At 64.4% G+C, this 55879-nt stretch carries 62 protein-coding genes, 1 tRNA gene and 1 pseudogene; 57 read left to right on the top strand and 7 right to left on the bottom strand.

Annotated features, from left to right (window positions below; all coding sequences use genetic code 11):
- Positions 1-370 precede the first annotated feature (370 nt).
- From F3J18_RS13700 to tatC, 25 genes are all read left to right on the top strand, one after another.
- Positions 371-1192: an ABC transporter ATP-binding protein gene (locus F3J18_RS13700; RefSeq protein WP_013696420.1), complete on the top strand. Its 822-nt coding sequence runs from the start codon at positions 371-373 to the stop codon at positions 1190-1192.
- Positions 1189-1956, top strand: coding sequence for a lipid asymmetry maintenance ABC transporter permease subunit MlaE (mlaE, locus tag F3J18_RS13695; protein ID WP_025101315.1), 768 nt, complete (start codon positions 1189-1191; stop codon positions 1954-1956). The genes F3J18_RS13700 and mlaE overlap by 4 nt, the downstream gene beginning before the upstream one ends.
- Positions 1957-1971: 15 nt before the next feature.
- Positions 1972-2478, top strand: a complete 507-nt coding sequence (gene mlaD, locus F3J18_RS13690) for an outer membrane lipid asymmetry maintenance protein MlaD (RefSeq protein WP_025101316.1) — start codon at positions 1972-1974, stop codon at positions 2476-2478.
- A 55-nt stretch (positions 2479-2533) separates the two neighbouring features.
- Positions 2534-3502, top strand: a complete 969-nt coding sequence (locus tag F3J18_RS13685) for a VacJ family lipoprotein (protein WP_166913114.1) — start codon at positions 2534-2536, stop codon at positions 3500-3502.
- 109 nt (positions 3503-3611) lie between these two features.
- The gene (locus F3J18_RS13680) at positions 3612-4238 is read left to right on the top strand and encodes an ABC transporter substrate-binding protein (protein WP_025101318.1); all 627 of its coding nucleotides are present in this window, start codon (positions 3612-3614) and stop codon (positions 4236-4238) included.
- Positions 4235-4504, top strand: coding sequence for an STAS domain-containing protein (locus F3J18_RS13675; RefSeq protein WP_025101319.1), 270 nt, complete (start codon positions 4235-4237; stop codon positions 4502-4504). Before F3J18_RS13680 ends, F3J18_RS13675 begins: the two co-directional genes overlap by 4 nt.
- 207 nt (positions 4505-4711) lie before the next feature.
- Complete coding sequence (locus F3J18_RS13670; RefSeq protein ID WP_025101320.1) at positions 4712-5638, top strand: ABC transporter ATP-binding protein; 927 nt, start codon at positions 4712-4714, stop codon at positions 5636-5638.
- The gene (locus F3J18_RS13665; protein WP_013696427.1) at positions 5635-6390 is read left to right on the top strand and encodes an ABC transporter permease; all 756 of its coding nucleotides are present in this window, start codon (positions 5635-5637) and stop codon (positions 6388-6390) included. Before F3J18_RS13670 ends, F3J18_RS13665 begins: the two co-directional genes overlap by 4 nt.
- A 20-nt stretch (positions 6391-6410) precedes the next feature.
- Positions 6411-6650 (top strand): BolA family protein, encoded by a 240-nt coding sequence (locus F3J18_RS13660; protein WP_013696428.1) that lies wholly within the window; start codon positions 6411-6413, stop codon positions 6648-6650.
- A 16-nt stretch (positions 6651-6666) separates the two neighbouring features.
- Entirely contained in the window at positions 6667-8022 is a 1356-nt protein-coding gene (gene murA, locus F3J18_RS13655; RefSeq protein ID WP_166913113.1) for a UDP-N-acetylglucosamine 1-carboxyvinyltransferase, read from the top strand.
- On the top strand, positions 8019-8675 hold the full coding sequence (gene hisG, locus F3J18_RS13650; RefSeq protein WP_017918341.1) for an ATP phosphoribosyltransferase: 657 nt from the start codon (positions 8019-8021) through the stop codon (positions 8673-8675). The genes murA and hisG overlap by 4 nt, the downstream gene beginning before the upstream one ends.
- Before the next feature lie 41 nt (positions 8676-8716).
- Positions 8717-10045, top strand: coding sequence for a histidinol dehydrogenase (gene hisD, locus F3J18_RS13645; protein ID WP_166913112.1), 1329 nt, complete (start codon positions 8717-8719; stop codon positions 10043-10045).
- 156 nt (positions 10046-10201) lie between these two features.
- Entirely contained in the window at positions 10202-11272 is a 1071-nt protein-coding gene (gene hisC, locus F3J18_RS13640) for a histidinol-phosphate transaminase (RefSeq protein ID WP_166913111.1), read from the top strand.
- A gap of 82 nt (positions 11273-11354) precedes the next feature.
- Positions 11355-11942, top strand: coding sequence for an imidazoleglycerol-phosphate dehydratase HisB (hisB, locus tag F3J18_RS13635; RefSeq protein WP_017918339.1), 588 nt, complete (start codon positions 11355-11357; stop codon positions 11940-11942).
- A gap of 75 nt (positions 11943-12017) precedes the next feature.
- Entirely contained in the window at positions 12018-12638 is a 621-nt protein-coding gene (locus F3J18_RS13630) for a MarC family protein (RefSeq protein WP_013696434.1), read from the top strand.
- The gene (gene hisH / locus F3J18_RS13625; protein WP_013696435.1) at positions 12635-13276 is read left to right on the top strand and encodes an imidazole glycerol phosphate synthase subunit HisH; all 642 of its coding nucleotides are present in this window, start codon (positions 12635-12637) and stop codon (positions 13274-13276) included. The genes F3J18_RS13630 and hisH overlap by 4 nt, the downstream gene beginning before the upstream one ends.
- Positions 13277-13438: 162 nt before the next feature.
- The gene (gene hisA, locus F3J18_RS13620; RefSeq protein WP_025101325.1) at positions 13439-14194 is read left to right on the top strand and encodes a 1-(5-phosphoribosyl)-5-[(5-phosphoribosylamino)methylideneamino]imidazole-4-carboxamide isomerase; all 756 of its coding nucleotides are present in this window, start codon (positions 13439-13441) and stop codon (positions 14192-14194) included.
- A gap of 86 nt (positions 14195-14280) precedes the next feature.
- Positions 14281-15054: an imidazole glycerol phosphate synthase subunit HisF gene (gene hisF, locus F3J18_RS13615; protein ID WP_013696437.1), complete on the top strand. Its 774-nt coding sequence runs from the start codon at positions 14281-14283 to the stop codon at positions 15052-15054.
- Positions 15054-15479 (top strand): phosphoribosyl-AMP cyclohydrolase, encoded by a 426-nt coding sequence (gene hisI, locus F3J18_RS13610; protein ID WP_025101326.1) that lies wholly within the window; start codon positions 15054-15056, stop codon positions 15477-15479. Before hisF ends, hisI begins: the two co-directional genes overlap by 1 nt.
- Positions 15476-15841 carry a phosphoribosyl-ATP diphosphatase gene (locus tag F3J18_RS13605; RefSeq protein WP_025101327.1) on the top strand — a complete coding sequence of 122 codons (366 nt, stop codon included), beginning with the start codon at positions 15476-15478 and terminating at the stop codon, positions 15839-15841. The genes hisI and F3J18_RS13605 overlap by 4 nt, the downstream gene beginning before the upstream one ends.
- Positions 15842-15889: 48 nt before the next feature.
- Positions 15890-16297, top strand: a complete 408-nt coding sequence (locus F3J18_RS13600) for a membrane protein (protein WP_013696440.1) — start codon at positions 15890-15892, stop codon at positions 16295-16297.
- A 25-nt stretch (positions 16298-16322) separates the two neighbouring features.
- Positions 16323-16688, top strand: coding sequence for a histidine triad nucleotide-binding protein (locus F3J18_RS13595; RefSeq protein ID WP_013696441.1), 366 nt, complete (start codon positions 16323-16325; stop codon positions 16686-16688).
- A gap of 115 nt (positions 16689-16803) precedes the next feature.
- Positions 16804-17043: a Sec-independent protein translocase subunit TatA gene (gene tatA, locus F3J18_RS13590; protein WP_025101328.1), complete on the top strand. Its 240-nt coding sequence runs from the start codon at positions 16804-16806 to the stop codon at positions 17041-17043.
- Between the two features lie 26 nt (positions 17044-17069).
- On the top strand, positions 17070-17624 hold the full coding sequence (gene tatB, locus F3J18_RS13585; RefSeq protein WP_013696443.1) for a Sec-independent protein translocase protein TatB: 555 nt from the start codon (positions 17070-17072) through the stop codon (positions 17622-17624).
- Between the two features lie 47 nt (positions 17625-17671).
- Entirely contained in the window at positions 17672-18451 is a 780-nt protein-coding gene (gene tatC / locus F3J18_RS13580; RefSeq protein WP_166913110.1) for a twin-arginine translocase subunit TatC, read from the top strand.
- A 159-nt stretch (positions 18452-18610) separates the two neighbouring features.
- Here the strand turns inward: tatC and F3J18_RS13575 are convergent, their stop codons facing one another.
- A complete protein-coding gene (locus F3J18_RS13575) occupies positions 18611-19819 on the bottom strand; it encodes a Do family serine endopeptidase (protein WP_013696445.1) in 1209 nt (402 codons plus the stop codon).
- A gap of 21 nt (positions 19820-19840) precedes the next feature.
- Here F3J18_RS13575 and F3J18_RS13570 point away from each other — a divergent pair, with 21 nt between their 5' ends.
- The 9 genes from F3J18_RS13570 to F3J18_RS13530 all read left to right on the top strand — a co-directional run bounded on the left by F3J18_RS13570 (position 19841) and on the right by F3J18_RS13530 (position 27056).
- Positions 19841-20587 carry a Nif3-like dinuclear metal center hexameric protein gene (locus F3J18_RS13570; protein ID WP_166913109.1) on the top strand — a complete coding sequence of 249 codons (747 nt, stop codon included), beginning with the start codon at positions 19841-19843 and terminating at the stop codon, positions 20585-20587.
- A gap of 220 nt (positions 20588-20807) precedes the next feature.
- On the top strand, positions 20808-21428 hold the full coding sequence (petA, locus tag F3J18_RS13565; RefSeq protein ID WP_166913117.1) for a ubiquinol-cytochrome c reductase iron-sulfur subunit: 621 nt from the start codon (positions 20808-20810) through the stop codon (positions 21426-21428).
- The gene (locus tag F3J18_RS13560; protein ID WP_166913108.1) at positions 21428-22810 is read left to right on the top strand and encodes a cytochrome bc complex cytochrome b subunit; all 1383 of its coding nucleotides are present in this window, start codon (positions 21428-21430) and stop codon (positions 22808-22810) included. The genes petA and F3J18_RS13560 overlap by 1 nt, the downstream gene beginning before the upstream one ends.
- Before the next feature lie 22 nt (positions 22811-22832).
- On the top strand, positions 22833-23591 hold the full coding sequence (locus F3J18_RS13555) for a cytochrome c1 (RefSeq protein WP_025101332.1): 759 nt from the start codon (positions 22833-22835) through the stop codon (positions 23589-23591).
- A 95-nt stretch (positions 23592-23686) separates the two neighbouring features.
- The gene (locus F3J18_RS13550) at positions 23687-24298 is read left to right on the top strand and encodes a glutathione S-transferase N-terminal domain-containing protein (protein WP_012734444.1); all 612 of its coding nucleotides are present in this window, start codon (positions 23687-23689) and stop codon (positions 24296-24298) included.
- 67 nt (positions 24299-24365) lie between these two features.
- A complete protein-coding gene (locus F3J18_RS13545; protein ID WP_166913107.1) occupies positions 24366-24866 on the top strand; it encodes a ClpXP protease specificity-enhancing factor in 501 nt (166 codons plus the stop codon).
- A gap of 18 nt (positions 24867-24884) precedes the next feature.
- Positions 24885-24960: transfer RNA gene (locus F3J18_RS13540), tRNA-Thr, on the top strand.
- 97 nt (positions 24961-25057) lie between these two features.
- A complete protein-coding gene (locus F3J18_RS13535) occupies positions 25058-26098 on the top strand; it encodes a site-specific integrase (protein ID WP_166913106.1) in 1041 nt (346 codons plus the stop codon).
- 61 nt (positions 26099-26159) lie between these two features.
- Positions 26160-27056, top strand: a complete 897-nt coding sequence (locus F3J18_RS13530) for a hypothetical protein (RefSeq protein WP_166913105.1) — start codon at positions 26160-26162, stop codon at positions 27054-27056.
- A gap of 82 nt (positions 27057-27138) precedes the next feature.
- Here the strand turns inward: F3J18_RS13530 and F3J18_RS13525 are convergent, their stop codons facing one another.
- Entirely contained in the window at positions 27139-27828 is a 690-nt protein-coding gene (locus F3J18_RS13525) for a hypothetical protein (RefSeq protein ID WP_166913104.1), read from the bottom strand.
- Between the two features lie 168 nt (positions 27829-27996).
- Between F3J18_RS13525 and F3J18_RS13520 the strand changes: the two genes are divergently transcribed.
- The 12 genes from F3J18_RS13520 (at position 27997) to F3J18_RS13465 (ending at position 37530) form a co-directional block, all read left to right on the top strand.
- Positions 27997-28215: a plasmid-related protein gene (locus tag F3J18_RS13520; protein WP_080957715.1), complete on the top strand. Its 219-nt coding sequence runs from the start codon at positions 27997-27999 to the stop codon at positions 28213-28215.
- Positions 28212-28868, top strand: coding sequence for a hypothetical protein (locus F3J18_RS13515; protein ID WP_166913103.1), 657 nt, complete (start codon positions 28212-28214; stop codon positions 28866-28868). The genes F3J18_RS13520 and F3J18_RS13515 overlap by 4 nt, the downstream gene beginning before the upstream one ends.
- Before the next feature lie 580 nt (positions 28869-29448).
- Complete coding sequence (locus F3J18_RS13510; RefSeq protein ID WP_166913102.1) at positions 29449-29616, top strand: type II toxin-antitoxin system RelB/DinJ family antitoxin; 168 nt, start codon at positions 29449-29451, stop codon at positions 29614-29616.
- A 355-nt stretch (positions 29617-29971) separates the two neighbouring features.
- Positions 29972-30178 carry a hypothetical protein gene (locus tag F3J18_RS13505; protein ID WP_028218429.1) on the top strand — a complete coding sequence of 69 codons (207 nt, stop codon included), beginning with the start codon at positions 29972-29974 and terminating at the stop codon, positions 30176-30178.
- Positions 30178-30462 carry a hypothetical protein gene (locus F3J18_RS13500; protein WP_028218428.1) on the top strand — a complete coding sequence of 95 codons (285 nt, stop codon included), beginning with the start codon at positions 30178-30180 and terminating at the stop codon, positions 30460-30462. Before F3J18_RS13505 ends, F3J18_RS13500 begins: the two co-directional genes overlap by 1 nt.
- A 15-nt stretch (positions 30463-30477) precedes the next feature.
- A complete protein-coding gene (locus F3J18_RS13495) occupies positions 30478-31497 on the top strand; it encodes a type IV secretion system protein (RefSeq protein ID WP_166913101.1) in 1020 nt (339 codons plus the stop codon).
- 49 nt (positions 31498-31546) lie between these two features.
- Positions 31547-31942, top strand: coding sequence for a hypothetical protein (locus F3J18_RS13490; RefSeq protein WP_240154537.1), 396 nt, complete (start codon positions 31547-31549; stop codon positions 31940-31942).
- Between the two features lie 457 nt (positions 31943-32399).
- Entirely contained in the window at positions 32400-32618 is a 219-nt protein-coding gene (locus tag F3J18_RS13485; protein WP_166913100.1) for a hypothetical protein, read from the top strand.
- Positions 32619-32662: 44 nt separating this feature from the next.
- Complete coding sequence (locus tag F3J18_RS13480) at positions 32663-32848, top strand: hypothetical protein (RefSeq protein WP_166913099.1); 186 nt, start codon at positions 32663-32665, stop codon at positions 32846-32848.
- Positions 32849-33161: 313 nt separating this feature from the next.
- On the top strand, positions 33162-33728 hold the full coding sequence (locus F3J18_RS13475; RefSeq protein ID WP_166913115.1) for a recombinase family protein: 567 nt from the start codon (positions 33162-33164) through the stop codon (positions 33726-33728).
- Positions 33729-33875: 147 nt separating this feature from the next.
- Entirely contained in the window at positions 33876-34877 is a 1002-nt protein-coding gene (locus F3J18_RS13470) for an ATP-binding protein (RefSeq protein WP_166913098.1), read from the top strand.
- Positions 34878-34908: 31 nt separating this feature from the next.
- Positions 34909-37530, top strand: a complete 2622-nt coding sequence (locus F3J18_RS13465) for a S8 family peptidase (protein WP_166913097.1) — start codon at positions 34909-34911, stop codon at positions 37528-37530.
- 384 nt (positions 37531-37914) lie between these two features.
- Here F3J18_RS13465 and F3J18_RS13460 read toward each other — a convergent pair whose 3' ends face one another.
- On the bottom strand, positions 37915-38199 hold the full coding sequence (locus F3J18_RS13460; RefSeq protein WP_166913096.1) for a hypothetical protein: 285 nt from the start codon (positions 38197-38199) through the stop codon (positions 37915-37917).
- A gap of 524 nt (positions 38200-38723) precedes the next feature.
- Between F3J18_RS13460 and yiaA the strand changes: the two genes are divergently transcribed.
- Together yiaA and F3J18_RS13450 are read left to right on the top strand one after the other, a co-directional pair.
- Complete coding sequence (yiaA, locus tag F3J18_RS13455) at positions 38724-39167, top strand: inner membrane protein YiaA (protein WP_025101133.1); 444 nt, start codon at positions 38724-38726, stop codon at positions 39165-39167.
- Positions 39168-39555: 388 nt separating this feature from the next.
- Positions 39556-40740 (top strand): GGDEF domain-containing protein, encoded by a 1185-nt coding sequence (locus tag F3J18_RS13450; RefSeq protein ID WP_025101132.1) that lies wholly within the window; start codon positions 39556-39558, stop codon positions 40738-40740.
- A 95-nt stretch (positions 40741-40835) separates the two neighbouring features.
- Here the strand turns inward: F3J18_RS13450 and icmH are convergent, their stop codons facing one another.
- From icmH to tssJ, 3 genes are all read right to left on the bottom strand, one after another.
- Positions 40836-41621 carry a type IVB secretion system protein IcmH/DotU gene (gene icmH / locus F3J18_RS13445; RefSeq protein ID WP_013696459.1) on the bottom strand — a complete coding sequence of 262 codons (786 nt, stop codon included), beginning with the start codon at positions 41619-41621 and terminating at the stop codon, positions 40836-40838.
- Entirely contained in the window at positions 41618-42964 is a 1347-nt protein-coding gene (gene tssK / locus F3J18_RS13440; protein ID WP_025101131.1) for a type VI secretion system baseplate subunit TssK, read from the bottom strand. The genes icmH and tssK overlap by 4 nt, the downstream gene beginning before the upstream one ends.
- 100 nt (positions 42965-43064) lie before the next feature.
- Positions 43065-43682 (bottom strand): type VI secretion system lipoprotein TssJ, encoded by a 618-nt coding sequence (gene tssJ / locus F3J18_RS13435; protein ID WP_025101130.1) that lies wholly within the window; start codon positions 43680-43682, stop codon positions 43065-43067.
- Positions 43683-44055: 373 nt separating this feature from the next.
- Between tssJ and F3J18_RS13430 the strand changes: the two genes are divergently transcribed.
- The 9 genes and pseudogenes from F3J18_RS13430 (at position 44056) to tssA (ending at position 54954) form a co-directional block, all read left to right on the top strand.
- Positions 44056-44721: a tetratricopeptide repeat protein gene (locus F3J18_RS13430; protein WP_051598377.1), complete on the top strand. Its 666-nt coding sequence runs from the start codon at positions 44056-44058 to the stop codon at positions 44719-44721.
- Between the two features lie 36 nt (positions 44722-44757).
- Positions 44758-45276, top strand: coding sequence for a type VI secretion system contractile sheath small subunit (gene tssB, locus F3J18_RS13425; RefSeq protein WP_013696463.1), 519 nt, complete (start codon positions 44758-44760; stop codon positions 45274-45276).
- 15 nt (positions 45277-45291) lie between these two features.
- Positions 45292-46822 (top strand): annotated as a pseudogene (tssC, locus tag F3J18_RS13420) (type VI secretion system contractile sheath large subunit).
- Positions 46823-46858: 36 nt separating this feature from the next.
- Positions 46859-47362, top strand: a complete 504-nt coding sequence (locus F3J18_RS13415) for a type VI secretion system tube protein Hcp (RefSeq protein ID WP_025101128.1) — start codon at positions 46859-46861, stop codon at positions 47360-47362.
- An 88-nt stretch (positions 47363-47450) separates the two neighbouring features.
- Positions 47451-47933: a type VI secretion system baseplate subunit TssE gene (gene tssE / locus F3J18_RS13410; RefSeq protein WP_013696466.1), complete on the top strand. Its 483-nt coding sequence runs from the start codon at positions 47451-47453 to the stop codon at positions 47931-47933.
- Between the two features lie 77 nt (positions 47934-48010).
- The gene (gene tssF, locus F3J18_RS13405) at positions 48011-49849 is read left to right on the top strand and encodes a type VI secretion system baseplate subunit TssF (protein WP_013696467.1); all 1839 of its coding nucleotides are present in this window, start codon (positions 48011-48013) and stop codon (positions 49847-49849) included.
- The gene (gene tssG, locus F3J18_RS13400; RefSeq protein ID WP_166913095.1) at positions 49813-50910 is read left to right on the top strand and encodes a type VI secretion system baseplate subunit TssG; all 1098 of its coding nucleotides are present in this window, start codon (positions 49813-49815) and stop codon (positions 50908-50910) included. The genes tssF and tssG overlap by 37 nt, the downstream gene beginning before the upstream one ends.
- A 76-nt stretch (positions 50911-50986) precedes the next feature.
- Positions 50987-53662 (top strand): type VI secretion system ATPase TssH, encoded by a 2676-nt coding sequence (gene tssH / locus F3J18_RS13395; protein WP_025101126.1) that lies wholly within the window; start codon positions 50987-50989, stop codon positions 53660-53662.
- A 137-nt stretch (positions 53663-53799) separates the two neighbouring features.
- On the top strand, positions 53800-54954 hold the full coding sequence (gene tssA / locus F3J18_RS13390; RefSeq protein ID WP_166913094.1) for a type VI secretion system protein TssA: 1155 nt from the start codon (positions 53800-53802) through the stop codon (positions 54952-54954).
- A gap of 93 nt (positions 54955-55047) precedes the next feature.
- On the opposite strand, the gene F3J18_RS13385 is transcribed toward tssA, so the two are convergent.
- Positions 55048-55879 (bottom strand): OmpA family protein (locus tag F3J18_RS13385; protein WP_240156396.1); only part of this gene is annotated, 832 nt, incomplete at its 5' end.

Genomic DNA, 55879 nt, shown 5'->3' with positions numbered 1-55879 from the left:
CGCCGCTCTCCCGGTCTCGCCTCGCTCGGCGCCTGCTTCGAGGCCTGAGCCGGCCGCGCCGCGCCGCCTCGGGCGGGCGGCGCCGATTGTCGCGATTTCCGTGACGCAGCGTTTCATGGCACGTCGCCGGCCGATGCCGGAAGCGCCCAGCCGGGCCTCCCGCCCGGCCGGCGCGAACCCCGCCGTACCGCGCCGCAGCATGCTCCGCGGGCTGCTCCGGCCCTTGTCGAGCGGGCCCGCCGGGGCGCCGCCCGGTTACATCGTGTAACGATTGGCGCGACGCCGAAATTGCCGCGCCGCACACGTGCGCGACAGCAATTCAAGGCAGGCCCTATAATTCGGCGTTCTGCGTAACAGGATTGTCAGCTCCGTGAGCTCTCCTTCCGAGTCCCTGCTGGAACTTCGCGACGTCGATTTCGGCTATGGCGGTGACCGGCTCGTCCTGTCGAATCTGAACCTGCGCTTCGGGCGCGGGCAGGTGGTGGCGGTGATGGGCGGGTCCGGCTGTGGCAAGACGACGGTGCTGCGACTGATCGGCGGCCTGGTGCGGGCCAGCCGCGGCCAGGTGCTGTTCGACGGCGCCGATGTCGGCGCGCAGTCGCGCGACGGCCTCTATGCGCTGCGCCGCAAGATGGGCATGCTGTTCCAGTTCGGCGCCCTCTTTACCGACATGTCGGTGTTCGACAATGTCGCCTTCGTGCTGCGCGAGCATACCGACCTGCCCGAGCCGCTGATCCGCGACCTGGTGCTGATGAAGCTCAACGCGGTCGGCCTGCGCGGCGCGCGCGACCTGATGCCCTCCGAGGTGTCGGGCGGCATGGCGCGCCGCATCGCGCTGGCGCGCGCGATCGCGCTCGATCCCCAGCTGATCATGTACGACGAGCCCTTCGCCGGGCTCGACCCGATCTCGCTGGGCATCACCGCGAACCTGATCCGCACGTTGAACCAGGCGCTCGGCGCGACCTCGATCCTGGTCACCCACGACGTGCCCGAATCGTTCGCGATCGCCGACTACGTCTACTTCCTCGGCAACGGCGGCGTGCTCGCCCAGGGCACGCCCGACGAGCTGCGCGCCTCGACCGAGCCGAGCGTGCGCCAGTTCATCGACGGCGTGCCCGACGGCCCGTTCCGGTTCCACTACACCAGCCCGCCGCTCGACGCGGACTTCGGCCTTGGCGGAGGGCGGCGATGATCAGTGCAATCGGTCGTTACGTGGTCGGTGGCCTCGAACGCACGGGTTATGCCTCGCGGCTGTTCGTGCGGCTGGTGCTCGAATGCTTCGCGCTGCTGCGCCGCCCGCGCCTGGTCACCAAGCAGATCCACTTCCTCGGCAATTACTCCTTCGTGATCATTGCCGTGTCGGGGCTGTTCGTCGGCTTCGTGCTGGGCCTGCAGGGCTACTACACGCTGAACCGCTACGGCGCCGAGCAGTCGCTCGGGCTGCTGGTGGCGCTCTCGCTGGTGCGCGAGCTCGGCCCGGTGGTCACCGCGCTGCTGTTCGCGGGCCGCGCCGGCACCTCGCTGACCGCCGAGATCGGCCTGATGAAGGCCGGCGAGCAGCTCACCGCGCTCGAGATGATGGCGGTGGACCCGATCAAGACGGTGGTCGCGCCGCGCATGTGGGCCGGCATCATCACCATGCCGCTCTTGTCCGCGATCTTCTGCGCGGTCGGCGTGCTCGGCGGTTATGTCGTCGGCGTGGTGCTGATCGGCGTCGATCCGGGCGCGTTCTGGTCGCAGATGCAGGGCGGCGTCGACGTCTGGTCGGATGTCGGCAACGGCGTGCTCAAGAGCGTGGTGTTCGGCTTCGCCGTCACCTTCACCGCGCTCTACCAGGGTTACGAGGCGAAGCCGACGCCCGAGGGCGTGTCGCGCGCGACCACCAAGACCGTCGTGTACGCCTCGCTCGCCGTACTCGGCCTCGATTTCCTGCTGACCGCGCTGATGTTCAGCTAGTCGGCCAATACAGAGATGACGATGAAAAAGACTGCTCTCGACTTCTGGGTCGGCCTCTTTGTGGTGCTGGGTTTCCTGGCGCTGCTGTTCCTCGCGCTGAAAGTGGGCAACATGAGCTCGCTGTCGTTCCAGCCGACCTATCCCGTCAAGATGAAGTTCGACAATATCGGCGGGCTCAAGCCGCGCGCGGCCGTCAAGAGCGCCGGCGTGGTGGTCGGCCGGGTCGGCGCGATCGGCTTCGACACCAACACCTACCAGGCGGTGGTGACCATCGACCTGGACAAGCAATACCAGTTTCCGAAGGATTCCTCCGCGAAGATCCTGACCTCGGGCCTGCTCGGCGAGCAGTACATCGGGCTCGATCCGGGCGGCGACACCGAGATGCTGAAGGCCGGCGACACGATCTCGATGACGCAGTCGGCGATCGTGCTGGAGAATCTGATCGGGCAGTTCCTGTACAGCAAGGCAGCGGATGCGGGCGGTGCGAAACCGGCCGCGGCATCGGGGGCCGGCGCGCACTAGGCGGCGCCATCATCCCCACGGCGAAACAAGAGAAAAGAGAAGAGGGAACACCATCATGCAGACCATGCGCCTCAGGAACACGGTTCTGGCCGTCGCGGCCGTTGCCGCGATGAGCGGTTGCGCCACCGTCCAGACGCCCACCAAGGGCGATCCGTTCGAGGGCTTCAACCGGACCATGTACAAGTTCAACGACACCGTCGACACCTACGCGCTCAAGCCCGTGGCCAAGGGCTACCAGTGGGCGGTGCCGCAGCCGGTGCGCGACAGCGTGACGAACTTCTTCTCGAACATCGGCGACGTCTACATCGCCGCCAACAACCTCGTGCAGCTGCGCATCGCCGACGGCGTGGGCGACATCATGCGGGTGGTGATCAACACGGTGTTCGGCGTGGGCGGCCTGTTCGACGTCGCGACCGTCGCCAAGCTGCCCAAGCACACGGCCGACTTCGGCCTGACCATGGGCCACTACGGCGTGCCCTCGGGCCCCTACGTGGTGCTGCCCTTCCTCGGACCGAGCACGGTGCGCGACACGGCGGGCCTGGCGGTCGACTATGCCGGCAACCCGCTCACCTACGTGAGCCCGGACGCGCTGAGCTGGGGCCTGTTCGGCGTGAACCTGATCAATACGCGCGCCAACCTGCTCGGCGCCGGCGACGTGCTCGACGCGGCCGCGATCGACAAGTATTCCTTCGTGCGCAACGCCTACCTGCAGCGCCGCCAATCGCTGATCGCCGCCTCGGGCGGCCCCGGCGGGCGCAAGGCGGCGGCCAGCGCGCCCGACTACAGCAGCGATGCGCTGCCTAAGTACGACGTGCCCGAGGACGGCTCGGCGCCGGCAGCGGGCGCGGCCGGTGCCGCGGTGTCGGGCGCCGGCGCGGCCCCTGCCGCCCCGGCCTCGGGCGCGGATGCCGCCTCGTCGGCCGCCGCCGCGCCCGATCCCTCCAGCGCGACCCACGTGCCGGCCCAGAACGTCGTGCCGCCCTCGCCGAACGGCCTGCACTGGCCCAGCCTGCGGCTGCACTGATCCGGCCCCGGTTCGTTACAGCCGGAAACGTTTGTGACGGCGACGGATGCAACTTGCACCCCGTCGTCGGTTCAAAATGACGCACCGACTCACTCTGCAGGACATAGCCATGAAAAAACTGTTTCTGATCCCCGTCGCCGCCGCCTTCTTCTCGTTCGGCAGCGCGGCCCAAGCGCAGGTCGACCAGTCGAACCCGCAGGCGCTGATCAAGACCGCCACCGAGCAGGTGCTCAACGAAGTGCGCACGCAGTCGATCAAGCCGAACGACATCGGCCGTGTGACCGACATCGTCAATCGCGACATCCTCCCGTACGTCGATTTCCGCCGCACCACGCAGATCGTGATGGGCCGCAACTGGCGCGCCGCCACGCCCGACCAGCAGCAGCAGGTGATCGAGCAGTTCAAGATGCTGCTGATCCGCACCTACGCCGGCGCGCTGGCCCAGCTCAAGCCGGATCAGCAGATCCAGTACCCGCCGTTCCGCGCCGACCCGGGCGCGACCGACGTGGTGGTGCGCACGCTGGCGCAGACCAACGGCCAGCCGGCCCAGATCGACTATCGCCTGTACAAGTCGCCGCAAGGCTGGCGCGTGTATGACCTGAACGTGCTCGGCGCCTGGCTGATCCAGACCTACCAGCAGCAGTTCAACGAGAAGATCCAGCAAAGCGGCGTGGACGGCCTGATCAAGTTCCTGACCGAGCGCAACCAGCAACTGGCCGGCGGCAAGGCATCGTGAGCCAGTTCGCGACCGGCGCCACCCTGACCCACGCGAGCGCGAAGGCCGCGCTCGACGAGGGCCTCGGCCGGATCGCCGCCGGCGCGAACGCGGTCGACTGCGCGGCGCTCGCGCAGTTCGACTCGGCCGCGCTGGCGGTGCTGCTCGCCTGGCAGCGCGCCGCCCAGGCGCGCGGCGCGCGGCTCGACATCCTCAACCTGCCGGACAAGCTCGCCAGCCTGGCGCGCGCCTACGGCATCGACACCCTCCTCGCCGAGCGACATTGACGCTCGCCTGAGAATCGCACCCGGGCCGGCCCGCGCCGACCCGCACCTGCGATGCCCCCTCCCGATGCGGGTTTGCCGCCTCGGACCGCCCCGCCGGTTTGCCCTATAATCAACCGTTTTGCGGGGCGTCCAATCGGCCCCCATTTTCCCCATTCGTTTCCAACGACCAGAATCCGGCGTCCCGGCGCTCAGGTGCCGCGCTCAGTCATGTCAGCCATAGAAATCCGCAACGTCAAGAAGCGCTATGCCTCGCTTCAGGCGCTCAAGGGCGTCAGCCTGTCCGTCGAGGAGGGCGAGTTCTTCGGCCTGCTCGGGCCGAACGGCGCCGGCAAGACCACGCTCATCAGCATCCTCGCCGGGCTCGCCCGCGCCGACGAAGGCAGTATCTCGGTGCGCGGCCACGACGTGGTGAACGACTTCCGCGGCGCGCGGCGCGCGCTCGGGGTGGTGCCGCAGGAGCTGGTGTTCGATCCGTTCTTCTCGGTGCGCGAGACGCTGCGCATCCAGTCCGGCTATTTCGGCCTGCGCCGCAACGACGACTGGATCGACGAGGTGATGGCCAATCTCGACCTGACCGAGAAGGCCGATGCCAACATGCGCGCGCTGTCGGGCGGCATGAAGCGCCGCGTGCTGGTCGCGCAGGCGCTGGTGCATCGCCCGCCGGTGATCGTGCTCGACGAGCCGACCGCAGGCGTGGACGTCGAACTGCGCCAGACGCTCTGGAAGTTCATCTCGCGCCTGAACCGCGAAGGCCACACCATCGTGCTGACCACCCACTATCTCGAGGAAGCCGAGTCGCTCTGCGATCGCATCGCGATGCTGCGGCGCGGCGAGGTGGTGGCGCTCGATCGCACCGACGCGCTGCTGCGCCGCTTCGCCGGGCTGCAGCTCTACCTGCGCCTGTCGCAGGGCGAGCTGCCCGCCGAGCTGCGCACGCTGGCCAGCGAGCCGGCGCCGACCGGCGCGCGCGAGCACCTGCTGCGCCTCACCAACTACGACGAGGTGGAGCGCATCCTGTCGGCCTGCCGCGCGGCGGGCTGTGCATTCGAGGAGATCGAGGTGCGCAAGGCCGACCTCGAGGACGTGTTCGTCCAGGTGATGAACGGGGCAGACGTGATCGAGGGTCTGGCATGAGCGGTTTTCGCACGCTGTTCTACAAGGAACTCCTGCGGTTCTGGAAGGTGTCGTTCCAGACCGTGCTCGCGCCGGTGGTGACCGCGCTGCTGTACCTGACGATCTTCGGCCACGCGCTGTCGGGCCGCGTCAACGTGTATCCCGGCGTGGAATACGTGAGCTTCCTGGTACCGGGCCTGGTGATGATGAGCGTGCTGCAGAACGCCTTCGCCAACAGCTCCTCCTCGCTGATCCAGTCGAAGATCACCGGCAACCTGGTGTTCATGCTGCTGCCGCCGCTGTCCTACGCCGAGATCTTCTCGGCCTACGTGCTGGCCGCCGTGGTGCGCGGGCTGGCGGTCGGGCTGGGGGTGTTCGTGGTGACCATCTGGTTCATCCCGGTCGGTTTCGCCGCGCCGCTGTTCATCCTGCTGTTCGCGCTGTTCGGCTCGGCCATCCTCGGCACGCTCGGCCTGATCGCCGGGATCCTGGCCGAGAAGTTCGACCAGCTCGCCGCCTTCCAGAACTTCCTGATCATGCCGCTGACCTTCCTGTCCGGCGTGTTCTATTCGACCCACTCGCTGCCGCCCGTGTGGCGCGAGGTGTCGCGCCTGAATCCCTTTTTCTACATGATCGACGGGTTCCGCTACGGCTTCTTCGGTGTCTCCGACATCGATCCGCTGCGGAGCCTCGCTATCGTCGCCGGTTTCTTCGTGCTGCTCGCGCTGGTCGCGATGCGGCTCCTGGCCACCGGCTACAAGCTGCGTCACTGATATCGACTGGAGCCTTTTTCATGTTGCCGACTCCCGAGCAGGTCAAGCAATACATCGCGGGCGGTCTCGCCTGCACGCATCTGGAAGTCGAAGGCGACGGCCAGCATTTCTTCGCGACCATCGTGTCGGCCGAATTCGAGGGCAAGCGGCCGATCCAGCGCCATCAGCTGGTCTACGCGGCGCTCGGCGACCGCATGAAGCAGGAAATCCACGCTCTCAGCATGAAGACGCTGACGCCCGCCGAATGGCAGAACGCATAAAGAACGGACGAACTTCGTGCAAGTTTCAGTAAAAGAACGCGACGCGGTCCAGAGCGTCGCGACGAGCCCGGCTATCGACCCGGCCGCCGGCCGGGTTGCGCATGGGCAGGGGGAGCGGCTGGTATTGACGGGCGGGCGCCGCCTGGCCGGCGAGATCCAGGTGTCGGGCGCGAAGAACGCGGCCCTGCCGATCCTCTGCGCCAGCCTCCTGAGCGCCGAGCCGCTGCGGCTCGACAACGTGCCCGACCTGCAGGACGTGCGCACCATGCTGGCCCTGCTGGGCGGGATGGGCGTGACCAGCGAGGTGGACGGCGCGCGCGTGGTGCTCGACGCGGCGAACGTGGGCGAGCCGGTCGCGCCCTACGAGCTGGTCAAGACCATGCGCGCCTCGATCCTGGTGCTGGGCCCGCTGGTGGCGCGCTTCGGCTATGCGAAGGTGTCGTTGCCGGGCGGCTGCGCGATCGGCGCGCGTCCGGTCGACCAGCACATCAAGGGCTTGCAGGCGATGGGCGCCGAGATCAGCATCGAGCACGGCTACATCGAGGCCCGCGCCACGCGCCTGAAGGGCGCGCGCATCGTCACCGACATGATCACCGTGACGGGCACCGAGAACCTGCTGATGGCCGCGGCGCTGGCCGAGGGCGAAACCATCCTCGAGAACGCCGCGCGCGAGCCCGAGGTGACGGACCTGGCCAACCTGCTGGTGAAGATGGGCGCGCGGATCGACGGGATCGGCACCGACCGGCTGGTGATCCAGGGCGTCGAGCGCCTGCACGGCGCGAGCCACGCGGTGGTGCCCGACCGCATCGAGGCCGGCACCTTCCTGTGCGCGGTGGCGGCCGCGGGCGGCGACGTCACGCTGCGCGGCATGCGCGCCAACCTGCTCGACGCGGTGCTCGGCAAGCTGCGCGAGACCGGCGCCGTGCTCGAGGAGCAGGCCGACACGCTGCGCGTGCGCATGGACCGGCGGCCCGCCGCGGTGGCGATCCGCACCTCGGAATACCCGGCCTTCCCGACCGACATGCAGGCGCAGTTCATGACCCTGAACGCGGTGGCCGAGGGCAGCGCGCACGTGGTCGAGACCATCTTCGAGAACCGCTTCATGCACGTGCAGGAGCTCAACCGGCTCGGCGCGGACATCGTGGTGGACGGCAATACCGCGCTGGTCACCGGCGTGGCGCGGCTGTCGGGCGCCGCGGTGATGGCCACCGACCTGCGCGCCTCGGCCAGCCTCGTGATCGCCGGCCTGTGCGCCGACGGCGAGACCGTCATCGACCGTATTTACCATCTCGATCGCGGCTATGATCGGATGGAAGCCAAGCTGAACGCCGTAGGCGCCGACGTGCGCCGTCTCACCGGGAGTCCCGCATGACCGCACCCCTGACCCTCGCGCTCTCGAAAGGGCGTATCTTCGAGGAAACCGTGCCGCTGCTGGCGGCCGCGGGCATCCAGGTCGCCGAGGATCCGGAATCGTCGCGCAAGCTGATCCTGCCGACCAACGACCCGAACGTGCGCGTGATCATCGTGCGCGCCACCGACGTGCCCACCTATGTCGAATACGGCGCGGCCGATTTCGGCGTGGCCGGCAAGGACGTGCTGATCGAGCACGGCGGCGGCGGGCTCTACCAGCCGATCGACCTGGGCATCGCGCGCTGCCGGATGTCGGTGGCGGTGCAGGACGGCTTCGACTATGCCAACGCGGTGCGCCAGGGCGCGCGGCTGCGGGTGGCCACCAAGTACGTGGCTACCGCGCGCGAGCACTTCGCCGCCAAGGGCGTGCACGTCGACCTGATCAAGCTGTACGGCTCGATGGAGCTGGCGCCGCTGGTCGGCCTGGCCGACGCGATCGTCGACCTGGTCAGCTCGGGCAATACGCTCAAGGCGAACCATCTGGTCGAGGTGGAGGAGATCATGCCGATCTCCTCGCGCCTCGTCGTGAACCAGGCCGCGCTGAAGTTGAAGCGCGCCGCGCTCAAGCCGATCCTCGACGCGTTCGAACGCGCGTCGAAGCAGGGCGGGGCCTGACCGCCCCGAGGCCCCCGGCGCATCACCGGAACGGAAGCATCATGTCTATCAAGATTCGCAAACTCGATTCCAGCCGCGAAGGGTTCGCGGCCGACCTGCGTGCGGTGCTCGCGTTCGAGGCGAGCGAGGACGACGCGATCGAGCGCTCGGTCGCGGCCATCCTGGCCGACGTGAAGGCGCGCGGCGACGCGGCCGTGCTCGACTACACGAACCGCTTCGACCGCCTGCAGGCCGCCAGCGTGGCCGCGCTGGAGCTGCGCCAGGACGCGCTGGAAGCCGCCCTGGAAGGGCTCGAGCCCAAGCGCCGCGCGGCGCTGGAGGCGGCCGCCGCGCGCGTGCGCGGCTACCACGAGAAGCAGAAGCTCGAGTGCGGCAGCCATAGCTGGCAGTACACCGAATCGGATGGCACGGTGCTGGGCCAGAAGGTCACGCCGCTCGACCGAGTCGGCCTCTACGTGCCGGGCGGCAAGGCCGCCTATCCCTCCTCGGTGCTGATGAACGCGATTCCGGCGCGGGTCGCCGGGGTCGGCGAGATCGTGATGGTGGTGCCCACCCCCGACGGCGTGAGCAACGAGCTGGTGCTGGCCGCGGCCTACCTGGGCGGCGTCGATCGCGTGTTCACCATCGGCGGCGCGCAGGCGGTGGCCGCGCTCGCCTACGGCACCGAAACCGTGCCGGCGGTCGACAAGATCTGCGGCCCGGGCAATGCCTATGTGGCCTCGGCCAAGCGCCGCGTGTTCGGCACGGTCGGCATCGACATGATCGCCGGGCCCTCCGAGATCCTGGTGATCTGCGACGGCACCACCGATCCGCACTGGGTGGCGATGGACCTGTTCTCGCAGGCCGAGCACGACGAACTCGCGCAATCGATCCTGCTGTGCCCCGACGCGGCCTTCATCGAGCGCGTCGAGAAGGCGATCGGCGAGCTGCTGCCGAGCATGCCGCGCGAGGCCGTGATCCGCGCCTCGCTGGAAGGGCGCGGCGCGCTGGTCAAGGTGCGCGACATGGCCGAGGCCTGCCGGATCGCCAACGACATCGCGCCCGAGCACCTGGAGATCTCCGCGCTCGAGCCGCAGCAATGGGGCAAGCAGATCCGCCACGCCGGCGCGATCTTCCTCGGCCGCTACACCAGCGAGAGCCTGGGCGACTACTGCGCGGGCCCGAACCACGTGCTGCCGACTTCGCGCACCGCGCGCTTCTCCTCGCCGCTGGGCGTCTACGACTTCATCAAGCGCTCCAGCCTGATCGAGGTCAGCGCCGAGGGCGCGCAGACGCTCGGCGAGATCGCCTCCGAGCTGGCCTACGGCGAAGGCCTGCAGGCGCATGCGCGCAGCGCCGAATACCGGATGCGCCACCACGGCAACCACTGACGACGGCCGCGCCGGCCTGGCCGGCGCGGTCGCGGCGTACCAGGCGGCTCGCACCGAAGCTGGCGCCACCCCACGCGACGAGACCCGCAGCACCCCACAGGCGGCCCGCCTCGACCGGCCGCGGCAAGGAACGGCGCCAAGCACGCCGTGCACACCATGACGACGCCTCAAGACATCATCCGTCCCGACGTGCTCGCGATGACGGGTTACCCGGTGCCGGACGCGACCGGCTTCGTGAAGCTCGACGCGATGGAGAACCCGTATCCGCTGCCCGCGCCGCTGGCCGCCGGGCTCGGCGAACGGCTCGCGCAGGTCGCGCTGAACCGCTACCCGCCGCCGCGCCCGCTCGCGCTGATCGACAAGCTGCGCGCGGCGATGGGGATTCCAGCCGAGCTCGATGTGATGCTCGGCAACGGTTCGGACGAGTTGATCAGCATCCTCTGCATCGCCTGCGCCAAGCCCGGCGCGAGCGTGCTGATGCCGGTGCCGGGTTTCGTGATGGTCGAGCAGTACGCGCGCTTCGCCGGGCTCGACTTCGTCGGCGTGCCGCTGCGCGAGGATATGTCCCTCGATATCGAGGCGATGCTCGCGGCGATCGCCGAGCACCGCCCGGCGCTGATCCACCTGGCCTACCCGAACAATCCCACCGGCACGCTCTATGGCGACGAGGACGTCGCCCGCATCATCGCGGCGGCCGGCACCAGCCTGGTGGTGATCGACGAGGCCTACCAGCCCTTCGCCGAGCGCAGCTGGCTCGCGCGCGTGCCCGAATTCGACAACGTGGTGGTGATGCGCACGGTCTCGAAGATGGGCCTGGCCGGCGTGCGGCTCGGCTACCTGGCCGGCGCGCCGGCCTGGCTGGCCGAATTCGACAAGGTGCGCCCGCCCTACAACGTCAACGTGCTGACCCAGGCGGCGGTCGACTACCTGCTCGACCACCTCGAGGTGCTCGACGCGCAGGCCGCCGAGCTGCGCGCCGAGCGCGGGCGGCTGGCGCAGGCGCTGGCCGCGCTGCCGGGCGCCGCGGTGTTCCCGAGCGCCGGCAATTTCCTGCTGGTGCGCGTGCCCGACGCCGGCGCGCTGTTCGAGTCGTTATTGACCGAGCGGGTATTGATCAAAAACGTGAGTAAAATGCACCCATTGCTCGCGAATTGCGTGCGTTTGACCGTCGGTTCTCCTGACGAGAACGACCTGCTGCTCGCCGCGCTGCGGCGGGTGCTGCACTGAACCGGGCCGGCGCGCCCGGCATCGTTCGGTTGGCGCCGGCACCATCTCGCCCCCTTTACCTCAGCCATTTCAAGGAATCACCATGCGTGTGGCGGAAGTCGTTCGCAATACCAGCGAAACGCAGATCCGTGTGAAGATCAATCTCGACGGCACGGGCCAGCAGAAGCTGGCCACCGGCGTGCCGTTCCTCGACCATATGCTCGACCAGATCGCGCGCCATGGTCTCATCGATCTCGACATCGAAGCGCATGGCGATACCCATATCGACGACCACCACACGGTGGAGGATGTCGGCATCACGCTCGGCCAGGCGGTCGCGAAGGCGATCGGCGAGCGCAAGGGGATTCGCCGCTACGGCCATTCCTACGTGCCGCTCGACGAGGCGCTGTCGCGCGTGGTGATCGACTTCTCGGGCCGTCCCGGCCTGGAATTCCACGTGCCGTTCACGCGCGCGCGGATCGGCACCTTCGACGTGGACCTGTCGATCGAGTTCTTCCGTGGCTTCGTGAACCATGCCGGCGTCACGCTGCACATCGACAATCTGCGCGGCATCAACGCGCATCATCAGCTCGAGACCGTGTTCAAGGCCTTCGGCCGCGCGCTGCGCATGGCGGTCGAGCTCGACGAGCGCGCCGCCGGCCAGATCCCGTCGACCAAGGGCAGCCTCTGATCGAATGCGCGCCCGGCGAGCCGCCAGACGGCCTCGCCGGGCTTTCGATTCGCCCGTTCGCCATGCGGCCCGTCCATGGACCTGCTCAAATCGTTCATCTCGCTGCTCGCGCTGATCAACCCGCTCGGCGCGGTGCCGTTCTTCCTGAGCCTGACGGCCTCGCAGGGCGACGAGGAGCGGCGCCGCACGGTGCGCATCGCGGCGGTCTCGGTGTTCTTCGTGATCGTCGTGACGACCCTGCTGGGCCAGCAGATCATCCGCTTCTTCGGGATCTCGGTGGGCTCGCTGGAGGTGGGCGGCGGCATCATCATGCTGCTGATGGCGATCAACATGCTGAACGCGCAGATGGGCAACGCGCGCTCCACCCCCGAGGAGCGCGACGAGGCCGAGTCGAAGAACAGCGTGGCGGTGGTGCCGCTCGCGATCCCGCTCCTGACCGGCCCCGGCTCGATCAGCACGGTGATCGTCTACTCGGCCAATGCCGCGCACTGGTACGACCGGCTGGGCCTGATCGCGATCGGCGCGGTGATCGCGGGCCTCTGTTTCGTCGCGATGCGGCTGGCCGAGCCGATCGCGCACTGGATCGGCCGCACCGGCATTAATATTGCGACGCGGCTGATGGGATTGATGTTGTCGGCGCTGGCGGTGGAGTTCATCGTCGACGGACTGAAGGCGTTACTGCCTGCACTGAAATGAAAACTTCGATTGCGATTGTGGATTATGGAATGGGCAACCTGCGTTCGGTGGCCCAGGCGCTGAGGAAGGCGGGGCCGGAAGCCGAGGTGGCGATCGTCGATCGCCCCGAGCAGATCCGCGCGGCCGACCGCGTGGTGCTGCCGGGCCAGGGCGCGATGCCCGACTGCATGCGCTGCCTGGGCGAATCGGGGCTGCAGGAGGCGGTGATCGAGGCCTCGCGCAGCAAGCCGCTGCTGGGCGTGTGCGTGGGCGAGCAGATGCTGTTCGACTGGAGCGCCGAGGGCGACACGCCGGGCCTGGGCCTGCTGCCGGGCAAGGTGCTGCGCTTCGACCTGGAAGGCCGGCTGCAGGACGACGGCTCGCGCTACAAGGTGCCCCAGATGGGCTGGAACCGCGTGCGCCAGACCCTGGCCCACCCGTTGTGGGACGGCGTGCCCGACGAGGCCTTCTTCTACTTCGTGCACAGCTACTACGTGGAGCCCGCCGATCGTGCCCACGCGGCCGGCGAAACCCCTTACGGCGAGCCCTTCGTGTCGGCGGTGGCGCGCGACAATATCTTCGCGACCCAATTTCACCCGGAGAAAAGCGCCGAGGTCGGGCTGCGGCTGTACCGCAATTTCGTGCACTGGCAGCCCTGAGCGTCGCGCGGCCGCCACGCCGGATGGGCCCAGAATGCCCGTGCTGCGGGGCTCGCGCGTCAAAACCCTGAAAGACTTGTACTAAACTAGCAAACGGCGCGGTGCCGGTTCGGCCGGCAATGGCGCGTCCCCCCTCCTTTTTCCAGACGACTTCCGATAGCTATGCTGCTGATTCCGGCCATCGATCTTAAAGACGGTCAATGTGTGCGCCTCAAACAGGGCGATATGGACCAGGCGACGATTTTCTCCGAGGACCCGGCGGCGATGGCCCGCAAATGGGTCGATCTCGGCGCGCGGCGCCTCCATCTGGTCGACCTGAACGGCGCGTTCGCGGGCAAGCCGAAGAACCTCGAGGCGATCGAGGCGATCCTCGCCGAGGTCGGCGACGAGATCCCGGTGCAACTGGGCGGCGGCATCCGCAGCCTGGAGACCATCGAGAAGTACCTCGACGCGGGCCTGTCCTACGTGATCATCGGCACCGCCGCCGTGAAGGACCCGGGCTTCCTGCAGGATGCCTGCACCGCCTTCGCCGGCAGCATCATCGTCGGCCTCGACGCGAAGGACGGCAAGGTCGCCACCGACGGCTGGAGCAAGCTGACCGGCCACGAGGTGATCGACCTGGCCCGCAAGTTCGAGGACTACGGCGTCGAATCGATCGTCTATACCGACATCGGCCGCGACGGCATGCTCCAGGGCATCAACATCGAGGCGACCGTCAAGCTCGCGCAGGCGGTCGGCATTCCGGTGATCGCCAGCGGCGGCCTGTCGAACCTCAACGACATCGAGCAGCTCTGCGAGGTGGAAGGCGAGGGGGTCGAGGGCGTGATCTGCGGCCGCGCGATCTACTCCGGCGATCTCGACTTTTCGGTCGCGCAACGGCGCGCCGACGAACTGAACGGCGAACTCGACGACGCCTGATCCGCTCGCGGCGGATCACCGCCCGCGTCTTCGCCCGAGCCGCCCGCCGACGCGGGCGGCCTTACCTGCGGCACTTGTGCAAGATCATGGCTCTAGCTAAACGCATCATCCCCTGTCTCGACGTGACCGCCGGGCGCGTCGTGAAGGGCGTCAATTTCGTCGAACTGCGCGACGCGGGCGACCCCGTCGAAATCGCGCGGCGCTACGACGACCAGGGCGCCGACGAACTCACCTTCCTCGACATCACCGCCACCTCCGACCAGCGCGACCTGATCCTGCCGATTATCGAGGCGGTCGCCTCGCAGGTCTTCATCCCGCTGACGGTGGGCGGCGGCGTGCGCGCCGTCGAGGACGTGCGGCGCCTGCTCAACGCCGGCGCCGACAAGGTCAGCATGAACTCCTCGGCGGTCGCCAATCCGCAACTGGTGGCCGACGCGGCCGGCAAGTACGGCTCGCAGTGCATCGTGGTGGCGATCGACGCCAAGCGCGTGTCGGGCGAGGGCGAGGCGCCGCGCTGGGAAGTCTTCACCCACGGCGGGCGCAAGGGCACCGGGCTCGACGCGATCGAGTGGGCCCGCAAGATGGCCGAGCTCGGCGCGGGCGAGATCCTGCTGACCAGCATGGATCGCGACGGCACCAAGTCCGGCTTCGACCTGGCGCTCACGCGCGGCGTGTCCGACGCGGTGCCGGTGCCGGTGATCGCCTCGGGCGGCGTCGGCTCGCTGCAGCACCTGGCCGACGGCATCGTCGACGGCCGCGCCGACGCGGTGCTGGCCGCCAGCATCTTCCACTACGGCGAACACACGGTCGGCGAGGCGAAGCGCTTCATGGCCGGTCGCGGCATTCCGGTGAGGCTCTGATGACCACGCAAAGCACCCAGGCGGCGCCGCAGCCGGCCTGGCTCGACAAGGTCCGCTGGGACGATGACGGCCTGGTGCCGGTGATCGCGCAGGAGCTCGGCAGCAACGACGTGCTGATGTTCGCCTGGATGAATCGCGAGGCCCTGAGCAAGACTGTCGAAACCGGCCGGGCCGTTTATTATTCGCGTTCGCGTCGGCGCCTGTGGTTCAAGGGCGAGGAATCGGGGCATGTGCAGCATGTGCACGAGGTCCGGCTCGATTGCGACGAGGACGTCGTGCTGCTCAAGATCGAGCAGGTATCGGGCATCGCCTGCCATACCGGCCGGCATTCCTGCTTTTTCCAGAAATTCGAGGGCACCGTGGAAGGCGGCGACTGGGTCGCGGTCGAGCCGGTGCTGAAAGATCCCGAGCACATCTACAAATGACGCAGACCACTCACGACACCCTGCTGCGCCTGGCGGCCGTGATCGATAGCCGCAAGGGCGGCGATCCCGAGCAGTCCTACGTGTCGCGCCTGTTCCACAAGGGCGACGACGCGGTGCTCAAGAAGATCGGCGAGGAAGCCACCGAGGTGGTGCTGGCCGCCAAGGACGTGCGCCAGGGCGGCGCGCCCACGGCGCTGGTCGGCGAAGTGGCCGATCTCTGGTTCCATTGCCTGGTGATGCTGTCGCATTACGATCTGAGCCCGGCCGACGTGCTGGCCGAGCTCGAACGCCGCGAGGGCCTGTCGGGCCTCGAGGAGAAGGCGCTGCGCAAGCGCCGCGAGCGCGAGGAAGGCGAGGGTTGAGCGCGCTCGCGCCCTGTGTCGGTCATGTCATCAAACGGAGGTAGCATCATGGACGAACCTTCGATCCAGCCCGGTGGCGCAGCGGTTCCGGCCAATTATCCGGGCGGCGGCCTGTCGAGCGAACGCGAGCAGTCGCTGCGCACGCTCACCCACGTGTTGTACGGTTTGTACGCGATCCACTGGCTGACGGGCGGCATCACCGGGCTGATCGCGATCATCATCAACTACGTGAAGCGCCCGGACGTGGTCGGCACCCGCTACCAGGCGCATTTCGAGTGGCAGATCCGCACCTTCTGGCGCGCGCTGATCCTCTACCTGATCGGTTTCGCGCTGATCTTCGTGGTGGTCGGATTTTTCATCCTGGGCGTGGTCTGGGTCTGGACGCTGTACCGTATCATCAAGGGCTGGCTGTACCTGAACGACAACAAGCCGCTCGATCCGCAGGCATGGTTCTGAGGGCGGGCGGCGCGCCGGGAGCAAGATGAGTCACGATCCGAACTGCCTGTTCTGCAGGATCGCCTCGGGCGAGATCCCGAGCAGCAAGGTGCACGAGGACGAGGAGTTCGTCGCGTTCCGCGACATCAACCCGGCGGCCGAGACGCACGTGCTGGTGATCCCGCGCCGGCACCTGCCGACGCTGTCCTCGGCGGGCGCGGAAGACGCGCCGCTGCTTGGTAGAATGCTGGTCCTCGTCGCGCGCCTGGCCGAACAGCTCGGTTGCGCCTACACGGGTGGCGAAACGGGATTCCGGACCGTGCTGAACACGGGCCCGGGCGGCGGGCAGGAGGTCTACCACCTGCATGCGCACCTGCTTGCCGGGCCGCGCCCGTGGAAGCGGATGGGTTGAACGGGGCGGGCGGCATGCGTCACATGCCGCCGTGCCGCGCAAGGGAAACGTAACGGATGCCGGCGCCGCCGGCAGTTAGCGCCGCCGCGGCGGCGAGGTTGAGGAGAGTGGCATCATGGGCGGATTGAGTATTTGGCACTGGCTGATCGTTTTGGTGATCGTCGTGATGGTGTTCGGCACCAAGAAGCTGCGCAATCTCGGCAGCGACCTCGGCGGCGCGGTCAAGGGTTTCAAGGACGGCATGAAGCAGGAAGACGAAACGCCGGCCGACGCGCAGCAGCAACTGCCGCGCACGGGCACGGTGAACGTCGACGCGAAGGAAGCGACGCGTTCCTCCGATTCGAACAAGGCGTGATCGCCTCGCGCTGACAGGACGCCGCGATGCTCGATCTCGGTCTTTCCAAGATGGCGCTGATCGGCGTCGTCGCGCTGGTGGTGCTCGGTCCCGAGCGCCTGCCGCGCGTGGCCCGCACCGCCGGCGCGCTGTTCGGGCGCGCCCAGCGCTATATCAACGACGTGAAGGCGGAGGTGTCGCGCGAGATCGAACTCGACGCGCTGCGCACCATGAAGACCGACTTCGAGAGCGCGGCGCGCAATGTCGAGACCACCATCCACGACAATCTGCGCCAGCACGAAACCGAGCTCAACGATGCCTGGAGCTCGGCCGTCTCGGGTGAGTCGGGCGCCTCGGCGGGGCCCGTGTCGGTCGGGGCCGGCTCGTCCTACGATCCCTACGACAGCTCCACCCACGCCTGGCAGGGCAGCCCGATCAGCGCCACCTTCACGCCCAAGCGCCGCAACTGGCGCATCAAGCAGAGCGCCACGCCCACCTGGTACAAGCGCGCCACCACGCGCCGCACGCACGTGCAGTCGGGGGCCGCGCGCGTGGCGCGCCACCAGCCGGCCAGCCTGCGCCGGCCCACGCGTTTCTTCTGACCGCGCACGATGATCGCGCGCGCCCATCACATCCATCGAGGGCCGGTGTGAGCGACCCCCAGCACAACCCGGAAGAAGCCCGGGAAGAAACCTTCATCTCCCATCTCGTCGAACTGCGTACCCGCCTGGTGCGGGCCGGCGCGGCCGTACTCGTGGTGTTCGTCGGGCTGGTGTACTGGGCGCCCGACATCTTCCGGCTGCTGGCGCGGCCGCTGATGCAGAACCTGCCCAAGGACGGCAAGATGATCGTCACCGACGTGACCGGGTCGTTCTTCGTGCCGATGAAGGTCACGATGCTGGTGGCGCTGGTGATCGCGCTGCCCGTCGTGCTCTACCAGATCTGGGCCTTCGTGGCCCCGGGCCTCTACCAGCACGAGAAGCGGCTGGTGATGCCGCTGGTGAGCAGCAGCTACTTCCTGTTCCTGTGCGGCATGGCCTTCGCCTACTTCCTGGTGTTCCCGACCATCTTTCGCGTGATGGCGCACTACAACGCCCCGCTCGGCGCCGAGATGTCCACCGACATCAACAACTACGTGAGCTTCGTGCTGGGGATGTTCCTCGCCTTCGGGGTCACCTTCGAGGTGCCGGTGGTGGTGGTGGTGCTGGTGCGCATGGGCGTGCTGCCGCTCAAGAAGCTCAAGGAGATCCGGCCCTACGTGATCGTCGGCGCCTTCGTGGTGTCGGCCGTGGTCACGCCCCCCGACGTGTTCTCGCAGTTGATGCTGGCCCTGCCGCTGGTGGTGCTCTACGAGATCGGCCTGCTGGCGGCGCGCATCTTCGTCGGCAACAAGCCGGCCGCCGACGAGGAATCGCAGGCAGCGGGCTGAGCTGGCGAGGTTTTCGCCGCGGCCCGTTCAGGGCAATGAAAAAAGGACAGCCGAGGGCTGTCCTTTTTGCTTGGTGCGGGCCGCTCCGACGAGGAGGCTGCCGGCTCGCTCGCCCATTGCCGGGTCCGCCTTGGCGACCGCGGGTGCCGGGTGCCCCGCTTACTCCGCGTCGTCGTTGTTCTGGTCGTCGAGCGCCTGCTTGGGCGGCGGCGGGCGCTTGCCGATCACCACCGTCACCGTGAACGTGCGCGTCTTGCGCACCACCTCGACCTGGGTCGGCGTGCCCGGCTTGATCTGCGCGACCACGTTGAGCAGGCGCGTGGTGTCGGTGATCGGCTCGTTGTTGACCGTGGTCAGGATATCGCCGGGCTTGATGCCGGCCTTGTCCGCCGGGCCGCCCTGCAGCACACCGGCAACGATCGCGCCGCTCTTCTGCTGCAGCCCGAAGGAGTCGGCGATCTCGGGCGTGAGGTCCTGCGGCTCGACGCCGATCCAGCCGCGCGTGACGGCGCCGGTGGTGATGATGCTCTCCAGCACGGTGCGCGCGGTCGACACGGGGATCGCGAAGCCGATCCCGAGCGAGCCGCCCGAGCGCGAGTAGATCGCCGTGTTGATGCCGAGCAGGTTGCCGCTCACGTCGACCAGGGCGCCGCCCGAGTTGCCGGGATTGATCGGCGCGTCGGTCTGGATGAAGTTCTCGAAGGTGTTGATGCCGAGGTGGTTGCGGCCGAGCGCGCTGATGATGCCCATCGTGACGGTCTGGCCGACCCCGAACGGGTTGCCGATCGCCAGCACCACGTCGCCGACGCGCGCCTGGTCCGAACGGCCCAGGGTGATGGTCGGCAGGTTGGTCATGTTGATCTTGAGCACGGCGAGGTCGGTTTCGGGATCGTTGCCGATCACCTTGGCCGTCGAGGTGCGGCCGTCGGCCAGCGCGACCTCGATCTGGTCGGCGCCGTCCACCACGTGCTGGTTCGTTAGAATGTAACCTTCCGGGCTCACGATGACGCCCGAACCGAGATTCGAGGCGGGCTCCTCCTGCTGCCGGCGCGGATTGCGGTCACCGAAGAAGTAGCGGAACAGCGGGTCCTTGGCGCGCGGATCGGGCGGCAGCGAGCCGTCCTTGCTCGAGAACACGTTGACCACGGCCGGCATGGCCTTCTGCGCGGCATCCGCATACGAGGCTTGCGCGGGCGCGCCGCCAACGCCGGGCGCCACCTCGCGCAGCGCGACGATCGGCGCCGCCAGCTGCTTGCCGAGTTGCCCCTGTCGCTGTAGCCACTGCGGCTTGAGGGTCGCGACGATGAACATCAGCGCGAGCAGTACCGTCACAGCCTGTGCGAAGAACAGCCAGAAGCGTCTAAGCATTTGAAGATATTAGGGGAATATATGGACCGGATCGAACTCGAATTGTACTTGAACAATACCCTCGAGATTGCGCGCTTCAAGGACTACTGCCCGAACGGGCTGCAGGTCGAGGGCCGCCGCCGCATCGAGCGCATCGCCACCGGCGTGACCGCCTCGCTGGCCTTTCTCGAGCGCGCGGTCGAATGGGGGGCCGACGCGGTGCTGGTCCACCACGGCTATTTCTGGCGCAACGAGGCGCCGCAGGTGACGGGCCGCAAGTACCAGCGCCTGAAGCTGCTGCTGGCCAACGAGCTGAACCTGTTCGCCTTCCACCTGCCGCTCGATGCCCATCCCGATTTCGGCAACAACGCGCAGCTCGGCGCGCGGCTCGGCCTGATGGCCGACAGCTATTTCGGCGAGCACGGCCTGGGCTGGATGGCGACCCTGCCGATGGCGGTCTCGCTGGAGCACTTCACGGCCAAGGTGGAGAACACGCTGGGGCGCACGCCGCTGGTGCTCGGCGACGCGGACCAGCTACTGCGTCGCGTGGCCTGGTGCACGGGCGGCGCGCAGAGCTATTTCGACGCCGCCATCGAGGCCGGCGCCGACGTGTTCCTGACCGGCGAAGCCTCCGAATTCGTCACGCATGCGGCGGCCGAGAGCGGGGTGGCCTTCGTTGCGGCGGGGCACCATGCCACCGAGCGCTACGGCATCCAGGCGCTGGGCCACCATTTGTCAGAGCATTTCGGCCTGGAGCACACCTTCATCGACATCCCCAACCCGGTCTGAAAGCGGCGGAAATGCGGCGGCGCACCCACGAAACAGTATGAAGCGTTTGCTTAACAACTGAGTTGGAAACATCGATCGGCGATGGGGGAAAACCCTTGTCGATCAATGACTTCTGGTCGATTTCGAGATTCAGGCCTTGAAAATCGGACCCCCGTTCGCGCACACTAGCGGCGGTATGCGAAGTCGTGACGGTGAATCCAACTCAGAAGTGGGGCGTGAGATGCGAGATAAAGAAGAGAAACGCGTCGACAGCGGCCGCCGTACCTGGCTGATTGCGACATCCGTAGCAAGCGGTGTCGGTGGTGTCGCCACGGTCATACCGTTCGCGGCGTCGCTCGCGCCGTCGACCAAGGCGAAGGCGGCCGGCGCGCCGGTCGAGGTCGACATCGGCGGGCTCAAGCCCGGCGAACTCGTCACCGTGGCCTGGCGCGGCAAGCCGGTCTGGATCCTGAACCGCACCGACGCGATGCTCGCCGACGTGAAGAAGGCCGACCCGGAACTGGCCGATCCCAAGACCAGGAACCCGTATTCGATGCCCTTGCCGGCGTACTGCGACAACGAGTACCGCTCGCGCACCGACCACAAGAACATCCTCGTCGTGCTGGCCGTGTGCACGCACCTGGGCTGCACGCCCACCTCGCGTTTCACGCCCGGCCCGCAGCCGAACCTGCCCGACGACTGGCCGGGCGGTTTCCTCTGTCCCTGCCACGGGTCGACCTACGACCTTGCCGGTCGCGTCTTCAAGAACAAGCCGGCGCCACAGAATCTCGATATTCCGCCTTACATGTTCACCTCGGCCACCACGGTGGTGATCGGCAAGGACGAGAAAGGAGAAGCGTGATGGCGACCGATAACGAGAATGTCTCCACGACGGGCTTCATCGGCTGGATCGACGAGCGCTTCCCGCTCACGGCCTCGATCAAGAAGCACGTGACCGAGTACTACGCGCCGAAGAACTTCAACTTCTGGTACTTCTTCGGCTCGCTGGCGCTGCTGGTGCTGGTCAACCAGATCGTCACCGGCATCTTCCTCACCATGAACTACAAGCCCGACTCGACGCTGGCCTTCGCGTCGGTCGAGTACATCATGCGCGAGGTGCCCTGGGGCTGGCTGATCCGCTACATGCATTCCACCGGCGCCTCGATGTTCTTCGTGGTGGTCTACCTGCACATGTTCCGCGGCCTGCTCTACGGCTCGTATCGCAAGCCGCGCGAACTGGTGTGGATCTTCGGCTGCGCGATCTTCCTGTGCCTGATGGCCGAGGCCTTCTTCGGCTACCTGCTGCCCTGGGGCCAGATGTCGTTCTGGGGCGCGCAGGTGATCGTGAACCTGTTCTCGGCGATCCCCTTCGTCGGCCCCGACCTCTCGCTCTGGATCCGCGGCGACTACGTGGTGTCCGACGTGACGCTGAACCGCTTCTTCGCCTTCCACGTGATCGCGATCCCGCTGGTGCTGGTGGGGTTGGTGGTGGCGCACCTGGTGGCGCTGCACGAGGTGGGCTCGAACAACCCGGACGGCATCGAGATCAAGGAGAAGAAGGACGAGAACGGCATCCCGCTCGACGGCATCCCGTTCCACCCCTATTACTCGGTGCACGATTTCCTCGGCGTCTGCGTGTTCCTGATGATCTTCGCGCTGATCGTGTTCTTCGCGCCGGAAATGGGCGGCTACTTCCTGGAGGCCAACAACTTCATCCCGGCCAACCCGCTGCAGACGCCGCCCGAGATTGCGCCGGTCTGGTACTTCACGGCCTTCTACGCGATGCTGCGCGCCACCACCGACCCGTTCAAGATCGTGCTGATGGTGGTGATCGTGCTGCTCGGCATCGTCGCGCTGCTGCGCGCGCGCGGCAAATGGCGGATCGGGCTGCCGGTGCTGGCCGCCGCGCTGGTGGTCTTCATGGCGCTGACCGAATCGAAGTTCTGGGGCGTGGTGGTGATGGGCTCGGCGGTCGTCTCGCTGTTCTTCCTGCCCTGGCTGGACCGCAGCCCGGTCAAGTCGATCCGCTACCGGCCGACCTTCCACAAGGTGTTCCTCGGGATTTTCGTCCTCGCCTTCTTCACGCTCGCCTTCCTCGGCACGCAGTCGCCGTCGCCGGCCAAGACGCTGATCGCGCAGTTCTGCGCGCTGATCTACTTCGCGTTCTTCCTGGGCATGCCGTTCTGGACCCGATTGGGCACGTTCAAGCGTCCGCCCGAGCGCGTCAATTTCCGGCCCCATTAATGCGAGCGAGGAGAACACGATGATGAGGACGCTGCTGAAGACGTTCCTGCTGATCGGGGCCGCATCGCTCGCACTGGCGACGGGTCCGGCGCGTGCCGACGAAGCTAATTTTCCGCTCGACCGGGCGCCCGATAACGCGGAAAATCTCGTTGCCCTGCAGCATGGCGCGCAATTGTTTGTAAACTATTGCCTGAATTGCCATAGCGCCAACCTGATGCGCTACAACCGTCTGACGGATCTGGGGATTTCCCAGAAGGAGATCGAGGCGAATCTCCTGTTCGCGACGGACAAGGTCGGCAATACGATGAGCGTCGCGATGCGGCCGGACGACGCGAAGAGCTGGTTCGGCGTGACGCCGCCCGATCTCTCGGTCGAGGCGCGGGCTCGCGGGCGCGACTGGCTCTACACGTACCTGCGCAGCTTCTACCGCGACGACACGCGGCCGACCGGCTGGAACAACGCGGTGTTCGAGAACGTCAGCATGCCGCATGTGCTCTGGCAACTGCAGGGGCAGCGCACCGCGAAATACGAGGATGTCGAGGACCTGGAAACGGGCGAGAAGGTACACAAGCTCGTCGGATTCCAGACTGTCACGCCCGGTACGCTATCGTCGGTGGATTATGATGCGGCCGTGGCCGACCTCGTCGCGTACCTGGGCTGGATGGCCGAGCCCGAGCAGCAGACCCGCAAGCGCGTCGGCGTCTGGGTGCTGATGTTCCTCGGCATCCTGAGCTTTTTCGCGTGGCGGCTGAATGCCGCGTATTGGAAAGATATCAAGTAAACACGCCAAGACCGGCGTGGGGCCGGCGCAAGGAGAGACCTGCTGGCAGGTTTGTCCGCGCGTCGGCCCTCGGCTTTTTTGAGGAAACGCAAATTATGATGGTTCTGTATTCCGGCACGACGTGTCCTTTCTCCCAGCGCTGCCGGCTGGTGCTGTTCGAAAAGGGCATGGACTTCGAGATTCGCGATGTGGACTTGTTCAACAAGCCCGAAGACATCGCCGTGATGAATCCCTATGGTCAGGTGCCGATCCTCGTCGAACGTGATCTGATCCTGTACGAGTCGAACATCATCAACGAGTACATCGACGAGCGCTTCCCGCATCCGCAGCTGATGCCGGCCGACCCGGTGCAGCGTGCGCGCGCGCGCCTGTTCCTGCTGAACTTCGAGAAGGAGCTGTTCGTCCACGTCAGCACGCTCGAGAACGAGAAGGGCAAGGCCGCCGAGAAGAACCACGAGAAGGCACGCCTGGCGATCCGCGATCGCCTGACCCAGCTCGCGCCGATCTTCGTCAAGAACAAGTACATGCTCGGCGAGGAGTTCTCGATGCTCGACGTCGCGATCGCGCCGCTGCTGTGGCGCCTGGATCACTACGGCATCGAGCTGTCGAAGAACGCGGCACCGCTGATGAAGTACGCCGAGCGTATCTTCAGCCGCCCGGCGTATATCGAGGCGCTGACGCCTTCGGAAAAGGTGATGCGTCGTTAACGGCCCTGCGGCCATCGGTACGCGCGCGGCGGCGAGCCGCCGCGTTCGTGCCCGTACGAGGACTGTGATGCAAGAGACTTCCACCAAACCGTATCTGCTGCGCGCGCTGTACGAATGGTGCACGGACAACGGTTATACGCCGCACATCGCGGTGCGCGTCGACAATTCGACGCGCGTGCCGCGGCAGTATGTGCGCGACGGCGAGATCGTGTTGAACATCAGCTTCGAGGCGACCAGCGCGCTGCAGATGGGCAACGAATGGATCGAGTTCACGGCGCGTTTCTCGGGCAAGGCGCACAAGCTCGAGGTGCCGGTCGCCAACGTGCTGGCGATCTACGCGCGCGAGAACGGGCAGGGCATGGCCTTCCAGGTCGACGCCACCGCCGATGAGCCGGGCGAGTCGGCCATCGAGGACGATGTCGCCGAAGCTGCGCCGGTATCGTCCGACGAAGCGGCGCGGGAGGCGGCCGAGCCGTCGGAAGGCGCGGATGTGCCTGCCTCGTCGCCCGACGACGATGGCGGTGCCTCGGGAAAGAGCAACCGACCCCGCCTCAAGATCGTGAAATGAGGTAGAATCTACGGCTACGCCGGCTTAGCTCATCTGGTAGAGCAGTTGATTTGTAATCATCAGGTGGCGGGTTCGAGTCCTGCAGCCGGCACCAATAGAATCAAGGGGTTACGTGATTTTCACGTAACCCCTTGTGCTTTCTGGGCGTTGAAAAGTACATTTTCGGTACAGTCAGCTCTCAGAACAGGTACATGGCAACCATCGTCAAGACGCCTTCCGGGACGTGGAAGGCGGTCATCCGCAAGATTGGTTGGCCGACTACGGCCAAGACTTTTCGCACCAAACGCGACGCTGAGGATTGGGCACGTCGAACCGAAGATGAGATGGTTCGGGGCGTCTATCTGTCTCGCGCGCCCTCCGAAAAGCTCACGGTGTCGGCCGCGTTGAAGCGGTACATGGAAGAGGTGTCGGTCACCAAAAAGGCGACCACGCAGCGCAGTGAGAAATTCACACGGAGCCACCTCGAAGCCTTCTTCGGCAAGTACTCAATGGCGGCTGTTAGCGCCGACCTCGTCGCGAAGTACCGCGACGAGCGCTTAGTGGCAGGCAAATCCAACAATACCGTGCGCATCGAACTCGCGATGCTCGGTCATCTGTTTCGAGTCGCGATTCAGGAGTGGGGAATCGGACTCACGTTCAATCCGGTCGCCAACATCCGAAAGCCGAGCCCCGGAGCCGGGCGGAATCGGCGCTTAACGCCGGCGGAACAGCAGCGACTGTTCGATGCCGCCGGCGCTCATAGCAATCCAATGCTTGGTTGGGTCGTACGGCTAGCGGTTGAGACGGGAATGCGCTCATCGGAAATTACCGGGCTGCGACGCTCGCAGATCGATGTTGATCGGCGAATCGTCACTTTGCGCGACACCAAGAACGGCACGGCGCGGACTGTTCCATTAACTCGTGCCGCAGCCGAAATTCTGCGCGCAGCGTTGGACAACCCAATACGCCCCATCGACACGGATCTTGTCTTTTTTGGCGAACCCGGACGGGATGGTCGGCGCAAACCGTATGTGTTTCAGAAGCTTTGGGCTGGTATCGTTCGCGAGCTCGGCTTCGTCGACCTCCACTTTCACGACTTACGCCATGAAGCGGTTAGCAGACTCGTTGAAGCTGGCTTCAGCGACCAAGAGGTCGCTGCTATCAGCGGGCACAAGTCGATGCAGATGTTGAAGCGTTATACACACCTCCGTTCGGAGGAGCTAGTAACCAAGCTGGACCGCTTGGTGCGCTAGTGGCGAGGCGGTGTATTTTGGACCCTCGCCCACACGTCAAGAACAAAAATGGAAACTGACATTGGAACTCTCTAACTGGATTGCCTTGGCAGCGTTTGCGGTCTCGTCGATGAGTGCGCTCTATACGAAAAAGCAAAGCGATATCGCTCGGGTTTCGCTGCAAAACACCTACCGTGCTCACGTTTCAGGCGAGCACTCCCGATACCGGGACACCTTCCGGGATTTACGGAAACAGCACAAGGATGAGATCAGGAAGCTGAGTGAATTGGCCGGGGAGGCATTGACCTCGGTTATCAACGAGTTCGATTCCTACGATATCGCAGAGCATGCTGTGCGTCCCCTGCGGCATCTGCTTCACGAAAGTTCGGAGATGGTATTTGACGCATTCAAGGGGCAACTGGCATGGCAGTCTGGCGCGAATATTTCGATGCGCTTCCACCACATCGTACGCATCGAAGATCATCTGGAGCCAAGTGAAAACTATTTTGCGGGCGGCGACGACAGAATTTTTGAGCAGAAATATCTTGCGGACAAGAATGCATATCTCGAATCCATGCTGCCCAAAGATCGTTACTTTTGTTCGCTTGTCTTTGAGCTCAAATCGAGAATCGACCCGAGCCGGGCTGCGGAGCTGCTCATCGCCATCCAGGACAATCTTGTAGCGTTCAGGAGCCTCCATCAGGAAATCGCTCCGAGCCTGCGTGAGGCGGGGGACGCTCTCGAGGAGCTAATTGAAGAAGGACTCGCAGAACATTTTCCGCTGACAGAATCGCCACAGCTCTTTTCCGCAATGCGTCGCCAACGGGCAATACTGGACGGTCTGAGCGAGCTCAGGATTCCCCAGATCGATCGAGACAGCGCGCATCACTACAGAAATTTTGTTTCACTGGGAATACAAGCATGCGCTGTTCTTCATGCCGTACAGGGCGTGCATTCTTGGGGGTGGATTTACGAGTAGCGTTGTCTTCGGGCCGGCAGCCGAGTTGGGTTGGTAACGGCCTCCGGCCGAGTAATCGCATTCACCAAAAACGGCACAGGCGTCACTCGCTTCGTGGCTCGTAGAAAAGGTCCCACTCGCTCTGGTGGGTGGTGCGAGGATCCTTTCCTGCGAGCCTTTCGACCGTCAATCCCTTCTTCGATGCCTCTCGATCCGGTTTTTCTTCCGGCGACGCCGCTAGCTTGGCTATCAGCGCTTGCCGTTCTTCCTCCCTACGCAACCACTCCTCGCGAAGCGACTGATAGTGAGCATCAGAGGAGAGTTGATACGCGACATCCAAACTTTCGCTACCCACCCAGTGAGCCAGCGGTTTCGTTCGCTCGGCGGCATACATCCTTTGCTTGTCATCGCTCAGATCGATCGCGCTTCGGTCTGCGAGCTCGCTAGCTAAGGCCAACGACTGCCGGAAGTAACCAGTGGCGGCATCTGTTAGTCCATAGAAGCGTTCAGGGAAGGTCATGGCGGTTAGCGGCGCGACATGCCCGTTCGCGGCGTCGGTGATCCCCGTCACAAGCCAGAAAGCATGCTGCGGCCACATCTTCCCGGTTGCCTCAATCATGTCCGACGTTGGGCGTTGTCGCCTGTCAAACGCTTTCCGCCAGCGCTGTGCGGAAATTCCGGAACGCTGAGCCAACCGTTCCCAGAAGCCTCGGCTGGAGGCTCCGCTCGCTCCGTGCGTCTGCTTTTCTTTCAGTAGCAGGATGAACCGATCTTCGATCGTAGTGATTGACATGCTAGCGAAGAATATGTAAATTTAAGACCAATCGTCTAAATTGGACTAAAAGGAAAGAATCGTCACTCCGATTATATAGGCGCTTGCCGCATGGGCCAGTGCCATATTTCTGGCGGTGAGTGTCTTAGGTAGTAGTCCTATCTAGTGAAACAACGGAGATGTGACCACATGACAAAGACCGAAGAGCTACTGGTGACTCGATATGGTTTATTGCTGTCGCTCACGGACTTGGCCGGCCTACTTAATCGCAGTGTCGATGGACTACGTATCACGTTGAGTGGTAACAACCAACTCGCGCGGCAGATTCGACCCGCCAAGATCAAGCTCGGACGCCGAGTAATGTTCAAGGCGGCGGAAGTTGCCAGGTTTCTGGACGAGGCCGAATGATGGGGCGCCAACGTACCGTAGACGATGCGAATTTTTGGCGGTCCCCTCAGATCGCAGATTGCACGCAGGAAGACAAGGCAACCATGTTGTATTTGCTGACGTCTCCGAGCAGCAACATCATCGGTGTGTACCCAGTCGTTCCGCGAGTCTCTGCGGCTGAGATGGGATGGATGGAAGAGCAATTCGTTCTTGTTTTGAAGCGGCTAGCCGAGCGTGCTCTTGTGGGTTTCGCCGAGCGCACGCGCTACGTCTGGGTCAAACAGTGGTGGGAGCACAACTCTCCGAAAATGGCTCTGGGACCGAAGCTCCGAGACAGAACAATCGAGCAGATTGCGAAGATCCCGGACTGTTGGCGAGCCGATTTCATCCGCGACCTCCGCACACGGTTGCCTCCGGAGCTCCGAGGCATTATTCCTTCCTACTTGTCCACAGATCAGCACCTGTCCGATGGACCGTTCGGCGCGGATACCCTATCGGATAGGGTATCCAAAATGGGCAGCGTTAACAGTAACGCTACATATAAATCTATAAATAACGAAACGGAGGCGCTGCCTTCCGCGAGATCGGACGGTGCCAGTGCTTCCAGCCTCAGCGTTTCTCAAATTGAAATGCAAAAAATTCGAGCTTCGTTTAGAGGTGAGGGGCATCAATGAGGGTGCTAGCGTCCGTGATCGAATGGTGAGGACTTCACATCTATGAAGTTAATTCGGCTTGCTGTAGTCATGATCTCAATGATCTTGCTCCTTGTTCTGCAATGGATTCGGCCGATTGTCAGATGGCCTCTATTGTTGCTCTCGGGTGCCTCGTTGTTCGTGCTCGCGGCGACCCTGATCATCCCATATCCCGTACCCGTTCGAAATCAACTGTTGATGGCTACTGTCGGCACTGGCGCATTGGCTCTGGCACATCTGTACGACGCGACCCTTTGCATGTTGGGTGGGCTGGGTCGGGCATGGGGAGAGGTCAAATGATTCCACACATCCTCGACTGTATTGTGCAATACACAGGCCCCCAACTTTCGTCAACGAAACTTGCGCGTGAGGATGAAGGACAAGCAGCGGCGGGAGCCGCCATCGAGGGGGAAACCCTCGCCTCTGCGGAGCAAGGTAGTTCCGTCGCGTGGGAGCGCGGCGGGAACCGATGGACTTTCGTTGACGAAAGTCGTGATGTGTCTTGTGTTCTAGGGCAGGAAACACTTTCTTCTAGAAAGTGGGCACGCGGCGGAGCCGTGGCATGAGCGAGCACGAGACGATCCGGGCGCGTGTGTCACGAGAAACCAAGCTGAAGTTTGCTGCGGCAGCGCAGCGCCACGGTTGTCGAAGCGAAGCGCAACTTCTACGGCTGATGCTGGACAAGGTGTTGCATACCGAAGAGAAGCCCGCTTTTGAGCAACGACATTAGACGTTTCGTGAGCAGCGTGCCGGCGCCGATGACAGAGCGGCAGGACACCGCTAGCCGGATGAGGAAGACGAGGGAAGGGCATGATCGTCGCAGTGACGAGAGGCCGAAGGTCGCAAGTGCGGCAGGAACTCGTGTGCAGAAGTCGAGGCCGAGCGTGATTCCAACGCGCGATAGTGCGCCAAGGAAAGATGACCATGAGCGTTGAGCTCGTCGCCCTTGCTTGTCTTGCTGCGCCCAGGGTTCTGTTGTTTCGCGCGTCGTTCGAAGCACAATGGCGCGTTCTTCGTAGCGGGACGAACGAGCGGTGAGACGCTCCTTCATCCCTAACCACGACCCACCTGCAAGGAGGTGAATCATGGCTGGCATCAATAGTAACGCGTCTCCCGATTTACTCACGTGGTACACGTCGCTTCAGGAGGCCGTCCATGGGATGGGCAAATGCATCGATCTGATGAGGCCGAATCCGATGTACGAGGACCTCGCGGCAATGCTGGGCGTTTTCTACGAGCGACTGGATCATCTGGTGGTCGAGGGCTTTCCCGCCGTCACGGAGGTTCTGTGATGACCGATAGCTTGGCTCGCCTCGAAACGGCATTGGAGGTGCTCAACTCGATGATCGGATTCATCGTGAGCGAAATAGCGGCGGAGGAAGCAAAGCCTCGGCCTGACGCGAAGATGTTGGCGCGCTTACATATCAAGCGGCAGCTACTCGTCTTTGAGCGACGCACGCTTGATGCGTACGACGATGTGGCAATCGAACGCGTATGCCGTGACTACGGCAGCTTTCTGAAGGCCCAGCGTGCCGGCAAAACTTTAGTCAACGAAAGTCCGGCTCGCCGGCAATAGCAAGGAGAGAGCGCCATGACGATGACAATTTTCGCAAACATCTTCACGCACTTCCAAGCTGCGATTGATGCGTTCCTGAACGCCGCAGTCCAGCGGACGATTACTGCGATGCTGCCTGTAGTAACAACGTGCCTCGGGATCTACTTCATTCTCTATTCTTGGGCGGGCATTCGCGGAAAAGTGCAGGATTGGGGCAATGACATGGTATTCCGGATCGTCAAGATAACGCTGATCCTGAGCATCGGCTTTTCCATCGCTGGGTACGGGCAGTACGTGCTCGATCCCGTGCTGAATTTGCCGACAGATCTCACGAGCATCGTTACTGGGCAGACCGCTGACACCGTTGCCGGTCCATCGATCCTCGATCAACAACTGGGTCAGGCATGGTCGCTCGGGAGCGATGCGTTCTCTCGGGGTTCTTTGCTAACCTCTAACGGATTTTCATTCTTCTTTTCGGGGATAGTGTATTACGGGGCTGGGCTCATCATGACCGTCTATGCCGCCTACCTCATCCTGCTCTCAAAGGGCATGTTGACCGTACTGTTGGCTTTTGGTCCGATTTTCATCGGCTGCCTGCTTTTCGACGTTACGAAGCGGTTCTTCGATGCGTGGGTAGGTCTGATCGTCAACTACGTTTTCGTCAACGTATTTGCGGTGACAGTGCTGTCGTTCACGTACGTCGTATTTCAGCAGTACATGGATTCGATGACTCCGACCTCCGGCCTCGGCAGTGCGTTGGGTTTGCTGCTGATTTCGATCATCGACGTGCTCGTCATCATGGGTGTTACCCACGTGGCATCTAGCCTCGCCGGAGGTGCGCCGATCGGCACCGGCTTCGGGAACTGGGTCGTATCTTCAGCGACTGGCGGTGCGTCGCGCATCATCGCGCGCGCGGCTGGTCAAGGCTCGAAATGGGCGGGCGGTAAAGCACTGGGTGGTGCGCAAGCTGGCGCGCGCCATGCTATTGGCGCCGGCCAGGCTGCCGCTCGCGCTGCGACGAGTCGATTCCGCATGAACAGCGTCAAGGGTCTATAGGCGCTGGCTGAAACTCCCTTATGTGCCGACCGATATAGAGGACGGAAAATTGAAGAATCTCTTGTGTATGGTGCTTGGACTACTTGTGGCGATACTTTCCGGCTGCAACAGGAATTCGCCGGATACGCTGGAGGGGATGTACGGCGCGATGCAAAACGGAAAAGTCGAACCGGTGATCAAGGTGGAAAAGACGGCCGCCGGCTATGTGTTCGCTGATTACAGCAATGGAAGCTGGCGATCCGACTCGGATTTGGCGCAGCCGGTGACCAAGGACGAGTTCGAAAAATTGGTCGGCGGCCCGGTGAACGGTCCATTCATCGGGCTGAAAACGAGGGTTGCCTTGGTGGCAAAGGTCCAGCCCGGTTTTACGGCGGGGAAATTCAAGACATCCACCGGTTATCTGATGGTGTTCATGTTTGGTCCGGTCGAACTCTCCAAGCTTTAGCGGATACAAGGATGAGGGACTTTGAACACCGGCACGCGTCCGCGCATCCACCTTTCCTTTGCTTGCCTCGCGCTCCCGCGCGAGGCCGACGAACGAAACCGAGTATCGTAGAGGCGAGGGCGTGGCCCTCGGCGGCGGCTCCCGCCGCAACGGTAGCAACGTCCTTCCGGACTGATGCTTGGTACGTTACGATACGATTGATACGTTACGTTATGCTATGAAATCGCGATTGCAATCACCTGACGGCCATGATGTGAGTCGCGCGTTCGAGATCGAACTCGATCAGAGCGCAACCGCACACGCGCGATTCGAGCAAGAGGCCAAATATTCCTGGCTGGAGTTCCAGCGTACGGGCTTGCACCTCTCTGGCGAAGAGGTATACGCATGGCTTGAAACGTGGGGTGCCGATAACGAAAAGCCGGTGCCTGAGTGCCACAATTAACCACATGTGACGCCGATGTACAAGGATGAGGGATCGGTGAACATCAACCGCACCGGTGCCGACCTCTACGGGGACGCCCAGTGCTTTTCGCTGGATGAGCAAATCGTGCGCGCTCGCCAAGCCGCTTCCCGCATCGACGCCGGCTATTACTTCACCGATGACGAGCTCGACGACGAGAAATTGACTAGTTCACCACATCGTTCGCGGCATGAAGCCGGTAGCGAGTGGCTCTGAGCAGATTTGATCATCTGAGTTCACCTTACAAGGATGAATCACCGATGACTATCAACGCCTCCGATGGCGAGCCGGATCGAAATGCCGTTCGACTTGAGCGACAAATTGCACGTGCGAATCAGGCGCTGGCGAGCGTCGAAGCTGGCTACTACGTGACAGACGACGAGATCGATAAAAATCCGGAAGCGAGCAGGCTCCTGCGTGAGCCACTCTTGCTCAACTGGGTCTGATGTCAGTTCCACAATAAAAAAATCAATGTAGCCTCGCCAGGCTCCGAAAAGCTGATCGCCAAGCGTTGATAAGACGCACTTTCCAATGAGTTCGAGCCTATAGCGTTGACACGGCGGGCTATAGACAGCGCAGCGCGGTGTTCGGCTCACCTATGGGGCGAGCTGGTGTGGAGTGAGCCCTGCCTAACCCGCAATCCTGGGCTGTCCAGGCGGCCGGTGAATGACGATGCCCGGCTGGCGTGCGATTGTGGGGACAAATTGCCGCTTTTCTGTCAAAATTCCCGTCAATTTTTCAAAGCCTCGCAAACCGTCAATGAATCAACGAATCGGCTACGCGCGAGCGTCAGCAGACGATCTGACTCTTGGGCATCAGCGGCGAGTCCTTGCGCAGTCTGGTTGCGCGACCATTTACGAGGAGACCGCTGGCGCTAAGGTGGCAGCTCGCCCGGGGCTGGAACAATGCCGGAAAGTACTCGGGCCCGGTGACACCCTTGTAGTGTGGCGGTTGGATCGCCTCGCTCGTAGCCTGTCTGACCTTGTGCAGATCGTGGTTGAACTCGAACAACACGGCGTAAGGTTTGAGAGCTTGAGTGAAAGGATTGACACTAGCAGTGCGGCGGATACGTCGGTCGCTCAAGTATTTGCCGCTCTCGCTCAGTTTGAGCGCAACGTGATCCGAGAGCGGGCGCATGCGGGACTATCAGCAGCGCGTGCGCGTGGCCGCGCGGGGGGGCGAAAGCCCAAACTCGACGCCGAGCAGATAAGTGAGATCAAGCAGTTGATGACCAACCCGGAACTTTCCGTCGGTGAGATAGCAAAACGGTACAAGGTCTCGCGCGCGACGATCTACAAGGTCGTGTCCGCTCAAAGTGGAACATGACGCGGATAAACACAGAGGTTGCTTTGGCTGCGTGTGTGGATCTAAACCAAAAGCATAGCGCGACGTTGGATCTGGGCCCGAACCGAATATACCTGCGTTCCCGAGTGAAGAGGCAGGTCTCCTTATACATTGTTGAGGTTAGCTCTGATGGCACAAGCTGATACCCTGGTAGAACTGGTCAAAGCAGCCAGCAGTGGCGATCAGCCGTCGTTCCGCAAGGCTGCGGAATCATTGATCAAGGAAGAGCGTGACAAAGGTCATCGAATTCTGGCTGACCGCTTGGCGAAATCCTTGCAGCAAGCCACTCTCTTTCAATCGACGGCGCCAGCTCTGGGGCCACGCAACGGTGGCGGTCCGGGTGGCGGCGCGCACAAAGAACTGATCTTTGAAGTCGCTCCAGAGCGCGGCCTAGATAGCATAGTTTTGGCGGAAAGCGTTCGTGATCAACTAAAGGAGTTGATCGAGGAACAGCATCGCGCAGAACTGCTCCATGCCCACAACTTGCGTCCCCGTCACAAGGTTCTTTTGGCGGGGCCGCCAGGTAACGGAAAGACGACATTAGCTGAGGCCCTAGCCTTTGAGCTGATGGTCCCGTTGATCGTCGTTCGATACGAAACTCTCATCGGCAGTTACCTGGGAGAGACTTCATCGCGTTTGAAGAGTCTGCTTGACTACGCGAGAACGCAGCGTTGCGTGCTCTTTTTCGACGAATTTGAGACTCTAGGAAAGGAGCGTGGTGATACGCACGAAACCGGCGAAATCAAGCGGGTTGTCAGTTCACTTCTACTACAGATGGATGAACTGCCCGACTATGTCGTCGTGGTGGCCGCGAGCAATCATCCAGAACTGTTGGACCGAGCAGTGTGGCGGCGCTTCCAGCTGCGCATCGAGTTGCCGATACCCACTCGCGCGCAACTGACTGCTTTTGTTGCCTCTATCGGCGTGCGTTGCCAAGTTAACTTTGGTTTTGCCGCCGAGACAATTGCCAAGCGATTACTGGGGTTGAACTTTGCAGAGGTGGAGGAATTCTGCCTCTCAGTGGTGCGTCGAGCCGTTCTTGATCGAAGCACAGACGATGCGAAAATGATTACACAGACCAAGCTGGACCAGTGGCGCGAGCGTCTGAAACCAAGCCAGCAAGAAGCCTAATTAGACAACAAACAAATCCGGGGAAAAGTCCATGACCGATCCGTTACCGCTTTTGGTATTTCCAGAAAAGCGTGTCGTACCTCCAGAACCTAGGCGTGGCTTCCCCATTGGCGGGCCGCATCTACCTGGACGACAGAGGCAGGTGGCGCGGGTCAATGTTCAACTCGATGAGCTTCAGGCGTCGTTCGCTCGATACCAGGCGAGCGTTGCTGGTGCTATGGCCGGTATGGAGCCAGAAACGGTATTGGTGATGGAAATCGCCGGTAGCGTGGACGATTTTAAGCAGGCAGTGGATGCCGCGGGCCTCGAATGGCTCGGAGAGTGGGATCTCGATGGTGTTCAGCCTGACGACGATTTTTATGAAGTTGATAGCAGGGGCCAGCGGACCGACAAACTATTGAAAGGACGTCTTTTCCTTTCAATGAGTAACGAGGCCGGATTGCGGGAACTGCTCTCGCTTTGGGCACAATGGACTCAAGGGCGCGCTCTACCTCGTGGCAAGGGAAAGTGGGCAGACGTTTTTTCGCAGTTGTTGGTGATCCGACGCTGGGGTATCGAAGAGACGTTGCGGGAAACAGGGATGATCCACCGTTGGCACGAAATGGTCGATCCGCTCGACGCACAGCAGCCGATAACATTCCAGATCGAACTTTTTTATCGACACACTGAAATTAGGCGCAGGCAGAATGAACAGGCGGTCCGGGAACTCCTCGCTGCGCTAGATGGTAGAACGTTGGGGCCGTTCATCGACATGAACGAAATCGCCTTTCATGCGGTGAAGGCCGAGTTGCCCGCGGAGAGAATTCGGCAACTGCTGGCCGAGGTGGGCGATCCAGCCGCTGAAGTTGACATACAGCTCTTCAAGTTTCCCGGGATCATGTACTTTCGGCCGACGGGGCAGAGTTTGGCCGTAGCTGACGAGAATGAGGGGGACCCCGCCGAATTTAAGGAGACTGCCGCTGAATTGCCGCCTGTAGCTGCCCTGCTTGACGGAGCTCCTCTTCTCCTCCACAAAGCGCTAGAGGGAAAGTTGTTGTTTGATGATCCCTTTGACATTGAGCGCCTCTATCAGCCGGGCGAGCGACGCCACGGCACGAGCATGGCGTCGCTGATTGTCAACGGCGATCTTAGCTCGGGGCAGTCGGAACCACTGAGGAGGAAGGTCTACTGCACACCGATCATGCAACCAGATCCAAATCATGCGGATCGTGGTGAGCATATGCCGGACGACGTGTTCTTTGAGGACCGTATTCATCTCGCGGTGAGAAGGATGTTCGAGGGGGCCGGCGACGTTCCTGCGCAAGCTCCTTTGGTAAAGGTTGTAAACCTCTCGATAGGTGATAGTGAACGGCCTTTCATCCATACGCCGAGTCCATGGGCGAGATTGCTCGATTGGTTGTCGTGGAAATATCGCGTTCTGTTTTGCGTAAGTGCGGGAAACTTTCCAGACGATTTCGATATCGGTGTGAGCTACGGAGAGTTTTCGGAGCTGTCCGATGAGGACAAAGTGTGCACAACTATCCGAGCCGTGTCGCAGAACCTGTCGTCACGTCGGCTGCTTTCGCCGGCCGAATCACTTAACGCCATCACCGTTGGCGCGTTGCATACCGACGAATCCGGCGAATATCCAGAGATGCGGCGGATCGATGTAATGCCCAACGAAAGCGTATTCAGTCCTGCGATGCGCCTCGGGCATGGCTTCAGGCGTGCGATTAAGCCCGAAGTGCTCTTTCCCGGCGGCCGGCAGCTTTATCAGACCCCCAACCTTAACGGTTCCAGCGTATTCCGCATTGATCGATCAAAGGTTCGGCCAGGCCAGACTGTGGCGTGGGACAGTTCCAAGCCCGGCGAACTAGCGAATGTGATTGTTACGCGAGGAACCAGCAATGCGACGGCTTTGGCTACGCGTAGCGCGGCGCGTATCTATGAAATGCTCGAACACCTACGTGAACAAGAGGGGGAGGCTTTACCCGAGCCGTTAATTGCCGTGTTGATCAAGGCGCTGCTGATCCATGGAGCTAAACAGCCGGAATCTGCAAAGGATCTTCTGACCTCTGCACTGAAGAATGACCGGAACTCAAGACAGTTCAGGGAGATCATCGCGCGATACATTGGTTACGGCGCTGCCGACATAGAGCGCGTGCTTACATGTACGGCACAACGCGCGACAGTTTTGGGGTGCGGAGAGATTCGTGAGAACGAGGTCCATGAATACGCATTTCCGTTGCCAATCGGACTTTCTGCCCAGAAGCTATGGCGGCGGCTAGTGGTTACTCTGGCGTGGTTCACGCCGATCAACTCAGATCATCGCAATTTGCGTGAGGCTAAGTTGGAGCTTGCGCCCGGTGGTTCCACTTGGGATGAAACGTCGTTGAGACTGTCACGTCAGGATGGCGACCGCAATCAGGTGCTCAGGGGGACGGTCCAACACGAGGTACTCGAGGGGGAGAGGATCATCTCCGCTTACCAAGATGGCGAGATGATTCGGATTAGAGTGACTTGCAAAAAGGATGCGACGGTTCGTTTGGATGATGTGATTCCATACGGCCTTGCCGTAACGCTTGAGGTCAAGGAGGACATTGACATACCGATCTATCAACAGATCCGCGACAGGCTCAAGCCTCAGGTTGTTGTTGGAGCTGGTCGGCGCTGAGGTGCATCGAGATTTGCGGGGGAGCGGCGAGGTGTGGCCGCCCCCCATCTGTCAACGAACGCTCCGGTTATGTGCTGGATGCCACCGCTTCCGGAAGCTGGGGGGGGGCGGTACAACAGAGGTACAAGCATAAGTTTGCGATCGCTTCGCTGAATTTCTCTAAGCTACTGAATACAAAGTGCTTTTGATTTTCCCTGGTTACGGTCATTTCTCCTTGGTTTTCAGTAACTTATTGATTTAATTGAAAATTTGTAATCATCAGGTGGCGGGTTCGAGTCCTGCAGCCGGCACCAAATAAATCAAAGGGTTACGTGATGTTCGCGTAACCCTTTGTCGTTTCTGGAACGCTCCTCGTCTGATCCGCTTCAATCCCTTCGCTACAGCTCACGCGTCGCGGCGGTGCGATCGACGCACGATCCAGCCGAACAGCGCAAACACGATCCACGACGAGATCAACGCCAGCACAAAACTGATTGCGAGCAGGGAGCCAAGAAGAAAGTCATCGTTTTGCTCCCCGCCTTCCGAGCCGAGCGCGCGTAAGATCGGTGCGACTACATCCCAGCCGGCGCCATCGTTGAACCAGTGTGACAACCAGGGTATCGCCGTGACGCCTGCATAAATGGGCAGCGTCAGCAGCAGCGCGAGCACGAATCGGGCAATGATTTTCATCGGACCGTGACCCGGCCATATGCCTTCAGCTTCGTCCCAGGCACGTCGAATTATCGATCGATGGCTTGCGTGGCCGGATCGAAAAATGAAGATTGCCGCGAGAACAGGCAAGCGAATGTGGGCCAAGCTTATCGATAATTTCGCGAATGGATCCGATGAAGAAATAACAAATCCATTCATCGACGAATGCTTGAAATTCGGAAATCGTGATCGAAAAATCGATGTGAAAATTCTCCAAAGCCTATGTAATACATGGATTCCGAAGGTGGGTAACTTGCCGTGGAGGTTTCGATAATGATGAATTGAATGGGCGCGGATCCAGGCCGATTGATTAAAAATGAATTCGCAAGACGAGACCGGGCACGACATCGACACCCAGCCCATAAACCCCCAATCATCCCTCCACGCCCCTTCAAATCCTTTGCCTTCCTACGCGGTTTCATTACCATATGACCTCGCCATCGCATCCACCGCGAAACGAGGTGCCGAAGGCACATCCGAATAACAATCCGAGGACACTCACCATGAACCAAGCCACCACGCAGCAACCCTCGTTCGCCTTCATCGCCGCCTCGTGGGCCGCGCTGCTGGCCGGCGTCGTCGCCTACCTGCTCGGCCTGTGGAACGCCGGCATGCAGCTCAACGAGAAGGGCTACTATTTCACCGTGCTGGTGCTGGGCCTGTTCGCGGCGGTCTCGCTGCAGAAGAGCGTGCGCGACCGCGTGGAGGGGCTGCGCGTGACCGGCATCTACTACGGCCTGTGCTGGATCGCGACGCTGATGGCGGTGGCCCTGCTCGGGATCGGTTTGTTCAATGCCACGCTCGCGCCCAGCGAGAAGGGCTTCTACGGCATGGCCTTCCTGCTCGCCCTGTTCGGCGCGATCGCGGTGCAGAAGAACACGCGCGATATCCAGGCCGCGCGGCCGGAGTTTCGTGACGGCGAAGCGGTGCCCCCGCTGCAGGAATAAACGTCCTTTGCATGGATACGATGCGGCGCGCGATGGGCCGCATCGATCATCTGTCCGAAAAATCGCCGAGCCGGCATTCCCGTTGCCGGGCTTCGCGAAGCCCGCCGAAAGCCGGCGATTTTCTCGCTCGCCCCGTCGATCCGCCCGCCATTGCGCGAGCGCGAAATTCCCCGATTAAACGTTTCCAGCACCGCATCGATTCACTTTCGTAAGCCGAATCGAATCGCGCGCACCAGCCGATCCTCATGTCGATACGATTGGCGCATGGCCTCATGCCATCCTATTTCACATTTCGCTTGGTCCGAAACTGTTAAATTCCGGACTTCGCCTGTCGATCCGTCCGAGTACGACGTGCAGTCCGACGCCGTGCCGAGTTTCCGCACCTGCCATGTCCGCCGTCACCGTTGCTCTGGCTACTACCGCACTGTTCGGGCTCCTGACGCTCGTGCTGCTCGGCTCTCTGGCTCGTACCCAGGCGGCGGGCGTGCGCGAATGGTTTGCCGCGAACCTGCTGCTGTCGGTGTCGCTGGCGCTGATCCTCGCGCGCGGCCTGGTGCCGGATCTGCTGTCGATCGTGATCGCCAATGGCCTGCTGCTGCTCTCGGGCGTGACGCTCTACGCCGGCTACGCGCGCTTCCTGAAGATTCCCCCGCATTGGCCCTGGCTCGCGCTGCTCACCGCGCTGACGCTGCCGGCATTGACCTACTGGCGTTACGCGGTCGACAGCCTGCCGATGCGGGTGGCGATTACGGCGCTGTTCAGCGCCGCCGTCTGCATCGCGATCGCCGCCGTGGTGCTGCTGCGACGACGAACCGGTCAGTCGCGCTATCCCTACCTGGCCGCCGCCTCGCTCGCGATCGTCTTCGCGCTGAGCCAGCTCGCGCGCGGCGCCGGTTTCGTGCTGCTGCCCGAGGCCATGCAGGCGAGCCAGTTCGCGGCCACCGCCAACGTGCTGCTGCTGGGCGTGGGCGCGGCGATCATGCCGGTGATGTCGATGTGCGCGATCCTGCTGGTGCACGATTCGCTGCAGCGCGAGGCGCGCCAGGTGATCGACCATGATTTCCTGACCGGCGCGCTGTCGCGGCAGCGCTTCGAGTTCGTCGCGCGGGCGCGCGTCGAGGATGCCGAGCTCAACGGCAAGCCGCTCTCGCTGCTGCTGGTCGACCTCGACCACTTCAAGTCCATCAACGATACCTACGGCCATGCCGGTGGCGACAACGTGCTGCGCGAATTCACCGACCTGATGCGCAGCCGGCTGCGCGGCGGCGACGCGCTCGGGCGTCTCGGCGGCGAGGAGTTCGCGATCCTGCTGCCGCATACCACGCTGGCCGATGCCTTCCGCATCGCCGAGCGCCTGCGCGACGAGGTGAGCCGCCACGAGGTGGTGACCGCCACGGGCCTCTGCTCGTACAGCACCAGCGGCGGCCTGGCCAGCCGCCAGCCCGGCGAGACGCTCGAACAACTGGCGGCGCGCGCCGACCAGGCGCTCTACGACGCCAAGGTGGCAGGACGCAACCGCGTCTGCCTGCACTCGGGACGCGTGCAGGCGAGCATGCTGGTCGAGCAGGACTGAGGCGCCGCGCGCGGGAAGGAATCCGAAAGGAAGGAGCGGTGCTGGAAGACGGCGGGGCGGCCCGTGCCGGGCGCGCCCCGCGCGAGGAGGGAGGCTCAGGGCAGCGAGATCGTCAGGTTGGCCGACTCCGGCCCGACCTTGATGATCTGCGAATACGGCGCCAGCGCCTTGAGCGTGTGATCGCGCAGATAGGCGTTGAGCCCGACGAAGGCCAGCAGGCCGACCAGCGCGAACACGGCGCCGATCGCCCACAGCGGCACCTCGCGCTTGAGGCGGTGCGCGATCTGGTCGGGCAGCGCCCAATGCGGCGCGAAGGGCGCGCGCTTGCCCTTCATCTGGGCGATCTCGTCGCCGATCCGCGCGGTCAGGTAGGCGAGCTTCTCCGGCCCCTCGAGCAGGTACTTGCCCTGGAAGCCCAGCAGCAGGCACATGTGGAAAACCTCCAGCGACTGCAGGCGCGCCACGCCGTGCGCGCGGCATTCCTCCAGGTACTGGAAGAACTTCTCGCCGGCCAGTTGCTCACCGAACAGCACCAGCTGCAGCGGGCGGCGCTCCCACTCGGCACGCACCTTGAACTGCGAGGACAGCACCGCCTCGTCGATCGCCGCGCAGAACGCGAACTTGGCGGCGTAGACGTCGTCGGCGCCGGCATTGAGCTTCTTCGCGCCGCGCTCGAAATCGGCCAGGAATTCCTGGATTCGCGTGCGGAACTCGTTCGCCTCGCCGGGCTCGCGACCGTTCTTCAGCAGGAACATCATGAAGAAGCCGTCATAGAGCAGGTCGAGCAGCGAGCGCGCCTGGAAGCTGGCGTCGGTCGACGAGGCCGAATGCGGGGCGGGGGGCGGCGTGGTGCCGCCGAACAGGGAGGGCGCGTAGCTCATGATGTGACGGCGATCAGTTCGAATTTGAGGTCGTTGATGCCCGAGGGCGCGTAGATCATCGCCGATTGCGACTGCAGCATCCGCTCATACAGCGGGCTGCGCGCATCGAGCGCGAAGTAGCAGGCGCCCGGGCGCACCGGAATCGCGGGCGGCACCTGCGGCGTGTAGGACAGGCGCACGCCCGGCATGGCCGACAGCACCAGCTTGTCGACATCGTCGGGCGCGCCGACCTTGAAGCGCGCCGGCACCGCGTCCACCAGCTCGACCGAGGGCATGTCGGCCGACACGGCCAGGTAGAACTCGGTCTTGTCGTCGATCTTGCCGGAATCGAGGCGGCCGATATGGAACGAGGGCCGCACCTCCTCCAGCGTGATCGCGAAGTAGCGCGTCGAGATCACGGTCTCGAGCAGCTCGCGCAGCATGGTGTCCAGGCGCGCGAACGGCGGGCCCGGATCGTCGTGCCGGTAGGCCGGCAGGTCGGCCAGCGCGTAGGACTTCGAGAAGGTCATCAACTGGCCGGCCAGGCGCAGCAGTTCCTGGAACAGCCGCTCCGGATGCAGCGCCGAATGCTGGTACAGGTGGGCGAGCGAGGCGAACGCGGCATTGGCCGTGTGCAGCAGCCAGAACGAGGCGATGTCGCCCGAGCGGAATTCGATGATGTTCTTGGTCGGCTCGCGGTGGAAGCCGTACAGCGCGTTGACCTTGGCCTGCAGCGCGTCGATCAGCTGGCGCAGCCGCTGCATCAGGACCCCCGAGGCCTCGATCGCCAGGCACGGCGGCACAAAGCTGTCGTCGAACTCGAAACCCGAGGTGGCGGTGCGGCGCACGCGCACCAGCGGGATCGCCAGCAACTGGTCGCGCGGCTCGCTATGGGCGATCAGCTTGACGTTGGTCTTCAGGAAGGTGATGTCGGCGTCGGCCGCGTCGGTGAACTGGTCGGCGATCGGCGCATTGTCGCTGGTGAAGCGGCTCAGGAAACCGCCCTCGGCGTCCTCGACGTAGTTCGAGCCGGCCTCGCGCAGCGGGTGCAGGGCCAGGTAGAAGGTGAAATCGTTGATGCCCTCGGGCAGCGTGTCCAGCGCCACCGGCGGCGGCAGGTCGTCGGCCTGCGGCGCGGAGTAGAGCGCGCCGTCCGGGAAGATCAGCGACAGCTCCGACAGGCGCAGCACGTTGCTGCTGATCGCGTCGCGGTCGAGCTTCACCGAGCGCACGCCCCAGTTGTAAGGCTGGATCGCCTGCAGCGACTCGAACAGGCGCGCCTCGTGATACGCGTCCTGGCGTTGAAAGTGCTGCGGCCTCAGAAACAGGCCTTCACCCCACAGCACCTTGGCCGAATAACTCATGTCAAACCTTGAATGTGATTAGGATGCGGTTCGATTAATCGCGCCCTGATTCATCTAACTGTCAAACTTCTTTAATCGAGCTTGAATCGTCGTCGAGTCATTAATTACCGCAGCTGACTGATGAGAGCATATTCAGCTGCTGGGCCGGCATACCCTGCTGCGGCGCAATCACGCTGCCATCCGTCACGGTCATCGCACAGTTGTGCAGGCCGATGATTATGCCGGATTTCTCCGATTTCGCCGGGTCGAAAGCCAGCTTCCAGCGCTGCAGCGCGGGGCTGCGGAACAGCGCGACGATGCCGAACGCCTGCGCCTCGCGCGAGACCTTCTCGGTGGCGTTGTAGCGCTGCCCCGGGATCAGGGTGACCTCGCGCACGCCGAGCAGGTCGGCGCCGAGCGCGGCCTTCTCCTTGGCCGGATCGGTGAAGGCGTCGAACGGCGCCTGCTGGAACGAGGTCGGGTCCTTCAGCGTGTAGAGCCGCACCACCAGCGCCAGCGGCTTATTGTCATTGGCCGCGTTGAGGTTCGGCGCCGCGTAGAGGGTAATGCCTAAATTGCGCGGCGGCTTCTGCGCGTCGGGCACCTCGGGCTTGCCGAGGCCGACCATCTGCAGGGCCGTGCTGCCGGCCGAACCGAGCAGCGGCACGGCCGCCGCGCAGCCTGCCAGTAAGGCGCAGGCCACGAGCGGCAGCGCGAAGCGGGGAAAGGACGGAGTCATCGTGAATCGAGGGCGACCAGAGTCGGATCCTGTCAGAAATGCCTGGCGTAGCGCGTGGTTTTTCGGTGTGGATGGCGCGAGTGTCCCAGTTGTTGAAGCACCCGCGACTCCCTTTCATTTGTTCGGAAAAATTTTCTTCAATTTTGTCGCATTTACGAGTTTTTAAGTAAATGTTGCCAATCCCATTACTATCCGATTGCCCGGGCGGATTGCGTCAAGCCGTGTCCGGCGGGCTTCGCCGACGATTTAAATCGCTTCTCGCCGCATGGTCATTGAATTATGAAAAATTGATCGGTACTATACCCGCGCACTTGTACCAAAGCAAAACTACTGAATCTCAACGATTTAAAACTCCGCGCCCGGTGATAAAACGATGAAAGACCGACTGTTCGCAAGATTTTCCGCAGTAGTGGTGGCATGTGGCGTGGTGGCCGGCTGTGCGACGCAGCCGCCGGCACCGCCGACGCCCGAGGCATTCAACAAGTCGCTCGACGACGCCGACGCGGTGGCCAAGGCGGGTGACCAGGACAAGGCGATCGGCCTTTACCAGCAACTGGCCAAGTCCGATCCGACGCGCGAGGAGCCCTGGGCCCGCATCGCGCAGATCCAGTTCCAGCAAGGCCATTACGGCCAGGCGATCGTGGCGGCGCAGGAAGCGCTGCAGCGCGACAACAGCGACCGCCAGTCCAAGAGCGTGCTGGCGGTGGCCGGCCTGCGCATCGCCACCGAATCGCTGGGCGAGCTGCGCCAGGATTCCTCGCTGGCCGGCGACGCCAAGTCCGACGCGCAGGCGCTGGCCAAGCAACTGCGCGACACGCTCGGCGAGGACGCGCTGTTCCCGCCCGAGCAGCAGGCCCAGAAGCCGGCCGTCAAGCGCCACAAGATCTACCGCAAGCGCGCCGCGGCAGCACCGGCCCAGGCGCCTGCCGCCGATTCGTCGGCACCCGCGCCGGCCGCACCCGCGGCACCGGCCCCGGCCAAGCCCGCCGCGGCGGCGCCGGCCAAGGGCGGGGGCGACCCGTTCAGCGCGCTGCGTTAAGCGCGCCTCAACCACCACACGTTATCGGGAGCCGTCATGGCGAAAAAAGAAAGTATCCAGAAGCGCCTGCAAAAGGTACGGCCGCCCCGTGTGCAGCTGACCTACGAAGTCGAGCGCGGCGACGCGATCGAGGTGAAGGAACTGCCGTTCGTGGTCGGCGTGGTCGGCGACCTGGCCGGTCAGTCCGAGGTCGAGATGCCGAAGCTGCGCGACCGCAAGTTCGTCAACATCGATCGCGACAACTTCGACGACGTGATGAAGGCGATCGAGCCTCGCGCGGCCTACCAGGTCGAGAACAAACTCAGCGAGGAAGGCGGCAAGTTCGCCGTCGACCTCAAGTTCCGCTCGCTCGACGATTTCGATCCGGACCAGGTGGTCAACCAGATCGAACCGCTGCGCCGCCTGATCGAGGCGCGCTCGAAGCTGGCCGACCTGCGCAACAAGCTGGCCGGCAACGACAAGCTCGAGGACCTGCTGAGCGAAGTGCTCAGCAACACGCAGCAGTTGCAGGCGCTCGCGAAGCAGTCGGGCGGCGGCGACAAAGAGGGCGAATAAGCTACGGGGTGTGAGATGAATCAGCAAACGGCTGCGGCCCAACAGGCCGGTGCGCTCGAGGGCGCCGAAACCTCGCTGCTCGACGAGATCGTCGAGAAGAGCAAGGTCGCGAAATCGCAATCGGAGCACGCGCGCGCCAAGGACCTGATCGGCGAACTCGTGCATCAGGTGCTCGACGGCACGGTGATCGTGTCGGACAACCTCTCGGCGACCATCGACGCGCGCGTCGCCGAACTCGACCGGCTCATTTCCGCGCAGATGAGCGCGGTGATGCATGCGCCGGAATTCCAGAAGCTCGAGGGCACCTGGCGCGGCCTCGACTACCTGGTCTCGGAGAGCAATACCGGCTCGACCATCAAGATCAAGGCCCTGCACGCGCCCAAGCGCGAGCTGGTGCGCGACTTCAAGGCCGCCACCGAGTTCGACCAGAGCGCGCTGTTCAAGAAGGTCTACGAGGAAGAGTTCGGCACCTTCGGCGGCGCCCCGTTCGGCGCGCTGGTCGGCGATTACGAAATCTCGCGCCAGCCCGAGGACATGTACTTCATCGAGCAGATGTCGCACGTGGCCGCGGCCGCGCACGCGCCCTTCATCGCCTCGGCCGCGCCCGAGCTGATCGGCCTGGAGTCGTTCGCCGACCTCGGCAAGCCGCGCGACCTCGGCAAGGTGTTCGATACCGTCGAGTACGCGAAGTGGAAGTCGTTCCGCGACGCCGAGGATTCGCGCTACGTGGGCCTCACGCTGCCGCGCTTCCTGGGCCGCCTGCCGTTCCATCCGAAGGACGGCCAGACCGCCGAGAGTTTCAACTTCGTCGAGGACGTGGACGGCACCGATCACTCCAAGTACCTGTGGTGCAACGCCGCCTGGGCGTTCGCGGCGCGCCTGACGGCCGCCTTCGACGACTTCGGCTGGTGCGCGGCGATCCGCGGCGTGGAGGGCGGGGGCCTGGTGGAAGACCTGCCGACCCACACCTTCAAGACCGACGACGGCGAGATCGCGCTGAAGTGCCCGACCGAGATCGCGATCACCGATCGTCGCGAGAAGGAGCTGAGCGACCTCGGCTTCATCCCGCTGGTGCACTGCAAGAACTCCGACTATGCGGCCTTCTTCGCCGCGCAATCGGTCCAGAAACCCAAAAAATACAATACCGATAGCGCGAATGCGAACGCCGTGCTGTCCGCTCAACTCCAGTACATCTTCTCGGTGTCGCGCATCGCGCACTACCTGAAGGCGATGATGCGGGACAAGATCGGCAGCTTCGCCTCCGCGCAGAACGTGGAATCTTTCCTGAATCGCTGGATCTCCCAGTACGTGCTGCTGGACGACAACGCGACGCAGGAACAGAAAGCGCAGTTTCCGCTGCGCGAAGCATCCGTGCAGGTGTCCGAGATTCCGGGCAAGCCGGGTTCGTATCGTTCGGTCGCGTTCCTGCGTCCGCACTTCCAACTCGACGAGCTGTCGATCTCGCTGCGCCTGGTCGCGGATCTGCCCAAATCGGCAAATTCATAAGCGATTGAGTAGAAGTCGCTCGGGCGGGCCGCTCGGGTAGGAGTTGAAAACCACCTCTTTGGGGAGTCGAAGCGTCATGTTAGATATCTATCTGAATTTTGGGAATCCGGCGATCAAGGGTGAATCGCAGGATAAGGATCACGCCAACTGGATCGAGCTCAAGTCCTGGGACTGGTCGGTCACGCAACCGCGTTCGGCGACCTCGTCGACCTCGGGCGGCCACACGGCCGAGCGTTGCGAACACAGCGACATGGTGTTCACCAAGGAACTCGACATGGCCAGCCCGCTGCTGTACCAGCACGCGTCGGGCGGCACCACCTTCGATGAAGTCTCGATCGACTTCATGCGTTCGGACGGCGACGGCAAGCGCGTCAAGTACCTCGAGATCAAGCTGAAGTACGTGATCATCTCGAGCGTTACGCCGAGCGTGCAGACCGAAGGCCTGCCGGTCGAGCAGTTCTCGCTGAAGTACGCTGCCGTGCAGTGGAAGCAGACCAAGCAGAACATCGGCGGCAACCAGGGCGGCAACACGCAGGGCGCCTGGAGCCTGACCAAGAACGACAAGACCTACGCGGTCTAAGCTCGTGACGAAGACGGGGCACGCGGTGCCCCGTCTTTCGTTTTGCCCCGGTCGTCCAGCATCAGCCGTTGTGTAGCCCCGCCGTTCCATGAAACGTTTCGAGCCGAGTTTCCTCGACAAGCTGTTCGACGACGAACCGCATCAGCCGGCCTCGCCCGCGATGCGGCAATTGTCGCTGGACGAGCTGAAAAGCACGGTCGCCCGCGATGTCGAGTCGATCCTGAACACGCGGATCGCCCTGACCGACGAAGACCTCCATGCGCTGCCGGAGTGCCAGCAATCGGTGCTGACCTACGGCCTCAACGATTTCGCGGGCCTGAGCCTCGCGAGCCACTACGACCGCGCCTTCATCTGCAAGTCGATCCAGCAGGCGATCGACCGGCACGAGCCGCGCCTGCGGCAGGTGGCGGTATCGTTCGAACTGAACGAGCAATCCACCAATTCGCTGAATTTCGCGATTCGCGCGATGCTGGTCGTGCACCCGGCGCAGGAGCCCGTCAGTTTCGACGCGATGCTGCAGCCGTCCACATTGCAGTACTCGGTGACGCGCGGACGCGCCGCCAAGGTTTGACATCAATCCGGATCGCCGCGCGGGCTGCCTGACGCGGTGACGATCAGCCCCGCGAGGGGCGCCCTCGGGGAATATCGATGGAAGAGTTGCTGCCGTACTACGAGCGCGAATTATCGTTTTTACGGCGGTACTCGCACGAATTCGCCCGACGCTACCCGAAGATCGCCGCGCGCCTGGCGATGACCGGCGAGCATTGCGACGACCCGCACGTCGAGCGCATGATCGAGTCCTTCGCCCTGCTGGGCGCGCGCATCAACAAGAAGCTCGACGACGACTACCCGGAATTCACCGAGGCGCTGGTCGACGTGCTGTATCCGCACTACCTGCGCTCCTTCCCGTCCTGCTCGATCGCGCAGTTCACGCCGAGCGCCAACGTCTCGCAGCAGACCGCGCCGCATCGGGTGGCGCGCGGCACCGAGCTGAAGAGCCGCGCGATCCGCGGCGTGCAATGCCAGTTCCGCACCGCCTACGACGTGACGATCGCGCCGATCCGCATCTCCGAGGCGCGCTATTCCTCGATCGCCGCCGCGCCGGCCGCCACCGTGCTGCCCGGCAACGCCACCGGCGTGATCTCGATCACCTTTGAATCGATGGCGCCGCAGTTCGACCTGGCCGGGCTCAAGCTGCCGACGCTGCGTGCCCACCTGCACGGCGAGCAGTCCTTCGTCGCCGCGCTGGCCGACTGCCTGTTCATCAACACGCTCGCCACCTATGTCGAGCCCGAGCGCAACGGCCGCTGGACCGCGCTGCGCAGCTCGCCCGTCACCCAGGCCGGCTTCGAGGAGCATGACGCGCTGATCGACTACCCGTCGCGCTCGCACCCGGCCTACCGCCTGCTGACCGAATACTTCGCGTTCCCCGACAAGTTCGACTTCGTCGATTTCGACCTGGCCGCGATGACGCGCCGCGCCGGTCCCTGCCACCGCCTGACCCTGCACATCGTGCTGGCCGACGTGCGCAGCGACTCGCACGTGGCGCGGCTGCTCGACATGCTGAGCGCGACCCATCTGCGCCTGTTCTGCACGCCGGTGGTCAACCTGTTCAAGCAGAACGGCGAGCCGATCCGCATCGACCACCAGAGCGTCTCCTACCCGGTGATCGCCGAGGCGCGCCGCGCCTTCGCCTACGAGGTCTATTCGATCGATTCGGTGCACCTGGTGCGCCAGACCGCGCACGAGGAATCGGTGGTCGAGTTCCGGCCCTTCTATTCGCTGCACCATGGCGAGGCCGGGCATGTCGGCCATTACTGGTTCGCGCGCCGCAACGACTGGGTGGCCCAGCACAGCCCCGGCTACGAGACCGAGATCTCGATCGTCGACATCGACTTCGAGCCTTCCGCGCCGCAGACCGACACGCTGAGCCTGCGCCTGACCTGCACCAATCGCGACCTGCCGGCGGGGCTGGCCACGGGCCTGGCCGGCGGCGACCTGTTCGCCGACGGCGGCGCCGATTTCGGCGACATCACGATGCTGCGCCGGCCCAGCCCCAGCGTGCGTTTCGCGCGCGGGCGCGCCGCCCACTGGCGGCTGATCTCGCACCTGGCGCTGAACCACGTGTCCCTGGCCAACGACGGCCTGGCGCCGCTCAAGGAACTGCTCACGCTCTACGACCTGCGCCGCTCGGCGGTCTCGACGCGGCACATCGACGGGCTGGTGGCGATCGAGCAGCGCGGCGCCGTGCAATGGCTGCCCGGCAAGCCCTTCGCGACCTTCGTGCGCGGCATCGAGATCCGCCTGACGATCGACGAGGAGCATTTCGTCGGCACCAGCCTGGCGTCCTTCGTGCGGATGCTCGACGCCTTCTTCGGCCTCTACGTCCACCTCAACAGCTTTGTCCAATTGATCGTCGTGTCCAAGCGCACCGGCGAGGAGATCATGCGATGCAAACCGCGCAGCGGCGAATCGATCCTGGCGTAGTCGAGCAGTTTCTCGACGAGCCGTATCGCTTCGAGTTCTTCCAGGCGGTGCGGCTGCTCGAAACCTGGTTCGCCCGGCGCGACCCGGAGAAGCCCGACGCGCTGCGCCCCGGCGAGATCGTCGAGCGCCGCGTGCTGTTCCGCAACTCGCTGTCGCTCGGTTTCCCGCCCAGCGAGATCGAGCGCGCGCAGTCCTTCGACGCGGCCGGCGAGCGGGTGGACGAGGAGACGCATCGCGCCGCCGTCGAGGACGAGCAGGTCGACCGCGTCGAGATCGTGCCGGCCTTCTTCGGGCTGCTGGGCGGGCAGGGCGCGCTGCCGCATCACTACACCGAGCAGATCATCGCGCGCGAGCAGTTGAAGCGCGATCACGCCGCGCGCGCCTTCTTCGACGTGTTCTCGAACCGCGCCACCGCGCTGTTCTACTCGGCCTGGAAGAAGTACCGCCTGCCGCTGCATTACGAGCTCGACCGCGACGAGCGCTACCTGCCGCTGCTGCTGTCGCTGGCCGGCGTGTCGAATCCCGACGCGCGGCGCGCCATGCAGGACGGCAAGGGCGCGGTGATCGACGAGGCCATCGCCGGTTACGCGCTGGCCGCGCGCCATCGGCCGGTATCGGCCGCCTACCTGCAGCGCACCTTGTCGGACTATTTCCAGGTGTCGATCCGCGTCGACCAGTTCGTCGGCAAGTGGTACGACGTGCCGCCCGACCAGCTGAGCGTGCTGGGCGAGGTCAATGCCACGCTGGGCGCGACCGCGCTGGTCGGCGAGCGGGTCTGGCAGCGCGACATGCGCGCCCGGCTGGTGGTGGGGCCGCTGTCCAAGCGCGACTACGAGGCCTTCCTGCCCGGCGGCGATCGCGCCGTCGCGCTGGAGCGCATGCTGACGCTGCTGGCCGGCATCACGCTCGAATACGAGATCTCGCTGGTGCTCAAGCGCGTCGAGGTCGGCCCGACCATCCTCGGCAGCGGCGGGCGGCTCGGCTGGGACGCCTTCCTCTGCACCCACGAGGCCGAGCGCGACCGCGCCGACGCGCGCTACGAACTGCATGTGATCCATTGAGCGGCGGCCCGCGCCGGGCCCAAGCCAAGCAACAACACCGAACCAACACCGAGCGAACCCGAGAGCGACCGACCTCATGAGCACGCCACTCAAGACCCTGATTGCGAAACTGAACCCGACCTGCCGCAAGGCGGCCGAACGCGCGGCGAGCCTGTGTTTCGCGCGCGGCCACTACGAGGTCGATCTCGAGCACCTGTTCGTCGCGCTGCTCGACGAGACCAGCGGCGACATGCCGGTGGTGCTGCGCGCCAGCGGCGTCGATCCGCATGCGCTGCGCGCCGACCTCGAACGCGAGCTGGAGAGCCTCAAGCGCGGCAACACGCGCACGCCGGTGTTCTCGGTGCACCTGAGCGAGCTGTTCGAGCAGGCCTGGCTGATCGCCTCGCTGGACGCGCAGATCGGGCGGATCCGCTCGGGCCACCTGCTGCTCGCGCTGCTGAGCGCGCCCGACCTGGCGCAGTTCGCGCAGCGCATGTCGCCGCAGTTCGCGCGCGTGCGCGTGACCGACCTCAAGCACAAGTTCGACGAGATCACGGCCGGCTCGAACGAGGCCGAGCCGCGCGAGGCCGATGCCGGCGCCGGCGATGAGACCGACGTGGCGGCCGAGGCGGCGGCCGGCGCCGCGGGCGGCCCGTCGAAGACGCCCGCGCTCGACACCTATACCACCAACCTCACGCAGCGCGCCAGGGAAGGCAAGATCGACCCGGTGATCGGTCGCGACGCCGAGATCCGCCAGGCGATCGACATCCTGATGCGGCGCCGCCAGAACAACCCGATCATGACCGGCGAGGCCGGGGTCGGGAAGACCGCCGTGGTGGAAGGGCTGGCGCTGCGCATCGCCGCAGGCGACGTGCCGCCGCCCCTGGCCGGCGTGGCGCTGCACGTGCTCGACATGGGCTTGCTGCAGGCCGGCGCGAGCGTGAAGGGCGAGTTCGAGAACCGCCTGAAGAGCGTGATCGACGAGGTCAAGAAGAGCGCGCACCCGATCATCCTGTTCATCGACGAGGCTCACACCATCATCGGCGCGGGCGGCCAGGCCGGGCAGAACGATGCGGCCAACCTGCTCAAGCCGGCGCTGGCGCGCGGCGAGCTGCGCACCATCGCGGCCACCACCTGGAGCGAGTACAAGAAGTACTTCGAGAAGGATGCTGCCTTGGCGCGGCGCTTCCAGGTGGTCAAGATCGAGGAACCCAGCGAGCCGCTGGCGGCCGCCATGCTGCGCGGCATGGCCGGGCTGATGGAGCGCCACTTCAACGTGCGCATCCTCGACGACGCGATCACCGAGGCGGTGCGGCTCTCGCATCGCTACATCAGCGGCCGGCAACTGCCCGACAAGGCGATCAGCGTGCTCGACACCGCCTGCGCGAAGGTCGCGCTGGCGCAGAGCGCGACGCCGGCCGTGATCGACGACACCAGCAAGCGCCTGGAGCGCACCGACGCCGAGATCGCCTCGCTGGAGCGCGAGGTGGCCGGCGGCGCCTCGCACGAGGAACGGCTGGCGGTGCTGCGGGTGGCGCGCGAGGCCGATGTGGCCGCGCTGGAGACGGCCCGGCGGCGTTATGCCGAGGAGCAGGCGGTGGTGGCCGAGATCGTCGCGCTGCGCGCGAGGATCGACGCGGCGCGCGAGGGCTCGGCCGACGGCGAGCGCATCGACGAGGACGCGGTGCGCGCCGAGCTGGCCGAGCGCATCGCCGCGCTGGCGGCCCTGCAGGGCGTCGAGCCGATGGTGCCGCTGCAGGTCGACGGCCACGTGGTGGCCGAGATCGTCGCGGCCTGGACCGGCATCCCGCTCGGGCGCATGGTCAAGGACGAGATCGAGACCGTGATGAACCTCAATGCCCTGCTCGGCGCGCGCGTGATCGGCCAGGACCACGCGCTCGACGCGGTGGCGCAGCGCGTGCGCACCGCCACCGCCGGGCTGGAGGATCCGAACAAGCCGCGCGGCGTGTTCATGTTCGTCGGGCCCTCGGGCGTGGGCAAGACCGAGACGGCGCTGGCGCTGGCCGACGTGCTCTACGGCGGCGAGCGCAAGATGGTCACCATCAACATGAGCGAGTACCAGGAGGCGCACAGCGTGTCGGGCCTGAAGGGCTCGCCGCCGGGTTACGTCGGCTACGGCGAGGGCGGCGTGCTGACCGAGGCGGTGCGCCGCAATCCCTATTCGGTGGTGCTGCTCGACGAGGTCGAGAAGGCCCACCCGGACGTGCTGGAGATGTTCTTCCAGGTGTTCGACAAGGGCGCGATGGACGACGCCGAGGGCCGCGAGATCGACTTCCGCAACACCCTGATCATCCTGACCTCGAACGTCGGTTCCAGCCAGGTGATGCAGGCCTGCCTGAACAAGCCGGAAGAGGAACTGCCGGACCCCGACGCGCTCGCCGAGACGCTGCGACCGGCGCTCTACAAGGCCTTCAAGCCGGCCTTCCTGGGCCGCATGAAGGTGGTGCCCTATTACCCGATCTCGGACGAGGTGCTGGTCGAGATCATCGAGCTGAAGCTGGATCGCATCCGCCGCCGCATCGAGGCCAACCACAAGGCCGCCTTCGAGTGGGACGAGTCGCTGGTGGAGGCGGTGCTGGCGCGCTGCACCGAGGTCGATTCGGGCGCCCGCAACGTCGACCACATCCTCAACGGCACGCTGCTGCCCGAGATCGCCGGCCATGTGCTGGAGCGGCTCGCCGACGGCACCGCGCTCAAGCGCATCGCGGTGCGCGCCAGCGAGGCCGGCGAATTCGAGTACACGGTGGAGTAAGCTGTCGTTCGTCGCGCGTGGCGGGGCCCGTCGAATCGAGCCGGCCGCGCGAGCCCGAGTTTCCCGAAGCATCCCGGCGGTGCCCCGCGCGCGAGGCGCCGCCGCTTTCCGAGTCGTTTCGAGTAGTCACCACGATCATGCCGATTCACGTCACCGCGCTTCTCGCGCCCCTCAGCGAGGCCTCGCCCTGCGGCGAGGACCTGCTGTTCTCGTCCGAATTCGACGCGATCCAGCACGCGCGCAAATTCGACGATCCCTCGCTCGACCAGGGCGAATGGATCACCGAAATCAAGGAAGCCGACTGGGGCTTCGTGGTCGAGCAGTCGGTCGAGCTGCTCGGCACGCGCACCAAGGACCTGCGCCTGGCGGTCTGGCTCACCGAGGCGCTGGCGATCCAGGACGGCGTGGGCGGGCTGACCCAGGGCTACGAGCTGCTGGCGGGCCTGGTGCATACCTGGTGGGACCAGGTGCATCCGCTGCCCGAGGGCGACGACGCCGAATACCGGCTCGGCAATGTCGGCTGGCTGTCCGGGCGCACCGCCGAGCTGCTGCGCGCCATTCCCCTGACCGACGGCTCGGGCAGCGCCTATACCGCGCTCGACTGGGAGGTGGCCCAGCACGTCGCGCAGGCGGTACGGCGCGACCCCGACAACGCCCACGAGATCTCGCGCAACAAGCCGGCGGTCGAGCAGATCGAGGCCTCCAAGCGGATGACCTCGGTGGCCTTCTACGCCACGCTGCTGGCCAAGCTGTCCGCGTTCCGCGCCGCGCTCGACACGCTCGACGACGAGCTCGAGCGCCGTGCCGGCAATGCCGCGCCGAGCTTCCGCCAGGCGCGCGACGCCTACGAATCGGTGCGCATGCTGGCCGAGCGCTTCGCCAAGGAGCAGGGTTACGTGGCCGAGGCGCAGCCGGTGGCGCCGCCGCCCGCGCAGCCCGGCCAGGGCGCCTCGCTCGAACGCGCCGAACCGAGCTTCAAGACCCCGCTTTCCCCGGAGCCGATCGCACCGATGCCCCACGCCCAGCCCGTTCAGCCCGTCCCGGTCCCGGTCGCCGCGCCGACCGTGATCGCCGGCATCCAGAATCGCGCGCAGGCCGTCGAGCAGTTGCGCGCCGTCGCCAAGTACTTCCGCGCCACCGAGCCGCACAGCCCGGTCGCCTATCTCGCCGACAAGGCCGCCGAATGGGCCGACATGCCGCTGCACCAGTGGCTGGCCTCGGTGGTCAAGGACGACGGCTCGCTGTCGCATATCCGCGAGCTGCTGGGCCTGAAGCCCGACGAGAACAACTGAGCGGGCGCCGCCTCGCGCGGCCGGCTCCATGAAAAAACGGCACCGGCGGGAGATCCCGTCGGTGCCGTTGTCGTTTCCGGCCTTGCTGAGCGCTTACTGGCTGACGCGGAACTCGATGCGGCGGTTGCGCGCCCGCCCGTCGGCGGTGTCGTTCGAGGCGATCGGCTGGTCGGGACCCACGCCGGTGGTGGTCAACTGCTGCGAGGCGATGCCTTTGGCCACCAGGTAGCCCTTCACCGCGTCGGCGCGCGCCTGGCTCAGCGAGATGTTGGTGGCGCGGTTGCCCGAGTTGTCGGTGTGGCCGATCACGGTGACCTGCCGATTCGCCAGCTTGCTCATCGCGTCGGCCATCTGGTCGAGGATCGCGCGGCCCTGCGGGGTCAGCGTGGCGCTGCCGGTCTCGAACTCGATGGTGCGGTTGGCCAGCGTCTGGTCGAGGATGCCCTGTTCGGAGGCGCTCACGCGCAGCGCGTTGCGGATCGTGTAGGTCGGGTTCAGCTGGTTGGCCATGTCGCTGGCCACCTGCTGGCGCAGCGCCTCGTTGCGGACCTCGCCCTTCACGTCGATCGAGGTGCCGTCGATCTTCAGTTGCCCCTTGCTGATCTGCTTCAACTGCGGGCCGATCAGCTTCTGCACGTTGGCGCTCCAGTTCGGCGGGGTGGTGACGTCGCCCACCTCGATCTGGTCGACCACGTTGCCGGCGCCGTAGGTGTCGCGCAGCTTCTGCAGCACGGCCGCCTTGGTGGCCTCGTCGGGCACCTTGCCGCCGGCCACCACCTGGCCCGGCGTGGCATTGGCCGGCGCCGGGGCCGACACGGTCGCGCCGGTGCCGGCTCCGGTGGCCTGGCCGCCGCCCGCGCCGTTCGCGACATTGGTGCCGGTCAGCACCGTGCCGCCCTGGGCGGTGCCGCCCAGCGCGCCGGCC

Source organism: Burkholderia sp. Ax-1720, assembly GCF_011753035.1.
Lineage (GTDB): Bacteria > Pseudomonadota > Gammaproteobacteria > Burkholderiales > Burkholderiaceae > Burkholderia > Burkholderia gladioli.
The sequence above is the reverse complement of the archived record's forward strand: the minus strand, read 5'-3'. Positions and strand labels throughout refer to the sequence as shown.

Coding starts and splice junctions, on each gene's coding strand:
- petA (WP_166913117.1), top strand. CDS start 20,808: ATGCGAGATAAAGAAGAGAAACGCGTCGACAGCGGCCGCCGTACCTGG.
- mlaE (WP_025101315.1), top strand. CDS start 1,189: ATGATCAGTGCAATCGGTCGTTACGTGGTCGGTGGCCTCGAACGCACG.
- tssF (WP_013696467.1), top strand. CDS start 48,011: ATGGAAGAGTTGCTGCCGTACTACGAGCGCGAATTATCGTTTTTACGG.
- tssH (WP_025101126.1), top strand. CDS start 50,987: ATGAGCACGCCACTCAAGACCCTGATTGCGAAACTGAACCCGACCTGC.
- hisB (WP_017918339.1), top strand. CDS start 11,355: ATGCGTGTGGCGGAAGTCGTTCGCAATACCAGCGAAACGCAGATCCGT.
- F3J18_RS13665 (WP_013696427.1), top strand. CDS start 5,635: ATGAGCGGTTTTCGCACGCTGTTCTACAAGGAACTCCTGCGGTTCTGG.
- F3J18_RS13520 (WP_080957715.1), top strand. CDS start 27,997: ATGACAAAGACCGAAGAGCTACTGGTGACTCGATATGGTTTATTGCTG.
- icmH (WP_013696459.1), bottom strand. CDS start 41,621: ATGAGCTACGCGCCCTCCCTGTTCGGCGGCACCACGCCGCCCCCCGCC.
- hisG (WP_017918341.1), top strand. CDS start 8,019: ATGACCGCACCCCTGACCCTCGCGCTCTCGAAAGGGCGTATCTTCGAG.
- hisA (WP_025101325.1), top strand. CDS start 13,439: ATGCTGCTGATTCCGGCCATCGATCTTAAAGACGGTCAATGTGTGCGC.
- hisI (WP_025101326.1), top strand. CDS start 15,054: ATGACCACGCAAAGCACCCAGGCGGCGCCGCAGCCGGCCTGGCTCGAC.
- F3J18_RS13680 (WP_025101318.1), top strand. CDS start 3,612: ATGAAAAAACTGTTTCTGATCCCCGTCGCCGCCGCCTTCTTCTCGTTC.
- F3J18_RS13505 (WP_028218429.1), top strand. CDS start 29,972: ATGGCTGGCATCAATAGTAACGCGTCTCCCGATTTACTCACGTGGTAC.
- F3J18_RS13470 (WP_166913098.1), top strand. CDS start 33,876: ATGGCACAAGCTGATACCCTGGTAGAACTGGTCAAAGCAGCCAGCAGT.
- F3J18_RS13570 (WP_166913109.1), top strand. CDS start 19,841: ATGGACCGGATCGAACTCGAATTGTACTTGAACAATACCCTCGAGATT.
- F3J18_RS13685 (WP_166913114.1), top strand. CDS start 2,534: ATGCAGACCATGCGCCTCAGGAACACGGTTCTGGCCGTCGCGGCCGTT.
- F3J18_RS13660 (WP_013696428.1), top strand. CDS start 6,411: ATGTTGCCGACTCCCGAGCAGGTCAAGCAATACATCGCGGGCGGTCTC.
- F3J18_RS13415 (WP_025101128.1), top strand. CDS start 46,859: ATGTTAGATATCTATCTGAATTTTGGGAATCCGGCGATCAAGGGTGAA.
- F3J18_RS13525 (WP_166913104.1), bottom strand. CDS start 27,828: ATGTCAATCACTACGATCGAAGATCGGTTCATCCTGCTACTGAAAGAA.
- F3J18_RS13575 (WP_013696445.1), bottom strand. CDS start 19,819: ATGCTTAGACGCTTCTGGCTGTTCTTCGCACAGGCTGTGACGGTACTG.
- tssJ (WP_025101130.1), bottom strand. CDS start 43,682: ATGACTCCGTCCTTTCCCCGCTTCGCGCTGCCGCTCGTGGCCTGCGCC.
- yiaA (WP_025101133.1), top strand. CDS start 38,724: ATGAACCAAGCCACCACGCAGCAACCCTCGTTCGCCTTCATCGCCGCC.
- F3J18_RS13430 (WP_051598377.1), top strand. CDS start 44,056: ATGAAAGACCGACTGTTCGCAAGATTTTCCGCAGTAGTGGTGGCATGT.
- hisC (WP_166913111.1), top strand. CDS start 10,202: ATGACGACGCCTCAAGACATCATCCGTCCCGACGTGCTCGCGATGACG.
- tssB (WP_013696463.1), top strand. CDS start 44,758: ATGGCGAAAAAAGAAAGTATCCAGAAGCGCCTGCAAAAGGTACGGCCG.
- F3J18_RS13600 (WP_013696440.1), top strand. CDS start 15,890: ATGGACGAACCTTCGATCCAGCCCGGTGGCGCAGCGGTTCCGGCCAAT.
- tssA (WP_166913094.1), top strand. CDS start 53,800: ATGCCGATTCACGTCACCGCGCTTCTCGCGCCCCTCAGCGAGGCCTCG.
- F3J18_RS13605 (WP_025101327.1), top strand. CDS start 15,476: ATGACGCAGACCACTCACGACACCCTGCTGCGCCTGGCGGCCGTGATC.
- hisD (WP_166913112.1), top strand. CDS start 8,717: ATGTCTATCAAGATTCGCAAACTCGATTCCAGCCGCGAAGGGTTCGCG.
- F3J18_RS13480 (WP_166913099.1), top strand. CDS start 32,663: ATGACTATCAACGCCTCCGATGGCGAGCCGGATCGAAATGCCGTTCGA.
- tatB (WP_013696443.1), top strand. CDS start 17,070: ATGCTCGATCTCGGTCTTTCCAAGATGGCGCTGATCGGCGTCGTCGCG.
- tatA (WP_025101328.1), top strand. CDS start 16,804: ATGGGCGGATTGAGTATTTGGCACTGGCTGATCGTTTTGGTGATCGTC.
- F3J18_RS13535 (WP_166913106.1), top strand. CDS start 25,058: ATGGCAACCATCGTCAAGACGCCTTCCGGGACGTGGAAGGCGGTCATC.
- tssE (WP_013696466.1), top strand. CDS start 47,451: ATGAAACGTTTCGAGCCGAGTTTCCTCGACAAGCTGTTCGACGACGAA.
- F3J18_RS13545 (WP_166913107.1), top strand. CDS start 24,366: ATGCAAGAGACTTCCACCAAACCGTATCTGCTGCGCGCGCTGTACGAA.
- F3J18_RS13500 (WP_028218428.1), top strand. CDS start 30,178: ATGACCGATAGCTTGGCTCGCCTCGAAACGGCATTGGAGGTGCTCAAC.
- F3J18_RS13670 (WP_025101320.1), top strand. CDS start 4,712: ATGTCAGCCATAGAAATCCGCAACGTCAAGAAGCGCTATGCCTCGCTT.
- F3J18_RS13495 (WP_166913101.1), top strand. CDS start 30,478: ATGACGATGACAATTTTCGCAAACATCTTCACGCACTTCCAAGCTGCG.
- F3J18_RS13450 (WP_025101132.1), top strand. CDS start 39,556: ATGTCCGCCGTCACCGTTGCTCTGGCTACTACCGCACTGTTCGGGCTC.
- tssK (WP_025101131.1), bottom strand. CDS start 42,964: ATGAGTTATTCGGCCAAGGTGCTGTGGGGTGAAGGCCTGTTTCTGAGG.
- mlaD (WP_025101316.1), top strand. CDS start 1,972: ATGACGATGAAAAAGACTGCTCTCGACTTCTGGGTCGGCCTCTTTGTG.
- F3J18_RS13460 (WP_166913096.1), bottom strand. CDS start 38,199: ATGAAAATCATTGCCCGATTCGTGCTCGCGCTGCTGCTGACGCTGCCC.
- F3J18_RS13555 (WP_025101332.1), top strand. CDS start 22,833: ATGAGGACGCTGCTGAAGACGTTCCTGCTGATCGGGGCCGCATCGCTC.
- hisF (WP_013696437.1), top strand. CDS start 14,281: ATGGCTCTAGCTAAACGCATCATCCCCTGTCTCGACGTGACCGCCGGG.
- F3J18_RS13485 (WP_166913100.1), top strand. CDS start 32,400: ATGTACAAGGATGAGGGATCGGTGAACATCAACCGCACCGGTGCCGAC.
- hisH (WP_013696435.1), top strand. CDS start 12,635: ATGAAAACTTCGATTGCGATTGTGGATTATGGAATGGGCAACCTGCGT.
- F3J18_RS13510 (WP_166913102.1), top strand. CDS start 29,449: ATGAGCGAGCACGAGACGATCCGGGCGCGTGTGTCACGAGAAACCAAG.
- F3J18_RS13595 (WP_013696441.1), top strand. CDS start 16,323: ATGAGTCACGATCCGAACTGCCTGTTCTGCAGGATCGCCTCGGGCGAG.
- F3J18_RS13465 (WP_166913097.1), top strand. CDS start 34,909: ATGACCGATCCGTTACCGCTTTTGGTATTTCCAGAAAAGCGTGTCGTA.
- F3J18_RS13550 (WP_012734444.1), top strand. CDS start 23,687: ATGATGGTTCTGTATTCCGGCACGACGTGTCCTTTCTCCCAGCGCTGC.
- F3J18_RS13515 (WP_166913103.1), top strand. CDS start 28,212: ATGATGGGGCGCCAACGTACCGTAGACGATGCGAATTTTTGGCGGTCC.
- F3J18_RS13475 (WP_166913115.1), top strand. CDS start 33,162: ATGAATCAACGAATCGGCTACGCGCGAGCGTCAGCAGACGATCTGACT.
- F3J18_RS13560 (WP_166913108.1), top strand. CDS start 21,428: ATGGCGACCGATAACGAGAATGTCTCCACGACGGGCTTCATCGGCTGG.
- tssG (WP_166913095.1), top strand. CDS start 49,813: ATGCAAACCGCGCAGCGGCGAATCGATCCTGGCGTAGTCGAGCAGTTT.
- F3J18_RS13630 (WP_013696434.1), top strand. CDS start 12,018: ATGGACCTGCTCAAATCGTTCATCTCGCTGCTCGCGCTGATCAACCCG.